Source organism: Fusobacterium sp. DD2 (assembly GCF_018205345.1).
Lineage (GTDB): Bacteria > Fusobacteriota > Fusobacteriia > Fusobacteriales > Fusobacteriaceae > Fusobacterium_A.
In genome coordinates, this window is the sequence record NZ_JADRHM010000008.1 from 1 (window position 1) to 52,322 (window position 52,322).

At 32.2% G+C, this 52,322-nt stretch carries 52 protein-coding genes; 19 read left to right on the top strand and 33 right to left on the bottom strand.

The window, feature by feature from the left end; genetic code table 11:
* Positions 1-35 precede the first annotated feature (35 nt).
* From gpmI to IX290_RS02205, 11 genes are all read right to left on the bottom strand, one after another.
* On the bottom strand, positions 36-1,553 hold the full coding sequence (gpmI, locus tag IX290_RS02155; RefSeq protein WP_211491560.1) for a 2,3-bisphosphoglycerate-independent phosphoglycerate mutase: 1,518 nt from the start codon (positions 1,551-1,553) through the stop codon (positions 36-38).
* Positions 1,554-1,566: 13 nt separating this feature from the next.
* Positions 1,567-2,322, bottom strand: a complete 756-nt coding sequence (gene tpiA, locus IX290_RS02160) for a triose-phosphate isomerase (protein ID WP_211491561.1) — start codon at positions 2,320-2,322, stop codon at positions 1,567-1,569.
* Positions 2,323-2,439: 117 nt separating this feature from the next.
* On the bottom strand, positions 2,440-3,123 hold the full coding sequence (locus IX290_RS02165; RefSeq protein ID WP_211491562.1) for a chemotaxis protein: 684 nt from the start codon (positions 3,121-3,123) through the stop codon (positions 2,440-2,442).
* Between the two features lie 8 nt (positions 3,124-3,131).
* Positions 3,132-3,767: a ComF family protein gene (locus tag IX290_RS02170; protein ID WP_211491563.1), complete on the bottom strand. Its 636-nt coding sequence runs from the start codon at positions 3,765-3,767 to the stop codon at positions 3,132-3,134.
* Positions 3,742-3,954 (bottom strand): hypothetical protein, encoded by a 213-nt coding sequence (locus IX290_RS02175; RefSeq protein ID WP_211491564.1) that lies wholly within the window; start codon positions 3,952-3,954, stop codon positions 3,742-3,744. Before IX290_RS02175 ends, IX290_RS02170 begins: the two co-directional genes overlap by 26 nt.
* Positions 3,938-4,300 (bottom strand): YraN family protein, encoded by a 363-nt coding sequence (locus IX290_RS02180; protein ID WP_211491565.1) that lies wholly within the window; start codon positions 4,298-4,300, stop codon positions 3,938-3,940. Before IX290_RS02180 ends, IX290_RS02175 begins: the two co-directional genes overlap by 17 nt.
* A complete protein-coding gene (locus IX290_RS02185; RefSeq protein WP_211491566.1) occupies positions 4,290-4,907 on the bottom strand; it encodes a ribonuclease HII in 618 nt (205 codons plus the stop codon). Before IX290_RS02185 ends, IX290_RS02180 begins: the two co-directional genes overlap by 11 nt.
* A gap of 4 nt (positions 4,908-4,911) precedes the next feature.
* The gene (locus tag IX290_RS02190) at positions 4,912-5,856 is read right to left on the bottom strand and encodes an RluA family pseudouridine synthase (RefSeq protein ID WP_211491567.1); all 945 of its coding nucleotides are present in this window, start codon (positions 5,854-5,856) and stop codon (positions 4,912-4,914) included.
* Between the two features lie 125 nt (positions 5,857-5,981).
* Positions 5,982-7,751, bottom strand: a complete 1,770-nt coding sequence (locus IX290_RS02195; RefSeq protein WP_211491568.1) for a hypothetical protein — start codon at positions 7,749-7,751, stop codon at positions 5,982-5,984.
* A 17-nt stretch (positions 7,752-7,768) separates the two neighbouring features.
* The gene (locus tag IX290_RS02200; RefSeq protein ID WP_211491569.1) at positions 7,769-10,510 is read right to left on the bottom strand and encodes a DEAD/DEAH box helicase; all 2,742 of its coding nucleotides are present in this window, start codon (positions 10,508-10,510) and stop codon (positions 7,769-7,771) included.
* A 142-nt stretch (positions 10,511-10,652) separates the two neighbouring features.
* Positions 10,653-11,360: an MBL fold metallo-hydrolase gene (locus tag IX290_RS02205; protein WP_211491570.1), complete on the bottom strand. Its 708-nt coding sequence runs from the start codon at positions 11,358-11,360 to the stop codon at positions 10,653-10,655.
* 118 nt (positions 11,361-11,478) lie between these two features.
* Between IX290_RS02205 and IX290_RS02210 the strand changes: the two genes are divergently transcribed.
* The 14 genes from IX290_RS02210 to IX290_RS02275 all read left to right on the top strand — a co-directional run bounded on the left by IX290_RS02210 (position 11,479) and on the right by IX290_RS02275 (position 29,441).
* Positions 11,479-11,847 (top strand): VOC family protein, encoded by a 369-nt coding sequence (locus IX290_RS02210; protein WP_211491571.1) that lies wholly within the window; start codon positions 11,479-11,481, stop codon positions 11,845-11,847.
* A gap of 41 nt (positions 11,848-11,888) precedes the next feature.
* A complete protein-coding gene (locus IX290_RS02215; RefSeq protein ID WP_211491572.1) occupies positions 11,889-12,926 on the top strand; it encodes an aminotransferase class I/II-fold pyridoxal phosphate-dependent enzyme in 1,038 nt (345 codons plus the stop codon).
* Between the two features lie 94 nt (positions 12,927-13,020).
* Positions 13,021-13,224 (top strand): cation transporter, encoded by a 204-nt coding sequence (locus IX290_RS02220; protein WP_211491573.1) that lies wholly within the window; start codon positions 13,021-13,023, stop codon positions 13,222-13,224.
* An 18-nt stretch (positions 13,225-13,242) separates the two neighbouring features.
* Complete coding sequence (locus IX290_RS02225) at positions 13,243-15,711, top strand: heavy metal translocating P-type ATPase (protein WP_211491574.1); 2,469 nt, start codon at positions 13,243-13,245, stop codon at positions 15,709-15,711.
* Between the two features lie 36 nt (positions 15,712-15,747).
* On the top strand, positions 15,748-16,284 hold the full coding sequence (locus IX290_RS02230) for a metal-sensing transcriptional repressor (protein ID WP_256436429.1): 537 nt from the start codon (positions 15,748-15,750) through the stop codon (positions 16,282-16,284).
* A gap of 20 nt (positions 16,285-16,304) precedes the next feature.
* On the top strand, positions 16,305-16,964 hold the full coding sequence (locus IX290_RS02235; protein ID WP_211491576.1) for a response regulator transcription factor: 660 nt from the start codon (positions 16,305-16,307) through the stop codon (positions 16,962-16,964).
* Between the two features lie 2 nt (positions 16,965-16,966).
* Positions 16,967-18,454 carry a HAMP domain-containing sensor histidine kinase gene (locus tag IX290_RS02240; RefSeq protein ID WP_211491577.1) on the top strand — a complete coding sequence of 496 codons (1,488 nt, stop codon included), beginning with the start codon at positions 16,967-16,969 and terminating at the stop codon, positions 18,452-18,454.
* Complete coding sequence (locus tag IX290_RS02245; protein WP_211491578.1) at positions 18,441-19,097, top strand: N-glycosylase/DNA lyase; 657 nt, start codon at positions 18,441-18,443, stop codon at positions 19,095-19,097. The genes IX290_RS02240 and IX290_RS02245 overlap by 14 nt, the downstream gene beginning before the upstream one ends.
* An 80-nt stretch (positions 19,098-19,177) precedes the next feature.
* The gene (locus IX290_RS02250; RefSeq protein WP_211491579.1) at positions 19,178-19,840 is read left to right on the top strand and encodes an SIMPL domain-containing protein; all 663 of its coding nucleotides are present in this window, start codon (positions 19,178-19,180) and stop codon (positions 19,838-19,840) included.
* A gap of 34 nt (positions 19,841-19,874) precedes the next feature.
* On the top strand, positions 19,875-22,463 hold the full coding sequence (locus IX290_RS02255; RefSeq protein WP_211491580.1) for a type I restriction-modification system subunit M: 2,589 nt from the start codon (positions 19,875-19,877) through the stop codon (positions 22,461-22,463).
* 1 nt (position 22,464) lies between these two features.
* Positions 22,465-26,913 carry an HsdR family type I site-specific deoxyribonuclease gene (locus tag IX290_RS02260; protein WP_211491581.1) on the top strand — a complete coding sequence of 1,483 codons (4,449 nt, stop codon included), beginning with the start codon at positions 22,465-22,467 and terminating at the stop codon, positions 26,911-26,913.
* 141 nt (positions 26,914-27,054) lie between these two features.
* Positions 27,055-27,684: a restriction endonuclease subunit S gene (locus tag IX290_RS02265; protein ID WP_211491582.1), complete on the top strand. Its 630-nt coding sequence runs from the start codon at positions 27,055-27,057 to the stop codon at positions 27,682-27,684.
* Positions 27,685-27,817: 133 nt separating this feature from the next.
* Entirely contained in the window at positions 27,818-28,294 is a 477-nt protein-coding gene (locus IX290_RS02270; RefSeq protein WP_349290733.1) for a restriction endonuclease subunit S, read from the top strand.
* A 214-nt stretch (positions 28,295-28,508) separates the two neighbouring features.
* On the top strand, positions 28,509-29,441 hold the full coding sequence (locus tag IX290_RS02275; protein ID WP_211491583.1) for a site-specific integrase: 933 nt from the start codon (positions 28,509-28,511) through the stop codon (positions 29,439-29,441).
* A 65-nt stretch (positions 29,442-29,506) separates the two neighbouring features.
* On the opposite strand, the gene IX290_RS02280 is transcribed toward IX290_RS02275, so the two are convergent.
* The 17 genes from IX290_RS02280 to IX290_RS02360 form a co-directional block, all read right to left on the bottom strand.
* Positions 29,507-30,637 (bottom strand): M20 family metallopeptidase, encoded by a 1,131-nt coding sequence (locus IX290_RS02280; protein WP_211491584.1) that lies wholly within the window; start codon positions 30,635-30,637, stop codon positions 29,507-29,509.
* A gap of 98 nt (positions 30,638-30,735) precedes the next feature.
* Entirely contained in the window at positions 30,736-31,449 is a 714-nt protein-coding gene (locus IX290_RS02285; RefSeq protein ID WP_211491585.1) for a complement resistance protein TraT, read from the bottom strand.
* 187 nt (positions 31,450-31,636) lie between these two features.
* Positions 31,637-33,484 (bottom strand): fructose-specific PTS transporter subunit EIIC, encoded by a 1,848-nt coding sequence (locus IX290_RS02290; protein ID WP_211491586.1) that lies wholly within the window; start codon positions 33,482-33,484, stop codon positions 31,637-31,639.
* 18 nt (positions 33,485-33,502) lie between these two features.
* A complete protein-coding gene (gene pfkB, locus IX290_RS02295) occupies positions 33,503-34,414 on the bottom strand; it encodes a 1-phosphofructokinase (RefSeq protein WP_211491587.1) in 912 nt (303 codons plus the stop codon).
* A complete protein-coding gene (locus tag IX290_RS02300; protein ID WP_211491588.1) occupies positions 34,411-35,145 on the bottom strand; it encodes a DeoR/GlpR family DNA-binding transcription regulator in 735 nt (244 codons plus the stop codon). Before IX290_RS02300 ends, pfkB begins: the two co-directional genes overlap by 4 nt.
* 178 nt (positions 35,146-35,323) lie before the next feature.
* Positions 35,324-35,524 (bottom strand): DUF1858 domain-containing protein, encoded by a 201-nt coding sequence (locus tag IX290_RS02305; RefSeq protein WP_211491589.1) that lies wholly within the window; start codon positions 35,522-35,524, stop codon positions 35,324-35,326.
* A gap of 77 nt (positions 35,525-35,601) precedes the next feature.
* Positions 35,602-36,570, bottom strand: a complete 969-nt coding sequence (locus tag IX290_RS02310) for a KpsF/GutQ family sugar-phosphate isomerase (protein ID WP_211491590.1) — start codon at positions 36,568-36,570, stop codon at positions 35,602-35,604.
* Between the two features lie 13 nt (positions 36,571-36,583).
* The gene (gene kdsA, locus IX290_RS02315; RefSeq protein WP_211491609.1) at positions 36,584-37,423 is read right to left on the bottom strand and encodes a 3-deoxy-8-phosphooctulonate synthase; all 840 of its coding nucleotides are present in this window, start codon (positions 37,421-37,423) and stop codon (positions 36,584-36,586) included.
* A gap of 9 nt (positions 37,424-37,432) precedes the next feature.
* On the bottom strand, positions 37,433-38,881 hold the full coding sequence (locus IX290_RS02320) for a UDP-N-acetylmuramoyl-L-alanyl-D-glutamate--2,6-diaminopimelate ligase (protein WP_211491591.1): 1,449 nt from the start codon (positions 38,879-38,881) through the stop codon (positions 37,433-37,435).
* A gap of 16 nt (positions 38,882-38,897) precedes the next feature.
* The gene (locus IX290_RS02325; protein ID WP_211491592.1) at positions 38,898-39,257 is read right to left on the bottom strand and encodes a hypothetical protein; all 360 of its coding nucleotides are present in this window, start codon (positions 39,255-39,257) and stop codon (positions 38,898-38,900) included.
* A gap of 85 nt (positions 39,258-39,342) precedes the next feature.
* Positions 39,343-40,017 carry a uracil-DNA glycosylase gene (locus tag IX290_RS02330; RefSeq protein WP_211491593.1) on the bottom strand — a complete coding sequence of 225 codons (675 nt, stop codon included), beginning with the start codon at positions 40,015-40,017 and terminating at the stop codon, positions 39,343-39,345.
* Positions 40,018-40,028: 11 nt separating this feature from the next.
* Positions 40,029-41,792: a TIGR03960 family B12-binding radical SAM protein gene (locus IX290_RS02335; protein ID WP_211491594.1), complete on the bottom strand. Its 1,764-nt coding sequence runs from the start codon at positions 41,790-41,792 to the stop codon at positions 40,029-40,031.
* Positions 41,793-41,813: 21 nt separating this feature from the next.
* On the bottom strand, positions 41,814-42,236 hold the full coding sequence (locus IX290_RS02340; protein ID WP_211491595.1) for an HD domain-containing protein: 423 nt from the start codon (positions 42,234-42,236) through the stop codon (positions 41,814-41,816).
* On the bottom strand, positions 42,233-43,081 hold the full coding sequence (locus IX290_RS02345; protein WP_211491596.1) for a KH domain-containing protein: 849 nt from the start codon (positions 43,079-43,081) through the stop codon (positions 42,233-42,235). The genes IX290_RS02340 and IX290_RS02345 overlap by 4 nt, the downstream gene beginning before the upstream one ends.
* Before the next feature lie 72 nt (positions 43,082-43,153).
* On the bottom strand, positions 43,154-43,930 hold the full coding sequence (locus IX290_RS02350; protein ID WP_211491597.1) for a toxin-antitoxin system YwqK family antitoxin: 777 nt from the start codon (positions 43,928-43,930) through the stop codon (positions 43,154-43,156).
* Between the two features lie 87 nt (positions 43,931-44,017).
* Complete coding sequence (guaB, locus tag IX290_RS02355; protein WP_211491598.1) at positions 44,018-45,472, bottom strand: IMP dehydrogenase; 1,455 nt, start codon at positions 45,470-45,472, stop codon at positions 44,018-44,020.
* Between the two features lie 134 nt (positions 45,473-45,606).
* Complete coding sequence (locus tag IX290_RS02360; RefSeq protein ID WP_249168810.1) at positions 45,607-46,422, bottom strand: mechanosensitive ion channel domain-containing protein; 816 nt, start codon at positions 46,420-46,422, stop codon at positions 45,607-45,609.
* A 168-nt stretch (positions 46,423-46,590) separates the two neighbouring features.
* Between IX290_RS02360 and IX290_RS02365 the strand changes: the two genes are divergently transcribed.
* The 3 genes from IX290_RS02365 to IX290_RS02375 all read left to right on the top strand — a co-directional run bounded on the left by IX290_RS02365 (position 46,591) and on the right by IX290_RS02375 (position 48,958).
* Positions 46,591-47,217 (top strand): DUF1847 domain-containing protein, encoded by a 627-nt coding sequence (locus IX290_RS02365; protein WP_211491599.1) that lies wholly within the window; start codon positions 46,591-46,593, stop codon positions 47,215-47,217.
* Positions 47,218-47,229: 12 nt separating this feature from the next.
* Entirely contained in the window at positions 47,230-47,430 is a 201-nt protein-coding gene (locus IX290_RS02370; RefSeq protein WP_249168811.1) for a DUF1653 domain-containing protein, read from the top strand.
* A gap of 100 nt (positions 47,431-47,530) precedes the next feature.
* A complete protein-coding gene (locus IX290_RS02375) occupies positions 47,531-48,958 on the top strand; it encodes a leucyl aminopeptidase (RefSeq protein WP_211491600.1) in 1,428 nt (475 codons plus the stop codon).
* Positions 48,959-49,002: 44 nt separating this feature from the next.
* On the opposite strand, the gene IX290_RS02380 is transcribed toward IX290_RS02375, so the two are convergent.
* Positions 49,003-49,326 (bottom strand): thioredoxin family protein, encoded by a 324-nt coding sequence (locus tag IX290_RS02380; protein ID WP_211491601.1) that lies wholly within the window; start codon positions 49,324-49,326, stop codon positions 49,003-49,005.
* Between the two features lie 343 nt (positions 49,327-49,669).
* On the opposite strand from IX290_RS02380, the gene IX290_RS02385 reads away from it, so the two are divergent.
* Together IX290_RS02385 and IX290_RS02390 are read left to right on the top strand one after the other, a co-directional pair.
* Positions 49,670-49,972 (top strand): hypothetical protein, encoded by a 303-nt coding sequence (locus IX290_RS02385; protein ID WP_211491602.1) that lies wholly within the window; start codon positions 49,670-49,672, stop codon positions 49,970-49,972.
* A 10-nt stretch (positions 49,973-49,982) separates the two neighbouring features.
* Positions 49,983-50,198, top strand: coding sequence for an AbrB/MazE/SpoVT family DNA-binding domain-containing protein (locus tag IX290_RS02390; RefSeq protein ID WP_211491603.1), 216 nt, complete (start codon positions 49,983-49,985; stop codon positions 50,196-50,198).
* A 1-nt stretch (position 50,199) separates the two neighbouring features.
* Here IX290_RS02390 and IX290_RS02395 read toward each other — a convergent pair whose 3' ends face one another.
* The 4 genes from IX290_RS02395 to IX290_RS02410 all read right to left on the bottom strand — a co-directional run.
* The gene (locus tag IX290_RS02395) at positions 50,200-50,661 is read right to left on the bottom strand and encodes a phage holin family protein (RefSeq protein WP_211491604.1); all 462 of its coding nucleotides are present in this window, start codon (positions 50,659-50,661) and stop codon (positions 50,200-50,202) included.
* A gap of 16 nt (positions 50,662-50,677) precedes the next feature.
* Positions 50,678-51,199: a phage holin, LLH family gene (locus IX290_RS02400; RefSeq protein WP_211491605.1), complete on the bottom strand. Its 522-nt coding sequence runs from the start codon at positions 51,197-51,199 to the stop codon at positions 50,678-50,680.
* A 1-nt stretch (position 51,200) separates the two neighbouring features.
* Positions 51,201-51,731, bottom strand: coding sequence for an N-acetylmuramoyl-L-alanine amidase (locus IX290_RS02405; RefSeq protein WP_211491606.1), 531 nt, complete (start codon positions 51,729-51,731; stop codon positions 51,201-51,203).
* A 16-nt stretch (positions 51,732-51,747) separates the two neighbouring features.
* The coding region (locus IX290_RS02410) for a hypothetical protein (RefSeq protein ID WP_211491607.1) at positions 51,748-52,322 on the bottom strand (575 nt) is incomplete at its 5' end.

The window sequence follows — 52,322 nt, forward strand, 5'->3', positions numbered from 1 at the left end:
TCGCCCGTCCTCTCTTTTTAATTTATTTACATTTTTTACTTTTCAATAAGTGATTTTCCAGTCATCTCTGCTGGTTTAGCTATTCCTAATATATCTAACATAGTAGGAGCTATATCTGATAATTTTCCATCATCAAGTTTTGCATTTTTATATTTTTCAGAAACTAGGATAAATGGAACTTTATTAGTTGTATGTGCTGTAAATGGTGCGTGAGTTACAGGATCTTCCATAAGTTCAACGTTACCATGGTCAGCTGTAATAAGAAGAGTTCCACCTAAGTCAAGAACCTTCTTAGATACTGTAGCAATACATCTATCTATCTTCTTAACTGCAGCAACAGCAGCTTCAAACACTCCTGTATGTCCTACCATATCAGGGTTTGCATAGTTTATTATGATTACATCATATTGATCTGAATTTAAAGCTTCCATAAGTCCTTCAGTTACTCCACAAGCTGACATTTCAGGTTGTAAATCATAAGTTGCTACTTTTGGAGATGCTACAAGTTTTCTATCTTCTCCAGGGAATGGAACTTCCACTCCTCCATTAAAGAAGAATGTAACGTGAGCATATTTTTCAGTTTCAGCAGTTCTTAATTGTTTCATTCCTGCTTTTGATAATACTTCTCCTAAAGTATTTTTGATCTCTTTGTCTGCGTAAATTACTGGAGCATCTATTGTAGCATCATATTGACGCATACAGTAGTATTTAATTTCAGGATATTTTCTTTCAAATCCAGTGAAATCTTTATCATTTAAAGCTCTAGTTATCTCTCTAGCTCTGTCTGGTCTGAAGTTGAAATTGATGAAAACATCTCCAGGTTTTGCTAATCCTTCTGCATCTATTACAGTAGGGATAACAAACTCATCTGTTACATTTTCAGCATATGAGTTTTCAATAGCCTCAGTTGCTGATGATGCTTTCTTTCCTTCTCCTAAAACAATTGCGTCATAAGCAAGTTTTATTCTATCCCAGTTTTTATCTCTGTCCATAGCGTAATATCTTCCAGATATTGTAGCTATTTTTCCTTCTCCAATTTTTTTCATTTCAGCTTCAAGTTCTTTTAAGAAACCTTCTCCAGATTTTGGAGGTGTATCTCTTCCATCTAAAAATGCATGAACATAAGCTTTAACTCCATACTTTTTAGCCATTGCAAGTAATCCGAACAAATGATCTATGTGAGAGTGAACTCCCCCATTTGATACAAGTCCACCAAAGTGAACTCTTCCAGTTCCTTTTACAGCAGCTTCAAAAGCTTCTTTTAAAACAGGATTTTCATATATAGTTCCATCTTTAATATCTTTAGATATTTCAACTAATGGTTGATATATTATTCTTCCTGATCCAATATTTAAGTGTCCAACTTCAGAGTTACCCATTTGTCCATCAGGTAATCCAACAGCTTCTCCTGAAGCTTCTAGTTGTGAGTGTGGATACTCTTTTAAAAGTCTGTTAAAAGTTTCTGGATTTGCAGTTGTAATTGCATTTTTTTGTTCAGGATGTGTATTTATTCCCCAACCATCTAAAATCATTAACATCAATGGTTTTTTCATCTTTGTTTTCCTCCTATTTTCTTGCAGCTAAAACTATTTTAGCAAATGAATCAGCTTCTAATGATGCTCCTCCTATAAGACCACCATCAATATCTGCTTGAGCAAGTAATTCTGCTGCATTTCCTGGTTTCATTGATCCACCATATTGAATTACCATCTCATCAGCAACTGATCCAAACATATCTTTTAAAACTTCTCTAATTTGTTTGTGAGTTTCTTGAGCCATTTCTGGAGTAGCAGTTTTTCCTGTTCCAATTGCCCATACTGGTTCGTATGCAACGATTATGTTTTTAGCTTCTTCAGCTGTTATTCCTGCTAAACCTTCTCTAATTTGTTTTTCAGTTACTTGAGCAGTTCTTCCACCTTCTCTATCTTCTAATTTTTCTCCAATACAAAGAATAGGTGTCATTCCATTTTCAAGTACTGCTTTTACTTTTTCATTTATAAATTCATTAGTTTCGTGGAAGTATTCTCTTCTTTCAGAGTGTCCTAAAATTACGTATTTTACCCCTATTGATTTTAACATTACAGGTGATACTTCTCCTGTGTAAGCTCCTGATGCTTTTGGATAAACATTTTCAGCCGCTATTCCTATGTTGCTTCCTTCAACTGCTTTAACAGCATCTGAAAGAGCTGTAAAAGGTGCTCCAATTATTACTTTTACATCTTTTACATCTTTTACTAATCCTTTTAATTCAGTAAGCATTTTTACTGCTTCTTCATTTGTTTTATTCATTTTCCAGTTTCCAGCTATTACATTAGTTCTCATGTTTAGTCCCTCCATCAATTAATTTAATTAATTTATTCTACTTTTATTCTTATTCATTTTAAATATTATCACAGCAGAGGTAAATTTTCAAATATAAGAATGCTCACTTAATAACTATTAATTGGGCAATCTTTTACGATTTTCTTCAGCAGCAATATCTGAGTAATAATTATCAAAATTATTATAAAACTCATTTAAAAGATCACCAACTGAAAATTGTAAAATATCTAAAAATGTCTCATAATCTTTCGAGTCATATGCATCTTCTGCAAGTTTAAGTTCTTTTTCAACATCATCTACATATTCATTAAAATCATCATAAACAAATTCAAGATCTCCACTTGCTTTAATCAGTAAAAGAAGATTGTAGAACCATCTTAAGAATATCACTCTTTCTAAAAGTTCTACCTCATTTATTACAAGAGGTTCATTTGCATATGTAGCATTTTCCTCTTCTATAACTTCAACTTCTACTTCAATCTCTTGTGGCTCTTCATCTTCCTCTTCATTTTCTTGTGAAAATCCGTCAAAAAGTTCAAAATATAGTTCTATCTGAGCCTTAGCTTTTAAAAGTGAATCTAAAAGTACCTCTCCTTCGGACTTTGTAATTACCTCAATAAGTTTAAGGTCATCAACATTTATTATTGAATTATCTTTTAAAGACTCTCCATTGACATAAAATTTATAAGGGATTTTATTATCCTTTTTAAGATGAATGATAATATCATTTATTGCTTTTCCAAAGCTCTCATATTTTTTGCCCTTGAGCTTTACTTTTTTGTTGTCTATATATAATTCCATAATCTCTCCTATTCCTTAAAAACTCTCGATATAGCAATAGAAAAAACGTATATATTTTCAGGAGAACTATTTTTAGTTATCTCCTTTTTTATCTCCTTTATTGTTGTACCAGTTGTTACTATATCATCAACTATCAGGATATTTTTCCTGTCCAATTTCAAATTTCTATTTTTAAAAGCATCTGCAATATTTTTCTCTCTTTTTTCCACATTGAGAATACTATACATATGCTCAGTATCCTTCTCCCTATATATTTTTCTATATTTAATTTCACACCAATTTAAAAATTCTTCAACTTGATTAAACCCCCTCTCTTTGTACCTTTTTTCACTTATAGGCACAGGGATTACTATATCTATCTCCTTATCAGCTATGAGTTTTTTAAGAGCTCTCTTACTTAATTGAGCAAGCTCTTTTCCAAGAATTTTCCTGTTTTTAAGTTTGTAGTCCGCTATTACTTTTTTTATATCCCTGTCATAGTAATAAAGATAATAATAATTACCAATATTTTTCATTGTCCCTTTTTTTCTCAATATTCCATAGCAGTCACTGCAGATAAAGTAATCTCCATCTGTTTCTCTACCACATACTGGACACTTCTGAGAAAAAATCAGATTTTTAAAACTCTGGACAAGGTTTTTCATGCTTCTCCATTTTTTCCATATTTACTATTTTAGCGGAATATATCTCTGTATACCCGCAATTTAAGCAGGTCTTTATATAATAAGTCCCAAATTCCAATTTGAGACCAGGACTCTTTTCTGGAAGTATTGTTGTCTTAACCTGATACTTGTCACATCCACATTTAATGCATTTAAAATCCAATTTCATCACCCCACGCAATGTTCTTAGTCCAAGAGACCTCACTGTCCAGAAAATATATACAGTCAAATCTTATATCCATATCATATAATTTTTTCTTATAGATGAATTCTTTAGCAGTTTTATACATTCTTCTTATCTTTCGTATGTCTACTGCTTCAATTCCCTCTCCATATTTTCTGGTCTTTCTGAATTTTACCTCCACTATTGCAAGGAGGTTTTTCTTTTGTGCAATTATATCAATTTCTCCATATCTTCCAAAATAATTTTTTTTAATTATTTTATATCCATTTTCTTCCAGAATCTTGGTTGCTCTATCCTCATACTCTTTTCCTAACTGACGTCTATTTACCATGTTTGGCCAGAATCTTAGTTAAGAAACTCTTTCTATGAATATCTAAAACTCCATGCTCAAATATCGCTTCTCTATGAGCCTTTGTTCCATAACCTTTATGTTTTTCAAAGTGATATTCTGGATATTTCTCACCTTCTGCAACCATCATTCTATCTCTTGTTACCTTGGCAATAATAGAAGCTGCTGCTATTGAAAGACTCTTTGCATCTCCTTTTATTACCTCCTGTTGCTTTCCTTTATACTCTCTTATTTTAAAATTTCCATCTACTAATACAAGTGTATCATCAGTGCAATTTCCACCTAAATTTTCAATTGCCCTTCTCATTGCAAGAAAAGTGGCATTTAGTATATTTATACTGTCTATCTCTTCAACTGAAGCTATACCAACACCTACATGAAAGTGCTCCATAATAACATCAAAAAGTCTCTCTCTTTTCTTTTCAGTGAGTTTTTTAGAGTCATTTATCTCTCTTAGTACTTCATTATAATCTTTAAGTTTAGCTGCAGCTGCTACTACCGGTCCTGCAAGTGGACCTCTTCCAGCCTCATCTACACCTACTATATCATTACCCTGTTCAATATCAAATTGATGAAGTTCATCTGTCATCCTCTTATTCTACCTCTACTTTCTTTATGTCAAGTCCTACATGTTTTGCTGCCCCTTTAAAGTCCTCAGGAAGAGGTGCAACAACTGTCATCTCTTCTCCAGTTCCTGGATGGATAAACTTTAATTTGTATGCATGCAGAATCTGTCTTTTTGCTCCATCACTTCCATTACCATAAGTTGTATCTCCCATAATAGGATGATTTAGATACTTCATATGCACTCTTATCTGATGGGTTCTTCCTGTCTCTATCTTCACCTCTACAAGAGAGTGATTTTTACTTTCATCTAATACTTTATAATTTGAAATAGCAAGCTTTCCATTTTCTTCTACAACTGCCATTTTCTTTCTATCTTTTGGGTCACGCCCTATAAAGGTTTCCAATCTTCCCTCTTTATCTTTAAATATTCCCTTTGCAATGCACATATATGTTTTTTCAAGATTTTTCTCTTTAAACATCTTAGCAAGATTTTCATGTGCAGCATCATTTTTTGCTACAACTATTATTCCACTTGTATCTTTATCAAGTCTATGAACTATTCCAGGTCTAATATCTCCATTTATACCAGAAAGCTCCTTAGTATGATATAAAAGTGCATTTACAAGAGTCCCTGAATAATTTCCATGAGCTGGATGTACCACCATATCAGGTCCTTTATTAACCACAATAATATCAGAATCTTCATAGATAATATCCAGTGGAATATCCTCAGGTACAAGTTCAAGAACTTCATCCTCAGGAAGATTAATTGTAATAGATTCATTTCCCTTAAGCTTATTACCGCTTTTAGTTACTTTTTTCCCCTGAATCTCTACCAATCCTTCACTTATAAGCTTTTGAATATATGAACGTGTTGCATCGTCTACAACTTCACTTATAAACTTATCTATTCTCTTCCCTTTGTCCTGTTCCTCAGCCTGTACAGTAATAGTTTCCTTTATATTCTCCATTCTTATCTCCATTTGTTATTATTACCTGTATTATATCACTTTAACAGGTTTTTTACACTTTATTTCCCCTGAGGTATGATAAAAAAAGACCTCAAGAGATATCTTGAAATCTTTTTATAATCATTCTAAAAATTTACATAGTATCCATGCTCTTTGAAAAGACTTATTATCTCACTTACATTTTCAGTCTTTACAAGTAGATGATAATCTTCACCCTTTAACATAAGTGGCTTAAATCTCTCATCTCTAGTTATTGTTTTGATAAGGTCCTTGTCGTTTTTAAGCTTTAACACTACAAAATGATTTTCAGCTTTTATGGCACTGCTCTTATCAAGTATCTCATCAAAGAAACCTCTCCAGAAATCATTAGGTTCAGCTTGTATCTTAGAGTAGAATTCATCAACTCTGCTCTTTATATCTTCAAAACTATTGACACCTTTTACGAAGTTTTCCTTTGTAAATTTATATTTATTTCCAGCTATTTTATGGGCAACTCTTTGCAAGAACATTGTCTGTACTGGGGCATCTCCCATTATTGTTGCAATAAGTCTGTTATCATCTAGAATAACTTCTCCATCCTCTTTTGCATTTTTAAAATCATACTCTTCAGTTCTACCAAAGCAGTATCTTCCAAGCTCTGTAAATTTGATGTATTTAATACCATCATACTTACTTAGATATCCATTTTTAAGGTATAGCGAGTTATTAATAGATGGTGAGTCATAGTAGACACCAAACATTCCCAATGCTCCTAAGATGAATAAAACTGATTTTATAAATGGTACAGCTACGTACATAAGATATTTTTCATATCCTATTATCTTAGTTCTTTCATAGTTAGCCTCATTTATATAGATATAGTCATAAGCGTCTTTAACATCTATTATCTCAATAAATTCATCTCTATATAGGATTGCCTTTATTATGTTGTCAACACTTACTATCTCATTATCTGGAATCTCATCTATAATCTTTCTTATTGTTCCAAGTCCTCTTTTTATCTCCTCTTTTGATTTCCAGATGTTTTTAACACCTTTTAAGTAGTTAAGATAAAGTGAGGTAAAGTGATAGCTCTCCTCTTTTATAAGCTCTCCACTCATAAAGTCATCTACTATTGTCTTTATATTTGATACCTTGAAATACTCCTCTTTTACATATTCATCCTTTGCTAAGAAGAAAAATAGTGCTAAAGTTTCAGTTTTTAAGAAATCAAGGTCTTTTGCATCTTCATAATATTCAGTTATGTTGCAATATTTCTTCATATTTACCTTTGAAGCTTTAAGTATCTTTGAGCTATTTGAAAGAGATATCCCTCCCTCATTATAGAACTCAAAATAAAGCTTGAGGTTTTCAATTATCTCATTTTCACTGTCATTGAATAGCATATCCTCTATTTTAGTAACAGGAATAATGTTGTACTCAGCAGGTTTTTTCATAAATTTTCTAACTACTCTTATGATGTCATAATCAAGGAAAAGGTACTCACCTTTTTTATTATCCTTTTCTCCCTTAAAAAATAGAAATTCATCTTTAAGGTCTTTATTTACATCATAGCTGTTTTCCATTTTGAAATATTTTTCTCTTTCATCCATAGGGATAAAAAATGTTCCATCTCCCCATACAATCTTTTCAAATACAGCTTTTACATTTTTATCAAGTTTGTCATAAATTGTAGCAAAAACCTCTTCCTTTCCGTAAAACTGTTCAAGCAAATCCAGGAATGTCTGTTTATTAGTATTCTCGCTTATCAAAGATACCTCAAAAAGTCCAAGATTGCTTCCAATGTATCCCTCTGCTATCCAGTCTAAAAAGTATTTTGTATAAAGTCTAAACAAAGTCTCTTTAGAATAAAATTCGTTAAGTGCTTCTCTAAATCTATCTCTACTAATTGCCATACTATCTCCCTAAATTTCTAGTCTCCTAAAATAAACTCAATATCTTTTTCTGTAAGTGTCTTAAGCGTAGCATTATCTTCAGATATCAGATTATCCAGAAGTTTTATCTTCGATTCCTGTAACTGTAATATCTTTTCCTCTATGGTGTCTTTAAGTATCAGTTTGTAAGAGAATACAGTTCTGTCCTGACCAAGTCTATATGCTCTGTCTATAGCCTGATTTTCCACTGTTTTATTCCACCATGGGTCGTATATGAATATTGTATCTGCCGCTGTAAGGTTAAGACCAACTCCTCCTGTTTTCAGTGTCATTACAAATACCTTATATTTGCTGTCTTTTTGGAATTTATCCACAAGAAGTTGTCTATCTTTAGTGCTTCCACTCATAGAAAGATATTTTATACCATTTCTATCCAGGTCCTCACATATACTGTTAATTGAGTTTATATAGTTAGTAAATACAAGAACCTTATGACCATTTTCCACTGCTTCAACTATGTTGTTTATAAGTACTTCTCTTTTGCTCGACATCACTCCATGACTTTTAGCCTCTGGACAGCTTGTTATCTGTCTTAGCTCATTTAAAGCCTGAAGGATGAAAAATTGTGTTTTTCCAATTCCATTTTCCTGAATCTGTGAGTGTACCATTTTGTAGTAGTACATTCTTCTCTCTTCGTATAACTTTTTCTGCTCTGGATTCATTTCAATGTACATTGTTTTTTCTATCTTATCAGGTAAGTCCTTCAATACCTCTTTTTTAATTCTTCTAAGTATGAATGGATATACCTTCTTTCTTAACTCTTCAATTGCATCTGTGTCATTTTCCCTTTGAATAGGAATTGCATAGAATGTATTAAACTCATCTAAAGTTCCAAACATAGATGGATTTAAAAATCTAAATAGTGAATATAATTCACTTAAGTTATTCTCAATTGGGGTACCACTTAATGCAACTCTATGTCCAGAATTTAAAAGCATAATAGCCTTTGTAGTCTGTGCATTGACGTTTTTAATATTTTGAGATTCATCTAATATTACACAATCAAAATAGTAATCTCTTATCATCTCAATATCATTTCTGACTGTTCCATAAGTTGTAAGTATAACTTCATTCTTATCTATGATACTCTTATTTCTAAAGTTACCATAATAGATACCTACTTTTAATTTTGGGCTGAATTTTTTTATCTCTCCATCCCAGTTATATATAAGGGATTTTGGCATTACAACAAGACTCTTCTTACCTTTTTTACCATGAAGTCTTGTAAGTAAAGCTATTGCCTGAAGTGTCTTTCCAAGTCCCATGTCATCTGCAAGACATCCACCTAAATGGTTATCCATAAGGTATGAAAGCCACTTGTAACCATACTCCTGATACTCTCTTAAAGTTGCATTTACCTTTGGAGCTGATACTTTGTAATCTTTTATATTATTTATCCCTTTGAAAAAGGCTCTGCTTTTATTCATCTCTTCTGAGAAAATCTTATCCTCAATAAGCTCCTCAACTAATGGAAGGTCAAAGAACGAAAGCTTAACCTGCTTTTTATCACTGTCTTTAAATATTCTTTCAAGTTTTTCAATATATTTTTTATTAATAAGAGCACTTGTTCCATCACTAAGCATGATATATGAATCTTTCCTGTAAGCTGAAAGAACATCTAGAATTGAAAACTTTTCTCCCTCTAAATCAAGTTCTATCTCTCCTTCTAAAAAGTCTATTGAATGACTGAAATTTCCAATAACCTTTGGTTTTATAGCTCTTATATTATATTTTCTAAGTTTATCAGTTCCAACTACTCTATATTTAGATGCAAGTTGTAAAAGGTCCTTCATTATAAACTCTTTAGCAAGTTTTTCCTGCATTATGATAAGATTTGTCTCATCTATATAGAATCCTGACTTAACTTTTATCTTTTTCTGATGCTTTGTAAGAAGTTTCATTACCTCTTCAGTAGCTTCATTAATACGGCTTATATCTATCTCACATATAGAGATTTTCTTTTCCATATTATTTACTATAACAGCATGGTCTATCTCATTATCTCTTAAAAATTCATAATTCATTCCTGAAATCATCAAAGTTATCTGAAGATACAAACTATTATCCTGAGATATCTTTTCAATTACAAGTTGAGGTCTTGGAGTATTCTTCTCTCCAGTAACTACCTTATAATCCTTATATTCCACTTCAATATCCTTAAAATATTTAAAAGTAAGTGTTAGGAAATTTTCAAGTCCTCTCTTGTCCATCGTACAAACTAATTCTCTTAAGGTATGAAAGGTATTGCTTACCATATCTATTATGTAAAAGGTATCTTCTGCAAGTATCAAGTCTTCATTTATTATTATAAAATCTGTAATAGAGCCATTTAATAGTAACTCTGTCTTTAAAAAATCAGGATTTTCTTCACTCTCTTTTATAATAAGAGCCAGTGAATTCCCTCTTTTTTGCCACTTATAGCTTTCCATCTTCTCATTTACAAATTTTGGATTGTCAATAAGATAATCTATAAGATTACAGTGCTCAGTTATATATGCTTCTGGGTATTCTCTCTCCCAGTCTATAAAAAAGCTGTCCTCTTTTATTCCTTTTATATAATTTAATATTTTACTTGTAGTATCTTCTGCTTCGCTATCTACATCGAAACTCTCTATTATTTCCCCTTGTGAATCAACAGGAACAATATAGGCTCCTTTGTCGTCCATTTTAAGCATAAAGCAAATACTATCCACTCCATTTTCCATATTTTTTAAGCTCATAATTATTTCTACCTTTACTATCCTTATTTTTATTCGAAGTATATTATATCAAAAAATACGCATTTTATCAATGATAATTTCAATAGTTCATAAGGATAACAATTACCAAATAAAGAGGAATAGCCCAATTTCTTTTCTAAATTTATACTATTTTCATCATATTTTTTTCATATACAATAACTTTTTCTTTTCTATCTTTCAACTCTTTTTCCAAATCTTTAATAATATTAAAGTTATTCCAGAAGTGCATTGGGATAATATTTTTTACCCTTACACTATCTATAAAATATTTCACACCTAAAAATGAAAAATTTTCAAGTCTTGGGTCTACAGGATAGAAAAGATAATCTATTTGAAGATTTTCATCAATTATTCTATCCATTTTCTCCATATATAAATCTCTCATATATTTTTCCTCTTCTGGTGTGTCATCACTCCAATACCACCAGTTAAGATCTCCTGCATGAAATAGAGTTTCTCCATCACAACCTACATAAAATGATACTCCTGCGTCAGTTGAGCCAAATACCTTAATATTTATGCCATCAATATCCAGAGTATCTCCTTCGTGAACCATATATATAGATGAAGTTTTTTCTTTTATCTTTATATCATCACTTAAAATATATGTTATATCTGGATTTATCTCTCTCCAATTTAATATCTCAGGGTTGAAGTGGTCTCCATGTACATGAGAAGAAAATACTACCACTTTTTTATCACCACTTAAAAAACTTTCCAGATTAAATTCACCAATGTTGTATCCAGTCTCTTTATAATAATCAAATATCATCTTATAATTTTCTGTTTCAACTGCAAAACCACTGTGATAAATATAATAAATCTTCATTTTGATACCCCTTTCCTCTTTTTAATATTCTTAATATTATACAGCTTCACATAACTTTTGACAATATTATTTTACTTTTGCTATAATTGAAGTATACTTGTAAAGAGGGGGATTTTTTATGTTTAAATTTAATCACTACAATATTAATGTATTGGATCTTGAAAAAAGTATCAAATTTTACAAAGATGCTCTTGGTCTTTCAATTCAAAGAACTAAAGATGCAAAAGATGGAAGTTATAAAATTGTCTATCTAGGAGATGGACAGTCAGATTTTTCCCTTGAACTTACATGGTTAAGAGACAGAAAAGAAAAATATGATCTTGGTGATGAAGAGTTCCATTTAGCTTTAACTGCAGAAGATTACGATAAAGCATATGCAATGCATAAAGCTATGGGAGTAATCATCTATGAAAATCCAGCTATGGGTATCTATTTTATAGGCGACCCAGATGGATATTGGATTGAGATTATTCCGCCTAAAAAATAGGAATAACCTTTTTATCTCATTTATAAAACAGGGGGACTGCAATGATAAGTTTTAAAAACGACTACAGTGAAGGGGCTCTTCCAATAGTAATGGAAGCTCTTTTAAAAACAAACATGGAACAAACAGTGGGATATGGAGAAGATGAATATACTGCTGAAGCTATTGAGGGGATTAAAAAAGCTATTAAATGCGAAGATTGTTATGTGAGATTACTGGTAGGAGGAACTCAAACTAACCTTCTTACTATTGCACACATCTTAAGACCTTATCAGGCTGTTATATCTGCTGATACTGGACATATAAGTGTCCATGAAGCTGGAGCTATTGAAGCAACAGGACATAAGGTAATAGAGCTTACTACAGATGGTACTGGAAAACTTGATATAGATTCTATCAAAAAAGCTTATGAATACCATACAAATGACCCTCACATGGCACAACCAAAAATGGTATATATCTCAAATCCAACTGAACTTGGAACTCTATACAGTAAAAAAGAGATAATGGATATATATAACTACTGTCAGGAAGTTGGAATGTACCTATTTATAGATGGAGCAAGACTTGCATCTGCACTTGCATCACCTGTAAATGATATTGAGCTTGCTGACTATCCAAAATATTGTGATGTATTTTATATAGGTGGAACTAAGTGTGGACTTCTATTTGGTGAAGCACTTGTTATTACAAATAAGAATTTATCTGAAGGTTTCTTCCATTCTACAAAACAGCGTGGAGCTACTATAGCTAAAGGAAGACTTTTAGGAGTTCAATTTATAGAACTGTTTATTGGAGACAGATATTATCAGGTAGGAAAACACTCAAATGATATGGCACTTCGTCTTAAACAGGCAGTTGTTGATGCAGGATTTGGACTACTTGTAGATTCTCATACAAACCAACAGTTCTTTATCTTCCCTAATGAAGTGATAAAAGAGCTTGAAAAAAATTACCTATTTGAAACAGCAAAAATAATAGATGAAAACTACACAGCTGTTAGATTTGTAACATCTTGGGCTACTAAAAAAGAGGCTGTAGAATGCTTTGTAAAAGAGATGGAAAAATATACTCAAATTTAATAGGGGTATCCATCTAAAATACTTGACTTTTTTAATATGAAATAATACTATAAATATAGGGGGTATCCCCTATATTTTTTAATGGAGGTTTATTATGAAAAAAGTAATTAAAATCAACGGTATGGGTTGTGAACATTGCGTAAAAAGCGTTAAAAATGCTCTTAATTCATTGGGGGAAATAAAAGTAATAGAAGTAAAAATAGGAGAGGCAACAGTTGAGGTTCCTGAAGGATATAAAATGGAAAAAATCAACGAAGCTCTTGACGATGCCGGATACGATGTTATCGCTATAAAATAGTACCTGGAGGTATCCATAATGAAAAAAGAATTCCAACTTGGTGGCGTAAGCTGCCAAGTTTGTGTTAATAAGATTGAAAAAAAATTGGCAAAAAAACCTGGAGTAGCAAGTGCAGTTGTAAATTTCTCAAATGAACACTTAAATATTGACTATGATGAAAATCAGATAAGTGATAAGGAGATAATTGAAACTGTAGAGAAACTTGGATATGATATTTCTGAAATAAAAGACCTTAAAGAGGTAGAACTCGATATTGAAGGAATAAGCTGTCAAACCTGTGTAAATAGAATTGAAAAAAAGGTTGGTAAACTTCCAGGTGTTGAATCAGTAAGTGTAAACTTAGCTACTTTTAAAGGTTTAGTTACATATGATTCAGATAAGATAAAACTTTCTGAAATACTTGAAGTGATTGAAAAACTTGGATTTAAAGGAAAAAAATCTGAGGATATCTCTGTTGATAAAAGAGATGAAGAGATGCAAAAGCATCTAAAACATGAGTTCTGGAGATTTAAAATCTCAATATTTTTCTCAGCAATAGTTTTCTATATATCAATGGGAACTATGGTGGGACTACCTGTTCCTGGTATCATCTCCCCTTCAGAAAATCCTCTTAACTTTGCTCTAATCCAGCTTATCTTAGCTATTCCAGTTGTTGTAGTAAATAAAAAATTCTATACAGTTGGTATTAAAAATCTTCTATCCAGAAGTCCTAATATGGATTCCTTAATAGCAATAGGTACAGGTTCAGCTATTGCCTACAGTCTATATGGTACATATGAGATAGCTATTGGGAATACACATTATGTACATGCCCTTTACTATGAATCTGGTGTAGTAATCCTTGCTCTTATTATGCTTGGAAAATATCTGGAAGGTGTAAGTAAAGGAAAAACTTCTGAAGCTATAAAAAAACTTATGAGTCTTAAGAGTAAAAAAGCTACTCTTGTGAGAGGAGACACATTTGTATCAGTAGATATAGAAGAGGTAGAAATTGGAGAAAAGGTTTTGGTAAAACCTGGAGAGAGTATACCTGTAGATGGTGAAGTTGTAGATGGATTTAGTAGCGTAGATGAATCTATGCTTACTGGAGAAAGTATACCTGTTGAGAAAAAGATAGGTGACAAGGTATTTGGAGCCAGCATCAATAAAAATGGAAGCCTTATAATCAAAGCTACTGCTGTTGGAAAAGACAGTGTACTTTCAAAGATAATATCCCTTGTAGAAAAAGCTCAGGGAAGTAAGGCTCCTATTGCAAAAATTGCTGACAAGGTATCTGGTATATTTGTTCCTGCTGTAATGACTATTGCAACAGTTGCAGGTATTGTGTGGTACTATTTAGGAAGTAATGGAATTGTAAGTATAAATCAGACTCCTTCTATATTTGCCCTTACAATATTTGTATCAGTTATGGTAATTGCCTGCCCTTGCTCACTAGGACTTGCTACTCCTACTGCTATAATGGTAGGAACTGGTCGTGGTGCAGAGTTAGGTGTACTTATAAAGTCAGGTGAGGCCTTGGAAAAAGCTCACAAAGTTGATACAATAGTTTTTGATAAAACTGGAACTTTGACTTTGGGAAAACCTGAAGTAACTAATATAAAAATTTTGGGAAATTTTAGTGAAAAAGAAATTTTATTTTTTGCTGCATCTTTAGAACAATACTCTGAGCACCCGCTAGGAGAGGCAGTTGTAAGAGAAGCAGAGAAAAAAAATATTAAATTATCTAATATTTTAAATTTTAAATCCGTTACAGGAATGGGAATTTATGGTAAAATAGAAGACAAGGAGATTCTAATTGGTAATATCAAACTTATGAATGAACATAATGTTGAAATTACTGATACAACTATCTCTGGCAATTTTGCAAAAGAAGGAAAAACTCCAATGTACCTGACTGTAGATTCAAAGCTTGAAGCTATAATAGCTATTGCTGATACTTTAAAACCTGAAGCAATTGATGTTATTAAAAAGCTTAAAGAAAGAAAATACAGCCTTGCTATGATAACTGGAGATAATAGAGTAACTGCCCAAGCAATTGGAAAAAATTTGGGAATCGACATAATACTTGCAGAAGTTACTCCAGAAGATAAATACTTAAAAGTCAAAGAGTTACAGGATAAAGGGTGCAACGTAGCAATGGTAGGTGACGGAATAAATGACTCACCTGCACTGGTCCAGGCTAATATTGGTATAGCTATCGGCGGCGGAACAGATATTGCTATGGAAAGTGCTGATATTGTCCTTATGAAAAAAAATCTCAACGATGTTATCACAACCATGGAACTTAGCCATGCTGTTATAAAAAATATAAAAGAAAACCTTTTCTGGGCTTTTATATATAATAGTATAGGTATTCCATTAGCAGCAGGAATTTTTTACCCTTGGACAGGACACCTGTTAAATCCAATGATTGCAGGGTTTGCAATGGCAATGAGTTCTGTTTCAGTGGTTACAAATGCACTTAGACTTAAAAGATTTAAAAAATAATAATGGAGAGTTGATATGATAAATAATTTCGCTTGTATGGAACAGCCTGAATTCAGAAAAAACCTCATATCGAGGGTTAATCGAATCGACGGACAAATAAGAGGAATTGAAAGGATGATTCACAACAATGAAAAATGTGATGATATCCTTAATCAGATTTCTTCAGTTAAATCTGCTTTAAATGGTATTGCTAAAGTTGTTCTTGAAATGCACTTGAGAAACTGTGTTGTTCACGACATAAAAGCAGGGATGGAAGATGAAGCAATAGCTGAACTCATTGTAACTTTAAATAATTTCATTCATAAATCTGGACGGCCACTTAAAGATAATAATGAAAATATTATAAGGAAGATAGAAAAGCAGATAAATAACATAAGGGTCTGTATAGATAAACAAGAGTGTTGCAGCAGTATACTCAAAGTAGTAGCATCTATAAAGGTTGAACTGAATGCCATGGCCAAAGTTTTACTTGAGGAACATGTCAAAAGTTCTCTAGCTGCAGACATAAAAAAAGGGCCAGAGAAGAAAATAATAGATGATTTCTTATACACAATTAACAAAATGATGAAATAATAAGGAGGATAGCCATTATCATGAAAAAAATATTAGTTATTGATGATGAGTGGAAAATCAGAAAGCTTATAAAAGGCTATCTTGTGAGAGAGGGATATGACGTTTCTGAAGCTGGAGACGGACAAGAGGGAATAGATATGTTCTTCCAGGACATGTATGACCTTGTAATACTGGACATTATGATGCCTAAAATAGATGGATGGAGCGTATGTAGAAAGATCAGATCAGAATCTGATGTCCCTATAATAATGCTTACAGCAAGAGCAGATGAAAGTGACCAACTATTCGGTTTTGAATTACAAACTGACGAGTATATGGTAAAACCTTTCAATCCAAAATTACTAGTAGCAAAAGTTAAAGTATTACTTAGAAGAGATGGAAAATCTCCAAGTAATGTACCGATAAAATATAACGACATTGTAATAGATACTTTAAAAAGAGAAGTTAGATTAAATGATGTAGTAGTTGAACTTACACCTAAAGAATACGACCTTTTATACTTCTTCTTAGAGAATAAAGGGGTAGCTCTATCTAGAGAAAAAATACTTAACTCAGTATGGGGATGGGACTACTTTGGAGATTCAAGAACTGTTGACACTCATATAAAAAGACTAAGAAGAAAAATTGGTGATGAATACATCTCAACTGTAAGAGGTTTTGGGTATAAATTTGGTGAGTAATTATGAAAATTAGAGTAAAGATATTTCTCGTTATGTTATCAGTTGTTGTAATTATGGTTGGTGGTTTTGCAATCACTAACACTGTTTATTTGGAAAAATTCTATATCACCAATAAAAAAGACAAACTTATTCAAATGGGAAATGCTATTCTAGATCCAAACTACATTGTGGATTTTAGAAATCTCGAAATGCAAAACAATGCCGAAATTGTTATAAAAAAATTAGATCAATTAGACAAATATTACTTTAGAAGACAGATGTCCATTGATGAAATCACACAGATAAAAAGACTTTTTAAACAGGGAACACCTACATTCAAGATAGTAAACTTCAAAGACTATAGAGGTAAAGCTCTGGTGCTTTTCATGCCATATAAGAGCAATAGATATATTGAAATCTTAACTCCACTTAGTCTTATTCAGGAAGGACTTGATGTCTCTGTTCAGTATCATATACAGATAATTATGCTAGCTCTGATTTTAGGTCTGGCTATTGCTTTTGTCTTCTCAAAAGCTATGGTTGCACCTATTCTTGAATTGAAAGAAATCACACAAAAAATTGCAAAACTTGATTTCAGCAGAAAATTTGAGGGAGACAGAGTAGACGAAATTGGTGAGCTTGGAGAAGCCATAAATAAGATGGGAGCCACTCTTGAAAAAAATATCGACGATATAAATAAGGCAAATTCAAAACTTATGGAAGATATTGAAAAAGAGAAGAAGCTTGATCAGTTAAGAAAAGAATTTATAGCTTATGTAAGCCATGAACTTAAGACACCTATTGCTATCATTCAAGGATATGCACAAGGACTTATGGAAAATGTTGCAACTGAAGAGGATAAAAACTTTTACTGTGAGGTTATAGTTGATGAGGCATATAAGATGGATGCCCTTGTAAAAGAGCTACTTCTTATGTCAAAAATAGAATCTGGATATTTTAAAATGGAAAATACACTTATTGATGCTTATCCACTTATTAAGGATATCATTGATAAATATTCCACTTCAGATTCTGAAATTGTCTATAAAGGTGATAATGTAGTCCCTGTTATAGGTGATGAAAAATACCTTGACAGAGTTTTAGATAACCTTATTGGAAATGCTGTTAAATACAGTACTGACGATAAGGTAGTCACTGTTACTGTTGAAGATAATGGTGACAAATATAAATTTATAATTAGTAATCACAGCAAAAATCTTACTGAAAACGATCTTAAAAATATCTGGACACCATTTATAAGACTTGACAGCTCTATTGGGAAAGAGGGACATGGTCTTGGACTTGCTATAGTTGCAGGTATTCTTGACAAACATAACAGTAAACATGGAGTATATATCTCAGAAGAGCATACTGTAAACTTCTGGTTTGAACTTGATAAAGCTAAAGAGGATACAGAGCTTGAAGAAGAAAATGAAGAGCAGGCAATAGAGGATGCAGAGGAAATTACTGAGATAGATGACTCTACAGAGGAGAAAAATGGAAAAGAATAAATATTTTTATGAGATAGAAAAGATATATAAAGAAAAGCAAGGGGATTTAGAAAAAAGACTTCAGGAATTTAAAGACACTTGGAATAACGGAAGTAACAAAGATATCCACGTAGAACTATCTTTTTGTATCCTAACTCCACAGTCTAAAGCTTTAAATGCCTGGAAAGCAATTACTACATTGAGAGATAATGGACTTCTTTTCACTGGTACTGCTGAAGAAATAACTAAATATCTCAACATTGTAAGATTTAAAAATAACAAGGCTAAATATCTTGTTGAATTGAGAAATCAGATGACTGATGAAAATGGAGAAATAGTTACTAAAGACTTTTTCTCACAATTTAAAACTGTAGAAGAGGCAAGACACTGGATAGTAAAAAATATCAAAGGAATGGCCTATAAAGAGGCTGGACATTTCCTTAGAAACGTAGGATTTGGTGAAAGAATAGCTATTCTTGATAGACATATCCTTAAAAATCTGGTGAGACTTGGAGTAATCGATGAAGTGCCTAAGACTTTATCTCCAAAAATCTATCTTGGAATAGAGGATAGACTAAAGAGATACTGTGACTTTGTTGGAATTCCAATGGACAGTTTTGATTTACTTCTATGGTATATAGAAGCTGGAGAAATTTTCAAATAGTATCCCATGCCCTGATTCTTCCATATATCAATTTATTTGGAAGGGTTAGGGCTTTTTTTGGGTAAAAATAAGGAGGACTTATGGAAAGACGAATCAGAGTAACTGGAACAGGAAACATATCTATTACCCCAGATGTGGTTTCATTAAAAATCACTCAAAGGAACTCTTTTAGAGAGTATCATGAGGCTATTAAAACATCTGCTCAGGATAAAGTAGCTCTTAACTCTATCTTAAGTGAATTAAAATTTAAAGAGGAAGATCTTAAGACTGTATCTTTTGATGTAGATAAAGAGTATGAGTATTACACAGATTATAATGGAGATTCTAAAAAAAGATTTGTTGGTTATAAATATACCCACCATATGAAACTTGAATTTCCTCTTGATAATGATCTTCTTGGACGCACGCTTTACGCTATAGCACGTTGTCCAGGTAAACCAGATTTTTCAATTGAATATACAACATCTGATCCTGAGGGAGCTAAAAACAGAGTACTTCAAAAAGCTATTGAAGACTCTAAATGCAAAGCTGAACTTATGGCCAAGGCTGCTGGAGTAATCCTTGGAGATGTTATTACTATTGACTATTCATGGGGAGAAATCAACTTTGTATCAAGACCTATACGTGATCTGTGTCTTTCTGATTCAAAGGCAATGAGAACCTTTGAAAGCCCTTCTATAAATATGACACCAGATGATATTGAGGCAGAAGATACTGTAACTATAATCTGGGAAATAAAATAAAAACTACACTAATACGGAAGCGAGGAACTGATATATGAACAAACAGGAATTAGCAAATAAAATATGGGAATCAGCAAATAAAATGCGTTCTAAGATTGAAGCTAACGAGTATAAAGACTATATTTTAGGCTTTATATTCTATAAATTTCTATCTGATAAAGAGGTCTCTTTTATGGAAAGCCAGGGGTCTTCTAAAGAGGAAATGAAGGAGTATCTGGTAGATACAGATCCTGAAACTGTAGAGTGGATTCAATCAAAAATTGGATATTTTATCTCTTATGACAATCTTTTCTCAACATGGCTTGATATGGGAAAAGACTTTAACGTAGCCAATGTAACAGATGCACTATCAGCATTTAACCGTCTTATTGCAAAGGACTATTCTAAAGTATTCTCTGGAATATTTAACACTTTGGAAACTGGACTTGCAAAACTTGGAGAGACTGCAGGTAAACAGACTAAAGCAATAAGCGATCTTATTCAACTTATTAAAGATATTCCAATGGATGGAAAACAGGACTATGATGTTCTTGGATTTATATATGAATATTTAATTTCTATGTTCGCTGCTAATGCAGGTAAAAAAGCTGGAGAGTTCTATACTCCTCATGAAGTATCTCTTTTAATGAGTGAAATAGTAGCTGAACATTTAAAAGATAGAAAAACAATCCAGATATTTGACCCTACTTCAGGAAGTGGAAGTTTGCTGATTAATATTGGTAGGTCAATTGCAAAACATATGGACGATGCAGATAACATCAAATACTATGCACAGGAACTTAAACAAAATACATACAACCTTACAAGAATGAATCTGGTAATGCGTGGAATACTCCCTGCTAATATAATTACCAGAAACGCAGATACCTTAGAAGACGACTGGCCTTACTTTGATGAAAATGATCCAGTAGGAACATATGAACCTCTATATGTAGATGCTGTTGTATCAAATCCGCCATATTCACAACCTTGGGATCCAGAAGGAAAAGAAAATGATCCAAGATACAGTAGATTTGGAATTGCACCAAAAGGAAAAGCTGACTATGCCTTCCTTCTTCATGATCTATACCACATAAAACCAGATGGACTTATGACAATAGTTTTACCTCACGGGGTTTTGTTCAGAGGTGGAGAAGAGGGAACTATACGTAAAAACCTCATTGAAAATAACCACATCGATGCAATTATAGGTCTTCCTGCAAATATATTCTTTGGAACAGGTATACCTACTATTGTAATGGTACTAAAACAAAAAAGAGAGAACACAGATATATTGATTATTGATGCTTCTAAAGGATTTATCAAAGAAGGAAAACAAAATAAACTTCGTGCATCTGATATAAGACGAATAACAGATGCAGTGAAATATAGACTGGATGTGGATAAATTCAGTAGAAAAGTTTCAAGAGATGAGATAAGAGAAAATGACTATAACCTTAATATACCAAGATATGTAGATTCTTCAGAAAAACCTGAAAGTTATGATATCTACTCATCTATGTTTGGTGGAATTCCTAAAAATGAGATAGCTGAACTTAATAACTATTGGGAAGCTTTTCCAGACCTTAAAAAGGCTCTTTTTACTGAAGATGGAGAAGATCACGTTACAGTAAAAGAAAAAGATATAGAGGAGATTGTTAAAAACCATATATCAGTTACTAATTTCCAAAAACATTTTGAAAATGCCTTTAATGGATTTGCTTCTTTAATGGAACAGAATTTAATTAAAAACATGGAAGATGTAAATGTAATGAAGGAACAAAATATTCTTGCAAAAGAGATATTTAAAAGACTTGAAGATATTCCTTTAGTTGATAAATATGAGGCATTCCAAATGCTTGATGATAAATGGACTGAGATAGAAAAAGACTTTGAAATCCTTAAAAGTGAAGGAAAAAGCGTTACTACAAAAGTCATACCTAATATTGTAATAAAGAAAAAAAGCGGAAAAGATGTAGAAGTTCAAGATGGATGGACATCTCCTATTATTCCTTTTGAACTAGTACAGTCAACTCTTTTAAAAGATGAAAAAGAAAAACTTCAAGATAAAGAGGATATGCTAAATCAGGTAATAAGTGAACAACAGGAAATATTTGATTCATTCTCTGAAGAGGATAAAGAGGAACTAAATGAGGAATTGAATGCCGATAATACAGCCTTTTTAGCTGGAAATCTTAATAAAAAAGTTAATGAACTTTTAAAAGAACACAAATTAAGCTTTTACACTGAAGAAAGTATTGAATATAGGGTTATAACTACTAAAAAACTTTCTGACAAAGAAAAGAGATTGAAAAAAGAGATAAGTGATGGAGCTGACAAACTTCATATCCTTACTAAAGAAACAATTGAAAATCTTAATGAAGAACAAATAGATATGCTGCTTAATAAGAAATGGATTGAGCCTGTTTTAAATGGACTTCGTGAAATTCCTAACACTATTGTAGAGAATTTCATTAAAAAGATTCAGGCTATGGAAGAAAAATATGCTACAACATTTGCTGACATTGAAAAAGAGATACGTGAAACAGAAAAAGAACTTATCGGATTTATTGATGAATTAACTGGTTCAGATGCCGATATGAAGGGGCTTATGGAGCTTAAGCTGTTGCTGGGAGGTGAATAGTATGAGTAAGAAAAAAACACCTGCCATTAGATTTAAAGGGTTTACTGATGATTGGGAACAGGAACAGTTAGGTAAATTATGCGAAATATATGATGGAACTCATCAGACACCTAAATATACTGAAAGTGGTGTAATGTTTTTATCAGTTGAAAATATAGGAAAACTAAAATCAAATAAATTTATATCTGAACAAGATTATAAAAAAAATTTCAAGGTATTTCCCGAATATGGTGATGTTTTCATGACTAGAATAGGAGATATCGGCACTGCAAATGTATTACAAGAAAGACAACCTATTGCATATTATGTAAGTTTAGCTCTACTTAAACCATTATATTTGGATTCCTTTTTTTTAAATGAATGTATTAACTCACCTTCTGTAAAAAAGGAACTCTGGCATAGAACTTTACATATAGCTTTTCCTAAGAAAATTAATAAAAATGAAATTTCAAAAGTTTTAATCACTTACCCAACAATCATAGAACAAAAGAAAATAGGTCAATATTTTAAAGCACTGGATAACCTTATTACCCTTCATCAACGTAAGTGTGAAAAGTTGAAAATATTTAAAAAAGCTATGCTTGAAAAAATGTTTCCTAAAAATAATAAAAAAATTCCAGAAGTAAGATTTAAAGGATTTACTGACGCTTGGGAACAGTATAAATTTGAGCAACTATATAAAAAAATTAATGTCAAAAACGACTTATCTTACACTGAGCAGGATATAATTTCAGTTGCAAATATGTATTATAAAACTGATACATATATTTCTAACAAGGAATATTTAAAAACATATAATGTTTTTAAAATTGGCGATATTGCCTTTGAAGGAAATAAAAATAAAAATTTTACTCATGGCAGATTTGTTGCAAATACAATAGGACCAGGCATTATTTCCCATGTTTTCGATGTATTTACACCCATCATGGATTATGATTTATGTTTTTGGAAATATGCAATTAATAACGAACTTATTATGCGTGATATTTTAATTAGGTCAACAAAATCTTCTACCATGATGACTAATCTTGTAGCAAATGATTTTATGGAAGAAAAAATGTTAGTCCCATGTGTTCCAGAACAAAAGCAAATTGGACAGACTTTACAATGTATAGATAACCTTATTACCCTTCATCAGGGTATGGATTTTGCACAAAATTACAAAAAAATTAGTATTTTAGCTATAAAAACAGAAAAATATTTAGGGAGGAGGACACAGAAATTGATTTTTAAAAGCGAAGCAGACTTTGAAAAAGCACTCATTAATGATTTGAAAAAAAATGGATGGGCAAATGAAGTTTTGAAATATCCTACTGAAGAAGATCTTATTCAAAACTGGGCAAACATCCTTTTTGAAAACAACAGAGGTCGTGACAGATTAGGTGATGCTCCTCTAACAAAAACTGAAATGAAACAAGTTTTAGATCAAATTAACAACCTGAGAACTCCATTAAAGCTGAATGGGTTCATTAATGGGAAAACCGTCTCTATAATCAGAGATAATGAGGATGACAAAGAACATCTTGGAAAGATGGTCAGCCTTAAAATATATGATAGACATGAAATAGCTGCAGGACAAAGTAGATATCAGATAGCACAACAACCTATTTTTAGAGCAAAATCTCCCATTTTAAATGATAGACGTGGTGATTTTATGCTACTTATCAATGGAATGCCTGTTATTCATGTTGAACTAAAAAAACATGGTATTCCAGTAAGTCAAGCGTATAATCAGATTGAAAAATATGCCCATGAGGGAATTTTTACAGGAATTTATGCTCTGGTACAGATATTCGTTGCTATGAACCCTGAAGAGTGTGTTTACTTTGCTAACCCAGGACCTGACGGAAAATTCAACCCAGACTTCTACTTCCATTGGGCAGATTTCAATAACGAGCCATTAAATAACTGGAAAGATATTTCAACAAGACTCTTATCAATCCCTATGGCTCATCAACTTATTGGATTTTACACTGTAGCAGATGATTCAGATGGAATTTTAAAAGTTATGAGATCTTATCAATACTATGCAGCTAATGAAATTTCAGATAAAGTTTCTAAAATAAAATGGGATCAAAATCATATTCGTGGGGGATATATCTGGCATACTACTGGAAGTGGAAAGACAATGACATCTTTTAAATCAGCTCAGCTTATTGCTAATTCAAAAGATGCTGACAAAGTTATTTTCCTAATGGATAGAATTGAGCTTGGAACTCAATCTCTTCATGAATATAGAGGATTTGCAGATGATTCTGATGATGTACAAGCTACTGAAAATACACATACTCTAATATCAAAACTAAAAAGCAATGACCCTGCAAATACTTTAATTGTTACATCTATTCAGAAAATGAGTAGAATTGAACTTGATGAAAATGGCCTTAATGCTGCTGATATTAAAAAAATGAGTAATAAACGTATTGTATTTATTGTAGATGAGGCACATAGATCAACCTTTGGAGATATGCTTGCTACAATTAAAGAAACCTTCCCTGACGCAGTTTTCTTTGGTTTTACGGGTACTCCAATATATGATAAAAATAAAAAGAAAAATTCAACTACATCTACAATATTCGGAGATGAACTTCATAGATATACTATTGCAGATGGAATCAGAGACGGAAATGTTTTGGGATTCTATCCGTATAAAATAAATACGTATAAAGATAAGGATCTTAGAAAAAAAGTTGCTCTAAAAAAAGCAGGTTGTCTTACAGAACTGGCAGCTATTAGTGACCCAAGTACAAACTCTATTTACATGAAATACATACAAGATGTCCCTATGGCTGGATATACTGATGAAAATGGAAAGTATATAAGTGGAATTGAAGATGAAATAAAAAAAGTACAATATGAAACTGATACACATAGAAATATGGTGTTGCAGGATATTTCAGATAACTGGTTAACATTAAGCCAAAATGGTAAATTTCATGGAATATTTGCAACAAGTTCAATAAATGAAGCAATAATTTATTACAGACTATTTAAAGAAAAGATGCCTAACTTAAAAGTCACTGCTCTTTTTGATTCAAATATTGATAATAATGGAATCAGTGATAAAAGCAATCCACTATTCAAAGAAGATGGTCTTGTAGAAATAATGCAGGATTACAATGAAAAATATGGAATGAGTTTTGATCTTGCTACACATAATCTTTTTAAGAAAGATATCTCAATGAGACTTTCGCATAAAGATACGTATAAATTCATTGAACGGGACAAAGATAAACAACTGGATATTTTAATTGTTGTAGATCAGATGCTTACTGGATTTGACTCTAAATGGGTAAATACCCTTTACCTTGATAAAGTCCTTGTATATGAAAATATTATTCAGGCATTTTCTAGAACTAATAGACTTTTTGGTCCAGATAAACCATTTGGAGTAATAAGATATTATCGTTTTCCTAATACAATGGAACAGAATATTAAGGAAGCAGTAAAATACTACTCTGGAGACAGAGAGGTAGATCTGTTTGTTGAGCATCTTCCATATAATTTAAATAAGATGAATGAAATCTTTAAAGATATACAGGCTCTATTTAAATCAGCAAAAGTAGAAAATTTTGAAACTCTACCTAAAGACCCAACTGAAAAAGGACAATTTGCAAAGCTATTTTCTCAATTTAATAAATACTTTGAAGCCGGAAAAGTGCAAGGATTTACATGGAAACAGGATGAATACGTATTTGACAACCATGAATCAATAAAAGTGTTAATAACAGAACAGATATATAACGTACTTCTTCAAAGATATAAAGAGTTGGCAAAAGAGGAGCATGAGGAACAAGAAGATGTTCCTTATGATATTGAGGGATATCTTACAGAAATTGATACTGGAAAAATAGATAATGACTATATGAACTCAAGATTTGAAAAATATTTAAAAGATCTTGATCAAAAACATATTAATCCTGAAGAATTTCAAAATACACTAAATGAACTTCATAAATCTTTCGCAAGTTTAAATCAGGAAGAGCAGAAATTTGCCAATATCTTTCTTCATGATATTGAAAGCGGAGATGTAAAGCTTGTAAAAGGAAAAACATTCAGAGATTATATAACAGACTATCAGGTAGCTTATAAAAATAAACAGATTTTAAATCTTCATAACGCTATTGGAGTAAGTGTAGAACTTGTTGAAAAGTTCCTTGAATCCAATGTAGATGAAAAAAACATAAACGAATATGGTAGATTTGATGATCTTGAAAAAACTGTAGACAGAAAAAAAGCAAAGGAATTTCTTGAAAAGAAAAAGGGAAAAAAGATACCTCCTTTCTTGATAAATCGGGATATTTCAAATCTCCTAAGAGAATTCATTATGAGCGGTGGATTTGATATTTACGAAGAAGAAAAAGATAAAAAAATCATTGAATATTTTATGAATACTACTCCAAATCGTAATGCTGCTGATAGTGGTCAGGAAAAGAAAAACAAGAAATAAAAATATATCATATTAAGAAAAAAGTCAGGCAACTGACTTTTTTTGTTTCTTTTTATAGTTTTTATCCAAGTTATTAAATTTTATTGTTTAATGAAAAGATATTTAATTATATAGTCTTATTTAGTTAGTTTTAATAATATAATGACAATTTATTTTGTTATATTTTTTCTAACAAATGATTGGGAACAGTATGAGTTACAAGATATAATAATAAAAATTATTGATTTTAGGGGTCGAACTCCTAGAAAATTAAACATGTCATGGAGCAATAAAGGATACCTTGCGTTGTCTGCTTTAAATGTAAAAGATGGATATATCGATTTTTCACAAGATGTACACTATGGAAATGATGAATTATATAACAAATGGATGCTTGGAAATGAATTACATAAAAACCAAGTTCTTTTTACAACCGAAGCTCCAATGGGAAATGTTGCTCAGATTCCTGATGATAATAAATACATTTTATCACAACGAACTATTGCCTTTGAGGTAAATTCCAACTTTTTAACAGAAAATTTTTTGGCTTATTTATTGAAAACTCCTCTTATATCCAATACCTTAATTTCTATGTCTAGTGGTGGAACTGCAAAAGGAGTAAGTCAAAAAAATTTATTACAAATTTCACCTATTATTCCTAAAAATACAAATGAGCAGATTTTTTTAGGAAGTTATTTTAAAGCACTAGACAACCTTATTACCCTTCATCAGCGTAAGGTTGAAAAATTACAAATAATTAAGAAATCTATGCTTGAAAAGATGTTTGTGTAGATGAAATTATAATTAAAATTTTAAAATTAAAAAATAAATAAAAATTCTATAAAATATATAAAAAATTAGCTGAAATATCACAAAAATTGTCTAAAAATTAAAAAATATTGATTTTTTTGCTAAAAAAACGACTATAACTTGGGAACAGGAACAGTTAGGAAATATTACACAAATAACAATGGGACAGTCTCCTGATGGTAAAACTTACTCTAAAACACCTAGTAAATACATCCTTGTCCAAGGAAATGCTGATTTGATTAATGGATGGGTAAAACCAAGAATCTGGACTACACAGATTACAAAAAAAGCAGAAGCCGGAGATCTGATTATGAGTGTAAGAGCACCAGCAGGTGAAATTGGAAAAACTAACTATGATGCTGTAATTGGAAGAGGAGTAGCCGCAATTAAAGCAAATGAATTTATTTTCCAAACTCTTGTAAAATTAAACGAAGAAAATTACTGGAAAAAGCTATCTTGCGGTTCAACTTTTGAATCATTAACTTCTAACAATATAATTACTACAGAAATAAATACTCCTTCATCAAAAGAACAAGAAAAAATAGGTCAATATTTTAAAGCACTGGATAACCTTATTACCCTTCATCAGTAAAAGTTTGAAATCAAAAAACCAGACATTTATTTTACAAATGCTCACTTCCAGTTATACACAAAAACTATTTGAAGTATAAACTTTTTATGTAAAACTACAAGCTAAATAACTCTAAAACACTCATATATTCATCCACCTAAAAAAAATATATCAAAATATATAAATTTTATTACTAAATAAAAGCGTAAGTCAATTTAAAAAGGAGGGATTAAACATGACAAAAAAAGTAAAGAGCAAAGAACTGTTTTGTGATTTTTACAAAAGATGGATTGAAGTTTACAAAAATGGTGCTGTGAGAGAAGTAACAATGAAAAAATATATCATGACTCACAGATGGCTTACAAGACTTGTACCTGATTTAACTTTAGAAAACTTTGATAGAATTGAATATCAAAAGCTTATCAATGGTTATGCTAAAACTCATGAACGGCAGACCACAATGGATTTTCATCACCAAATTAAAGGAGCTATTTTAGACGCTGTTGACGAAGGACTTATTGACAGAGATCCTACCAGAAAAGCTATCATAAAAGGAAAAGCACCTAAAGCTAAAAAAATAAAGTACCTTAACCAATTTCAACTTCAAACTTTACTTTCCAATCTTACTCTCAAAGAGGAAATTAACTGGGACTACTTTATTCTTCTAGTTGCAAAAACAGGAATGAGATTTTCAGAAGCACTGGCTCTTACACCTGAGGACTTCGATTTTAGACACCAGTCTGTATCTATTTCAAAGACCTGGGATTATAAAGGAAAAGGTGGATTTCTTCCTACCAAAAACCGTTCATCTGTACGCAAAGTACAAATTGACTGGCAAACTGTGATTCAATTTTCAGAACTACTAAAAGATTACCCATTTGATAAACCTATATTTGTAAGTAAAGATAAAAAAATCTACAATTCAACTATCAATGATAAACTTACAAGATTATGCAAAAAAAGCAAAGTACCAGTTATTTCAATTCATGGTTTAAGACATACTCATGCATCACTTCTTTTATTCGCTGGAGTATCAACTGCCAGTGTTGCAAGACGTCTTGGGCATTCCAGTATCAACACTACTCAGAAAACTTATTTACATATAATACAGGAGCTTGAAAACAAAGATATCGACCTGGTTATGAGAACTTTATCAGGACTTTCATAGTATTTTATTCAATTGACTTGCATTTTATAATAAAATAAGCAGATGATTTCCCATCTGCTTATACTTTACATTTCCTTTTCTAGCTCCTTCAATGCCTGATATACCATCTCTATACGAGGTTTGATACTATCTACTACCATTATCTCCTTATCTCCATGAGCACCATCACCAATCGGTCCCAGACCATCTAGTACATGGCACCCTTCATAAGCCATATAGTTTCCATCAGAGCATCCTCCAGTTTTTACCCACCTCATATTCAAACCACAATTTTTTCCCTTTCTATTCATCAACTCAATAAATTTCTCTGTTATATCATCACCTAACATAGGAGGTTTAAATCCCAAATCCGTAATTTTAGAACTTACTCCTTGTATAAATGGTTTGTCATGTAATTTTTTAAGAGTTTTTACTATCTTCTCATACTCATTTATATCATCATACCTAATATCCAGTTGAAACTGAGCTCTTTCAGCTACAACATTTGCTCCAATTCCTCCATTTACAGTTCCAATATTAACAGTAGTTCCCTTTTCATAATCGTTTAGAGATACAAGAGTTGTAATCCAGTATGCCATCTCATGAATTGCACTTGCTCCCTCTTGAGGATTTACCCCAGCATGGGCATACTTCCCATGAAATTCAATCAAAAAACGTCCCATTCCTTTTCTTTCTTTTACTCCTGCACCATTTCTTCTACCTGCTTCAAATACCAGTCCATACTTGCTCTTCTTTCCTAAACTTCTTATCCATTCATTTGAATACATTGAAGATATCTCCTCATCACTATTTATTGCAACACATAACTTTAATGGCGTATTTTCAGATACAAGTTCTTTAAAAATATAATAGATATTTAAAAGTCCTGATTTCATATCACAAACTCCAGGTCCATGAGCTATCTTACTGTCACATGAAAAGGGTCGTTCCAATACAGATCCTGTAGGAAGGACAGTATCCATATGTCCTACCATCATTACATCTATCCCTTCAGACTCTGGATGATTTCGTATCTCAAGACAAGAACCTGCTCTATCATCAAATCTATATCTGTTTACCTCTACATCCAGTTCACCATAAAGTTTTTCTAATATATCTGCTACCCTATCTACTCCTTCCTTATCAAAGCTATTACTATCTATATTTACAAGTTTTTCCAATATATTTAAATACTCATCAAGATTAAAATATTTCATGTCCAATTCCCCCCTACCCTTAATGATACCCTATTTTCTTTAAATAATAAATAAAAGAAGACTGGAATAAACTAAGTTTATCCAGTCTTCCTATACTACTAGAATATATTGCTTATTACTTTCAATAATTCAGCTTTAAGCTGTGGTTCAGCTTCCTGAAGTTTTAAGTTAACCTGGTTAGCTGTACTTACTACTCTAGTTTGATATTTATTCATATTAGTACTATTTGCTGATTCAGTCATATTTACTCCTCTAGTACCTTGAGTAGTTGCATTTACTGCATTATGACTTACTTTGTAAGGTGTTTTTTCACTTACAAGGATATCTGTTATCATAGTATAGTAGTTGTCTGAAACCATAGCGTCAGCAACAACTCCAGCTATTCCTCCGACAATACCCCAACCTACTGCAGTATTTGCAGAACCAGTATTGTATGCTCCTATTGTTGCACCAATACCAGCACCAGTAAGTCCTGTTAAAGCTGCTTCTGATTCTTTAAGATCCATCTTTCCAACATTTAGAAGATTTACCTGTAACCAGTAATTTGCATTATTTGGTGTATTTACAATTTTATATCCTTTTCCTATAAGTACATTCTTTATATCCTGTTCAAGTGAAATATTCGATGTAGAAGTATTTTTTACCTGCACGAATACAGTTTTGTCTCCAATGAACTGTGGATTTAACCATATAGTCTCTGACATTTTTGTTTGAGTTTCAAGATTTCTCTTTTTTACAGCAGTATCAAGAGCTGAACATCCACTAAAAGCCAAAACCAATGTTGTTAGAACTAACAATATTATTTTCTTCATATTGTCCTCCTTTTCTAATACTAATTTTATTTAGTATTATACTATACTTTACTTTAACTTACTACATTTTTTTATTCATTTATAATTTATACCTCATTCAAACTCTTCAGTTACAGTCTTTTTCGATAATTGAAATCAATATAATAAATTTCCCAAAGATTATATTTTTTATTCTGTTTATCATTCATTATTTTATTACTGGTTTTTTAATATATCCAATAAGAACTGCAGTAACTATTGAACCAATAAGTATTGAAATCATATATTGAACTGGATGAGTCACCACTGGCACAACAAATATTCCTCCATGTGGTGCTGGAAGTAATACTTTAAAGAACATTGAAAGTCCACCAGCAATAGCTGCTCCAATTACACATGATGGTATGACTCTAATTGGGTCTGCAGCAGCAAACGGTATTGCACCCTCTGTAATAAATGAAAGTCCCATGATATAACAAGTCTTACCAGCTTCTCTTTCCTCTTTTGTAAATTTATTTTTAAAGAAAGTAGTTGCAAGAGCTATTCCTAAAGGTGGTACCATACCTCCTGCCATAACAGCAGCATGTGGTGCATAATCTCCATTAGATATCATCATAATACCAAATGTAAATGCAGCTTTATTAATAGGTCCTCCCATATCAATAGCCATCATTCCACCTGTAATTATTCCAAGAAGGATAAGGTTTCCTGTTCCAAGATTTCTCAAGAACTCTGTTAGTCCACTGTTTATTGCTGCTATAGGATTAACTATAAATAGATACATAAGTGCACCTGTAATGAATATACCAAATAGTGGATACAGAAGTACTGGTTTTAATCCTTCAAAACTATCTGGAAGTTTAGAAAATAGTTTTTTAAGTAGTACTACAGAGTAACCTCCTAAGAACCCTCCAATAAGTCCTCCTAAGAATCCTCCACCATTATTAAGTGAAATAAGTCCTCCAACCATTGCTGGTGCAAATCCTGGTCTATCAGCTATACTCATACCTATAAATCCTGCCATAACTGGAACCATTAGGAAAAATGCATTTCCTCCACCAATATCACTAAGTAATTTTGCTATTGGGCTATAGCTTGGATCAGCTGGGTCTGCAGCATGGATTCCAAACATAAATGATATAGCTATTAGAATACCCCCACCAACAACAAACGGTAACATATTTGATACCCCTGACATCAGGTGTTTATAAAATCCTGTCTTTTCTTTCTTACCAGTAGATTTTTTTTCTCCACTGTAGTGGAATACTGGTGCAGATTGAGCCATAGCATTTTTTATAAGTCCTTCAGGATTTTTTATACCTTGAGTAACTGGCACTATCTCAACATGTTTTCCTTCAAATCTTGCCATTTCTACATTTTTATCTGCAGCTATTATAATTCCTTTGGCATTTTTTATATCCTCATCTGTAAGTTCATTTTTTACTCCTGTAGAACCATTTGTTTCTACTTTTATCTTTACTCCTATCTCTTTTGCTTTCTTAATAAGAGAGTCAGCAGCCATATATGTATGAGCTATTCCTGTAGGACATGCAGTTACTGCAAGAACCTCATATCCACCCTCATTTTCAACCTCTACAACTGGTTTTTCTTCATCAGTAATCAAAGTATCTAAAACATCCTGCTGAGTCTTAGCGTTCAGGAGTTTTTCTCTCACTTCATCTTCTAATAACATTGTAGTAAGTTTTGATAGTACTTCAATATGTGTGTCTGCAGCATTTGCAGGAGCAGCTATCATAAAGAATATCTTTGATGGTTCTCCATCTAAAGAGTTGTAATCCACTCCATCTTTTGATAGTCCAAAAGCTATACTTGGTATTTTTACTGCTGATGTTTTAGCATGAGGTACTGCAATTCCTTCTTCCAACCCAGTAGAACTTTCAGCCTCTCTTTTAAGTATCGCTTTTTTATACTCCTCTTTGTCATTTAATTTCCCAGCTGAATATAGTATATCTACCATCTCGTCTATAACTTCAGCTTTGGTTTTTCCTTTTAGCTCAAGACATATACAATCTTTTGTTAACATCTGTTCTAACATTCCCATCGCCCTCCTAAATTATTTTTTTATAATTTCCACTTCATGTAATAGATTCTCTATTTCATTTAAGTTTGCAAGCCCTGTTTTAAATGCTGTGGCACTTCCAGCACATATTCCATATCTATAAGCATCTCGCATTATTCTTCCTCTTGCAAGACCAAATAAAGTCCCAGCAACCATAGAGTCCCCTGCTCCTACAGAACTTACAAGTTTTCCTTTAGGAACATTTCCTATGTATACCTCATCACCTGTTATAAGAATAGAACCATCCTTTCCACGAGAAATAATAACATTTTCACTTCCTAGGTCACGAAGTTTTTTCCCAGCCTCTATAAGATCCTCTATATTTTCATACTTTTCTCCAAAAAACTCTTCTAACTCTACCTGATTAGGTTTTACTAAAAATACTCCTTTTTCAAGAGCGTATTTAAATGGTTCTCCTCTTGTATCCAATACAACCTTTACTCCCTCAGGAAGATTTTCAATTATATCTGCATACACAGTAGGTTTTAGAGATTTTGGTACACTTCCAGAAAGTACAAGTGTATCACCTTTTTTGATCTTTTTTATCTCCTCTACAAATTTAGCATAAACTTCCTCACTTATTTTAGGAGGTCTACCTGCTATCTCTGTTTCTGTTTTTTCAGTTTTAAGTTTGATATTGATTCTTGTATTCTCCTCAAGCTCTACAAGTCTATCAACAATCTTATGACTTCTCAAATCCTTTCTTATATAGTCTCCAGTAAATCCTCCTACAAATCCAAGAACTACACTTTCCATATCACAGTTTTCCAAAACCTTTGATACGTTGATTCCCTTTCCACCTGCCAGAGTATAACCATCATCTACTGAATTTAGACCACCCTCGACAAATTTATCCATTGTTATGTAATAATCTACAGCTGGGTTCAATGTCACTGTATAAATCATTTTTCACCCTCCGTTTTCAATAGTTTTTTTATATTTTCAGGAATATCTCCTTCAGTTATTAAAACACCATCATTTAAAGAAGCAAATTTCAGAAATGACTTTTTATTCATCTTTGAACTATCACACAAGAAGAAAACCTTTTTTCCTCTCTTAACTGCCTCTCTTTTTACCAATACCTCATCTGGATCTGGAGTGGAATACCCATTTTCTCCCACAGCATTAGACCCCATAAATGCCACATCAAAGTTATAATTATCAAGTGTAAACATTGCGGTACTTCCAACTACTGCACCTGTCTTCATTTTGATTTTTCCACCTAAGAGATAGGTTTCGATCCCCATTTTCACAAGTTCTGGTATATGAGTAAATCCATTGGTTACAACCTTTATATCCACTTTATCTTTGAGATACTTTATTACACACTCTGTAGTACTTCCTGCATCTAAAAAGATGGTATCCCCATTTTCTACATACTCTGCTGCCTTTTTACCTATCCAGTCCTTTGCATCTGGATAGATAAGTTTCTTATAGTCTATATTTTCCTCTTTCTCTTCTATAAGTACAGCTCCACCATGGACCCTCTTTATCTTTCCTTGTTTTTCAAGAAAATTTAGATCCCGTCTTGCAGTGGCTTCAGATATTCCTAATTCTTCAACTATTTCATTGAGCTTTATGTTCTTTTTTTCCTGTAATAATTCTGAAATAATATTGTATCTTTCAATATTAAGCATAATACCTCCACCTTTCTTAATCTGATATTACCACATCTTTTATTTAAAATCAATCAAATTCTTTCAACTTCAATCACAATCATTCAAGAATAATCAATTTTTCACATGTATATAGTATGACTGTATCAAAAAATAAAAAAAGAGATGGCATAAGCCATCTCTCAAGTTTTTTATAAAACTATTTTTTTTCAGATATTACTCTGTTGATTTCAGCAATTACTTCATCAGGATTTAATCCGTGAGCTGCGATTCCTTCTCCTAAAGTTTCTCCAGCTGCGATCATGCATCCTACGCATCCAAGTCCGTATTTAGCAAATACTTCTCTGATTATTGGATAATTTTGAACTGCTACTAAAATGTTTGTATTTTTATCTACCATTTATACCACTCCTAATAATTTAATATTTAATATCTAATATTATAATAAAATTTACTTGCCATGTCAACTATTTAAAACTATCTTCCTACTACATTTAAAAGATCATGGACTCTTACTATTCCAACAAGTTTAAGATCTTTCATTACTGGAAGTACTGATATTTGGCTCTTTCTGTCTTCCATAAGGGCAAGTGCATCAATAGCCATACTGTCTTCATCTGTTCTTGTATAATTTCTTGTCATAATATCTTTAGCTTTAAGATTGAAAAATTCTTCTTTTCTCGCAAGTGCTCTTCTGATATCTCCTTCAGTTATTATACCTACCATGATATCTGAATTCATAACACATACTGCTCCAAGACTTTTCTCAGTCATTATCATTATTACGTCATTAATAGGACTCTCTTTGTCACATAGTGGCAAATCTTCTCCCTTTTTCATTATATCTTTAACCTTCATAAGAAGTCTTTTTCCAAGGCTTCCTCCTGGGTGGTATACTGCGAAGTTTTCAGGTTTAAAATCTCTTCGTTTAATTAAAATTGCAGCTAATGCATCTCCCATTACAAGAGTACTTGTAGTAGATGACATAGGTGCAAGGTTAATTGGACATCCCTCTTTAGTTACTCCTATATCAAGAATATAGTCAGCAGCTCTTCCTAATTTTGAAGTCTTATTACCTGTCATTGCTACAACAGAAGCTCCTATTTTTTCAATTGATGGAAGTAGTGATACTATCTCATCACTGTTCCCACTGTTTGATATAGCTAAAACCACATCTTCTGGACATATCATACCTAAATCTCCGTGAAGTCCCTCTGCAGAGTTCATAAAGATTGCATGAGTTCCAGTAGAAGCAAGTGTTGCTGCTATCTTTTTACCTATTAATCCAGATTTTCCAATTCCAGTTACTACTACTTTTCCTTTTGACTTAAGGATGAGATTAGCAACATCTCTTATTGAACTGTTAAGATGATCTCTCACCTTTGTAAGTTCTTCTATTTCCTGATCAAATACGCTTCTTGCGTAATCCACTTCATTAAATTCCATGTACATTCCGCCCCTATCTTCCTTTTACAAGATCATCTATTTTTACTGCTACTTTAAGTATCTCTTCAAGATCAGAAAGATACAACATATTTGGTCCATCTGATTTAGCCTCATTTGGATTTGGGTGTACTTCAGCAAATATTGCATCTACACCTATTGCAAGTCCAGCTCTCATTAGAGGGAATACATACTCTCTATCCCCAGAAGTAGCTGTTCCAAGTCCTCCAGGTCTTTGTACTGCATGAGTTACATCAAATACAACTGGATATCCAAATTTTCTCATTTCCATAAATGATCTCATATCTACAACCATATTGTTGTATCCAAATGTGCTTCCTCTTTCACATAACATAATTTTTGTATTGTTACTTTCTTCCATTTTTGTAACTACATTTTTCATATCCCAAGGAGCTAAAAATTGTCCTTTTTTGATATTTACTGGAAGTCCTGTAGCTGCTGCAGCTATAAGCAAATCTGTCTGTCTACATAAAAATGCAGGTATTTGAAGTATATCTACAACTTTTGCTGCCTCTTTACATTGCCATGCTTCATGGACATCTGTAATTACAGGAATATTATATGTTTCTTTTACTTTTTTTAATATTTCAAGCCCTTTTTCAAGACCAGGTCCTCTAAAAGAGTGAATTGAAGATCTATTTGCTTTATCAAAAGATGCTTTGAAAATGTATTGAACTCCAACTCTTTCACAAATCTCTTTTATCTTTCCAGCAATCTCCATTACCATCTCTTCTGATTCAATTACACATGGTCCAGCAATAAGAGCAAATCTTTTATTTCCACCTATTTCGACTTTATCGGCTACTTTTACAACTTTTACCTTGTCTATCACGATTTTCCCCCTTTATACTCTACTTCTTTTTCTGACTATTTCACGTCTAATATACTCTCTGTCGTCAAAATGTATCTTATGTCTTCCAAGGATCTGATAAGTTTCATGTCCTTTTCCTGCCACTAAAATTATATCATTTTTACGAGCAAGTTCAATAGCCTTTATGATAGCTTTTTCTCTATCCTCTTCAACTATATAGTTGTCACCCTTCATTCCCTTTTTTACTCCCTCTATTATTTTATGAGGATCTTCAGTTCTAGGGTTATCAGAAGTAAGTATAGCTATATCACTTAGTCTTACAGCTATCTCTCCCATTACAGGTCTTTTTCTAGGGTCTCTATCTCCACCACAGCCAAATACTGTGATAACTCTTCCCATTTTCAACTCATTTATACTATTTAATATGTTCTCAAGAGCATCTCCTGTATGAGCATAGTCAACTACAACAATAAAATCCTGTTTGCAATTGATAAGTTCAAATCTTCCAGGAGCCCCTTTTAAATCTTTTATTCTATCTAATATATCTTCTTCTTTTATTCCAAGCTGAAGAGCTGTTCCTATTACACCTAATACGTTATAGAAATTATAACGACCAAGTATAGCAAGTTTTATCTTTGAAGTCTCACCATTTGCAGTGATTTCAACTAATTCTCCATCAGTATGGAATTCAAGAATCTTTCCAGTAATGTCTGCTTCTTCCTTCATTGAATAAGAGTATCCTCCAAATTCATCATGAAGTCTTTTACCATAGGCATCATCGATATTAGCAACACAATTTTTCTCACATCCAGGCTTAAGCATTGTAAATAACTTTCTTTTAGCTTGAAAGTAGTTTTCCATTGTCTTATGATAATCTAAATGATCTAAAGTAAGATTTGTAAATGAAACAGCATCAAACTTAAGCATTGAAACTCTACCCAGCTCCAATGCATGAGAACTTACCTCCATAACTAAATATGGAATATTTTTCTCCACAGCCTTTTTACATATTTTTACTATATCCAAAGATTCTGGAGTTGTATTTGATGCTTCAATTATTTCATCTCCAACTTTGTACTCTACAGTTCCTATTCTAGCGGTATTTTTACTTCCAAGTATCGATTCCAAAAGATATGTGGAAGTAGTTTTCCCGTTAGTTCCTGTAATACCAATTATTTTAAGCTTATTTTGAGGCCAATCATAAAAATTAGACGCAATAACCCCTAATTTTTTCCTTAAATCCTTAATTAAAATATAAGTAACTGGAAATTCAGTCTCAATTTTTTTTGAAACCAGAATGCACTTAGCACCATTTTTTACTGCCTGTCCAATGAAGTTATGTCCATCTACGACACTTCCTTCTAACGCAACAAAAATGTTTCCTTCCTTGATTTTTCTTGAATCATACTCTAATCCAGTATATTCTTGAGGTTCTCCCTCTTTTAAAATTTCGTGTTCCAATCCAAATAAAAAATCTTTCATATCTTTCTCCTCAATGCTACTTTTTACCCAGTTTGTTTTCACCCTGTAGAGTCTTTACACTCTCTTTATACTCAGACATCTTCTCAGCTAACATATTCTGAAGTCTGAACTGTTCGTTGTTCATCTGTCTTATTTTTTCCCAGTCAGGAGTGTCTTTTCTCATCTCAGTCTGCATCTGGGTTCTTACAAGAGCTAATTCTGTTTTTATGTCGTTAAATTTTTCTAGTAAATCATCACGTATGTCGCTAATATCATCATCTTGCATATTTTGTACAATCAATGTTTCTACGTGCTTTGCCCCTTCTTCCTTATCTTTACTATAAATTTTTAGTGCCAAAAGAGAAATACATAGCATGAGCACACCTAAATATTTCATATATAGCCTCCAGACATTATAATATATATACATTATATTTAACTCCTGTGTCTTCTATGTGTCCAATAATATAACATTTTTTCTACTAAAGGTCTGAAATCTGCCAGTTTATTTCTGATTTCCCAATTGACGCTAATATTTGATTTATCTTTTTGAAGTGACCACAACCAAAAAATCCTCTGCTTGCTGATAGTGGACTTGGATGTGGAGCTTCTAAAATAAAATGCTGTTTATTGGTAATGAAGCTCTTTTTCTTTCGTGCATTATTTCCCCATAATACAAATATTACAGGATCTTCTCTATCATTTAAATGTTTTATAATATTATCTGTAAAAACTTCCCAACCTATTTTAGAATGTGAGTTTGGTTGTCCCTGTCTAACAGTAAGTGAAGTATTTAAAAGAAGTACTCCCTGTTTTGCCCAAGGGATAAGATATCCATTATTAGGTATAGGATAACCATACTCATCTCTTATCTCTTTATACATATTTAAAAGTGAAGGTGGAGTTCTCACCTCAGGACTTACTGAAAAAGCAAGCCCATGTGCCTGATTAGGTCCATGATATGGATCCTGACCAAGTATCAACACCTTTGTATCTTTATATCCAGTTAATTTCAAAGCTGAAAAAATATTCTCCATCTTGGGAAAAATGACTTGAGTTTTATACTCTTCCACTAATAATTTTCTAAGTTTTTTATAATAATCCTTTGAAAATTCATCTTTAAGTACCTCATCCCAGTCATTTCCTAAGTTTACCATCTTTTTTCCTCCTAATTTTCTTTTGATATTACCATACAATTTGGGAATCTTTTTCTCATTCCACATGCTGAACACGCTTCTCTACATTGTGGTGTTAAGGTAGCAAGTTCTGCTTTTTTAAGTTCTTTTTTCAGGAACTCTTTATCCACACCGATATCTACAATATCCCATGGAAGTTCACTATCTATATCCCTTGCTTTCAGATATTGATTTTCCTCTATTCCCAACTCTTCCATAGCATGTTTCCAAATATGGAAGTTATCTTTATAGTCATCTAATTTTGCTCCTTTTTTCCAAGCAAGTTCGATTAAATCTCCTGTTTTTTCATCTCCTCTTGAGATACATCCTTCAAGATAAGATTTTTTAGTATCATGTATTTTAAGATTTAAGCTCTTCTGTTTGTGGAAAAGTTCTCTTAACATTGCATGTTTTCTCTTCATCTCTTCAAAATCCATCTGCTCAGCCCATTGGAATGGAGTATGAGGTTTTGGAACGAAGTTAGATACACTTACATTTACATTAAGTCTTTTGTTTATAGGTCTGCATATATCCACTACTTTTTTAGCAAGTTCATATATACCTCTTACATCTTCATCTGTTTCAAATGGAAGTCCTATCATAAAGTAGAATTTAAGTGTTTCCCATCCTCCTCTTACTGCTGCTTCTGCAGTTTCAAGGACATCACTTTCATTTACTCCTTTGTTTATTACATCTCTAAGTCTTTGAGAACCTGCTTCTGGAGCAAATGTAAATCCAGTTCTTTTTCCACCACTTATATCTTCAGCTACCTCTACAGAGTGTGTATTCATTCTAAGAGATGGAAGTGAAATACCTAGATTTCTATGTTTTACATTGCTTTTTACACCTTTGATAAGGTCATCTATCTCACTATAGTCACTACTTGATAGAGATGATAGAGATATCTCTTCATATCCTGTATTTTTTATCATCTTCGAAATAAGTTCAAGGTTCTTTTCCAGACTTCTTTCTCTTACAGGTCTATATACTATTCCTGCCTGACAGAATCTACATCCTCTTGAGCATCCTCTTTGGATCTCAACAGTTGCTCTATCATGAACTATACTTATATATGGTACAAGCTGGTCTGCATAGTATTCTGTTTTATTAAGATCAGCTACAATAGCTCTTTTTATTTTTTTCTTTCCTTTGTGAATTGAAGGCACATATACACCATCAAATTCTCCAATTATAGCAAGTTTTTCTTTTCTGCTCTTATCTCTATTTTCAATTAAGGCTTTGGCAATATCTACCATTACCTCTTCTCCATCTCCTATTACAATATAGTCAAGGAATTTTTCCATTGGCACTGGATTTACCATACAAGTTCCTCCAGCCATAATAAGAGGGTCATCCTCTCCTCTATCTTCACTTCTCACTGGTATTCCTGCAAGATCTAAAGCATTTAAAACATTAGGATAGCACATCTCATAAGAAAGTGAAAATCCTACTACATCAAATTCTTTTAACGGAATTTTGCTTTCAAGTGAAAACATAGGGATGTTATTTTCTCTCATTATCTGTTCCATATCTTCCATTGGTGCAAATCCTCTCTCTAAAGAAAATCCTTCCACTCTATTTAATAAGCTGTATAGAAGTTTGATTCCAAGATTTGACATTCCAACTTCATATATATCAGGGAAGAAAAGACACATTCTAGCTTTATACTCATCTTTGTGTATACTGTTTATCTCATTTCCCAGGTATTGTGCAGGTTTTTCAACCTTTAGCAAATATTTATCTAAATTTACTCTCATATTCTCCTCTTTCTATTTAAACTATTTATCATCAAGATTTTGAAATCTTTCCATTAATATATCATCTGTTTTGGTATGATGAATTTTAGCAAGTTTGGCAACTTCCAAATTTACATCTTTAAGTTTTTCATATGATTTATAACTGTGGTCTTCTAAAGTTTTATCTCCAATCAGGACTTTTTTCATTCTTCTAATCAACCCTGGAGACTCTTTTCCACAATCATGAAGCAAGGCAAGCTTTTTATAGATATCCTTACCACCTAAAATATCATCACTACATACCATTTTGTATAATCTAAAAGAGTGAATTTTTTCATATTCACTCATCTTCTGAAATATCTCAAACTCACTGGCTGACAATATCTTTCTTACTTCTTTATCATTCTCTTTTTTATATCTTCCAAAAATAAAACGTAATCCCTGTTTAATCCTGGCTACAATCATAACTCTCTCACTACTATATTTCCATATATTTTCTTTAGTGCCTTTATATTCTTACCGTTTTTTCCAATAACTTCCCCTTTTTTACTCTTTTCTACATAAAATATATAAAGAGCACCATCTGAAGTTTTTTCCACTCTTTCAACACCTTGAATATCAACACTATCCATATCTTCAAATATCATATTTTGAAGTTCAGTTGAAAGTTTTATCTTATTAAGAGTAAGGTATTTTCCCTCAAGAGGTACCTTTTCTCCTGTAAGTATATATCCTGACATTATTCTTACCTGTTTTGGCATAAAAGAATCTCCAGCAAAGAAAAGTTTCCCATTTTTATAACTTATCTCTACCTCTCTTATATGCTCCTTAAGCTCTAAGCCTTTTTTATCTGTAAACTCACTTACATCATATTTTCCACTTAGATCTTCACAGATTTTTACAATCTCTTCCTCGGTTCTTTTTATCTTTTTCTGAGGGTATCTATAAATATATTCTCTACCTGCAATAAGCTCTGGAAATGCAAGATTTGGAAAAGTTTTTTTCACCATGGTAATCTTCATATTTGCAGAATTTTCATTAAATCTATCTTTTATCTTCTCTATATTTCCCATAAAATTACTGCTCACATAAAGGATGTTTTCATTGGCACTTACCTTAGCATCTGTACGCCCTGCCTGTTGTATTCCCTTTGCCCATGAGAATCCAAGCTCCTCCATTATGTTTCTAAAAGTCCCTTTTACAGTAGTTTTATCTTTCATTTCATCAAAAGCCTGAAACTTAGTTCCATCATATGTTATGTAAAACATATAACCTGTTTTTTTGCTTTTTTCTATGGTTCTTATATCCATCTAATTCTCCTATCATTTAATTCCATGATATTATACCATATATTTTTAAAACTTTCCCTTTTTAATCATCTATTAGTTCCAACTTTCTTCCACTGGTCTTCCATTTTTATACTCAATTACAGTATCAAGTTCTCCATTTTCTCTATATTTTTTCCATACTCCATCTTTTACCCAGTTTTTATACTGTCCCTCTTCAAGAACATGACCATTTTCCCAGTAATATTTCCATTTTCCATTACCATCTTTAAAATCATCATGATGAAGTATTTTTCCATCTTTTCCATAGGCAGTTATTCCCATAACTTTACTATTTTTATACTCAACTATGGACTTTATAGCTCCATTTTCATAGTAAGCCTTTTGTTCTCCTTCAATCTTATTATTTTTATAATACTCCTGAAGAACAATATTTCCATTTTGAGAATACCATGTTTTTGGTCCATCTAATACACCATTTACAAAAGTTTCAGCGTATTCTATAAAATCTCCAAGGAAAAGTGCAAAAGTCCCTGTGTATGGAGTTGTTTCATCATTTGCATAAACCACTCCTCCTATAACTCTTTTTTGAGCAAGGTCAATTACCCTTCCATCTATTTTATCCTTTGTCATAACAGTAGTCTTCTCTTCTGCTTTTTTTGCTATATTTTCACTACTTCCAATTACCTGTTTGTTTTCTATTTTTGCAGCACTATTCATAAGAGGTTTTGGCTCAACTTTTTTTACTGCATTTGGTTTAATCTGTGCATTGATCATTATTCTTTCTTCTAATGGAGCTACCTCTTTAAATTCCTCTCCATATACTAAAGAACAACTAGCAATAGCCAATAATAATATTGCTAATTTTTTCACTGTTATCCCCCTTAATAAAAGTTTAGTCTTTCCTCTCCGAAATATCAGATTAGAAAGACTAAACAAACAATTTATAATATAATTTTATTATTTAGAGTAGTTAGGTGCTTCCTTTGTAATAGTTATATCATGAGGATGGCTTTCTCTTAATCCTGCACCTGTTATCTTTATGAACTTACCATTAACTTTTAAATCCTCAATTGTAGGTGTTCCACAATATCCCATACCTGCTCTTATTCCTCCGCAAAGTTGGAATACAACATCTTTTAAACTTCCTTTATAAGAGATACGTCCTTCTATTCCTTCTGGAACAAGTTTTTGAGCATCATTTTGGAAGTATCTATCTTTAGATCCTCTCTTCATTGCAGCAATTGATCCCATTCCCACATAAAGTTTGAATCTTTTTCCTTCAAGTATAATCTCTTCTCCTGGAGCTTCTTTAGTTCCTGCAAGAAGTCCTCCAAGCATTACACAGTCTCCTCCTGCTGCTAGAGCTTTTACTATATCTCCTGATAGTTTGATACCACCATCAGCAATTACTCCTATACCTTTATCTTTACATACTTGATATACATCATTTACAGCAGTAAGTTGAGGTACTCCAACTCCTGCTACAACTCTTGTTGTACAGATTGAACCAGGTCCAATTCCTACTTTTACTGCGTCTACTCCTGCATCGATTAAATCAAGTGCAGCTTCTGCAGTTACTATATTTCCTCCAACAAGGTTTAAATCTGGATAAGCAGCTCTTATCTCTTTTATTACTTTTATAACTCCTGCTGAATGTCCGTGAGCTGAGTCAACAGTTATAATATCTACACCAGCTTTTACTAGAGCATCTACTCTTTGTAAAGTATCTGGTCCAATTCCTACTGCAGCTCCTACTCTTAGAGTTCCATGAGCATCTTTACATGCATTTGGATATTCTGCTAAGTTATCTATATCTTTTATTGTAATTAATCCTTTTAAATATCCATTTTCATCAGCTATAGGTAGTTTTTCAATTCTATTTGCAAGTAATATTTCTTTTGCATCTTCTAAAGTAGTTCCAACTGGAGCAGTGATAAGATTTTCTTTAGTCATTATCTCTCCAACCAATTGTTCCATATCTTTATGATATTTAATATCTCTGTTTGTTACAATACCAATTAATTTTCCATCTTCTTCAATTACTGGAAGTCCTGATATTTTATATCTTCTCATTAAACTTTCTGCATAACCAACAGTACAATCTGCTGTTAGAGTAACTGGATTTCTAATCATTCCACTTTCAATTCTCTTTACTCTGTCAACTTCCGCAGCCTGATCTTCAATACTCATATTCTTATGTATAAATCCTATACCACCTTGTCTAGCAAGTGCAATAGCTAGATCAGATTCTGTTACAGTGTCCATAGCAGCACTGACAATAGGTATGTTTAAAGTAATATCTTTTGTAAGTCTTGTTTTTAGGCTTACTTGATTAGGTAAAACGTCTGATTTTGCTGGAACTAGAAGTACATCATCAAATGTAATAGCTTCTTTTAAAATTTTTCCGTTCATTTGTCACTCCTTTTAAAAATACATATTATACAATAAAATTTCTAAACGAAATTTTTCCTACAGATTAATTTTTATTTGAAATATTATATCACAAAATTTGAAAAAAGAGTATAGTAATTTTTTCTAACTGTCAATTATTTAGAATATATGTCAATTTTTTGATATGGAATTTCAATGTTGTTCTTATCGAACTCTTCTTTTACGATTTCCATAAAATCAAATTTTGTAGTCCAGTAATCTTCCTTTTTAACCCAAACTCTGAATATGAAATCAAGTGAACTTGCATTCTGAACACTTAATCTTATATTAAATGGTTTCTCTTTTATAACTGCTGGATGATTTGATGCAATTTCATTTAATAATTTCTTAACTTTATCTATTGGTGTATCATAAGATACTGAAAACATAAGGTCCAGTCTTCTTGTTGGATTTCTAGATACGTTAATAATAGAGTTATTAGCAAGCTGACTGTTTGGTACTACTACCATTCTATTGTCAGGTGTTACAAGTGTTGTATATAGAATCTGAATCTTATCAACAGTTCCCTCTACACTTCCACTTACAATATACTCATCTTTAACAAATGGTTTGAAGAAAAGGATTAATACCCCTCCTGCCAGATTAGACAAACTTCCTTGAAGTGCTAAACCAACAGCTAAACCTGCAGTACCTAATACTGTAATTAAAGATGTAGCTTTAATTCCTGCTATTCCTATTATGATAAAAAACAATACTATATATAGTAATGTTGTAACAATTGAAGTTGTGAAACTTTCTAAAAGTGGATCCACATTCTTCTTCTTTAAAATTGATTTGTATGTGTGCAAAATAAGCTTTGATAATTTTGGCCAGATAATAAGTACAACTATCACTGCTATTATTCTACCAATTATTCCAGGTAAATAGTTAGCTAATTTTGCAATAAAATCTGCTGTCATTAAATTTAACATTGTGTTCTCTCTCCTTAATTTAAATATAGTTTTTTCCTTTTAGTGTTTATATATTATATATGTTTTAAGAGGTTTTATCAAGTTCTTACACCTTTTATTTTAGATTTTTTTTGCTAAATATTATATAATATAGGAAGTAGAATAATATATTTTAATGGGAGGAAAAATATGTATACTTGCGATTCTTGTACCAAAATATCTTGTAAAAAAGGGGACCTTGATAACTTACCATCAAACTGTCCGTGTAGAGAAACTGAAAAAATAGAAAATATAAAAGAACTTTACCATGATCCAGAAGATATGAAAATAGCACATAACTCTGCTCTTGTTGAAGCTGAAGGTTACTGTCAACTAACAAGAATACAGGAAATTATACTATTTGCTAAAAAATGTGAATATAAAAAAATAGGACTTGCTTTCTGTGTTGGTTTGATAAAAGAGGCTAAAATATTTGCTGATATCTTACGTCACCATGGCTTTGAAATTGAATCAATTATCTGTAAAAATGGTGCTATTCCAAAAGCTGAAATCAATATTTCAAGAGATGAACAGGTTCGTCCATATTGTGAATTTGAAGGAATGTGTAATCCAATAGGACAGGCAAAACTTTTAAATGATAAAAATACTGACCTGAATATTATTTTAGGTCTTTGTGTTGGCCATGATTCTCTATTTATTAAATATTCTAAAGCACCTGTTACAGTTTTTGCTGTTAAAGACAGAGTATTAGGACATAATCCAATGGCTGCACTATATACTGCTCACTCTTACTACAACAAAAAATTATATGATTAATGGAGGAAAAATATGGAAATGGAAATAAAAGAAAATTCTTTATGGATAAATAAGAAAAATGGAAATCAATATCAGGTTGTAAAAGAAGCTATTGATTGTACTAACGAAAGAGATGGATTGATAGTGGTAGTTTATACTGCTGAAAAAGCACCTGGAAAACTTTTTGTAAGAGAAAAAAATGAATTTTTGGTAAAATTTCTTTCGAAAAAATAGGAATTAATAAACATATACTGAAAAAATCAACTTTATAATTGAAGTAAATTTGGAATGATGTTAAAATTTTTCTATATAGAATAATTAAAGGAGGGTTTATATGAATTTTAAATGTGTAAAGAAAATTGATGGTCAATATGATAAAATTGTTATTTTTACTGATTCTACCAAATTAGTTCTTCCAGATTATTTCAGTAAAGAGAGTCAAAAAAATATAAAAACTTTAATATCTAAGGAGGAATTCCTGCCAGAAGAGAGTAAAAAGGTTGAACTTAACTTAGTTGATGGGGACTCTGTTATTAACCTTATTATATCTTGGCTTGGAGATCCTAAAAAACTTGATGCTAAAAATTTAAGAGAGCATATCTATGATACTCTTAAAAATATAACTGGTAAGGTTCTTGTAGCTTTTGAAGACCCAGAATTTGATAACCCTGGGGTAATAGCTGAAGTAGTAGAACATATAAACTACAAATTTGATAAATATCTTTCTAAGAAAAAGGATAAATTTTTACAGGTTGAATATCTTACTGAAAAAAGAGTTCCAAAACTTCTAGAAGGGTATGAGCTTGCTAAAATATCAAATATAGTAAAAGACTTGATAAATGAGCAGTCAGAAGTTATGACTCCTCATGCTCTTGCTATGAAAGCTCAGGAATTAGGTAAAGAGTTTGGATTTGAAGTTGAAATTTTAGATGAACACAACGCTTATGATCTTGGAATGCACTCATATCTTTCTGTTGCCAGAGCTGCTCATCACAGACCTTATGTAATTGTTATGAGATACTTCGGAGATGAAAAACATGAATATAAATATGGTCTTGTAGGAAAAGGACTTACTTATGATACTGGAGGACTTTCACTTAAACCAACAGCAAGTATGCTTGGAATGAAAGAAGATATGGGTGGAGCTGCTACTATGATAGGAGCAATGTGCTCTGTTGCTAAGATGAAACTTAAGAAAAATGTAGTGTGTGTAGTTGCTGCATGTGAAAACTCAATAGGTCCAAATGCCTATAGACCTGGAGATATTGTAAATACAATGAATGGTAAAACAGTGGAAGTTACAAATACTGATGCTGAAGGAAGACTTACTCTGATTGATGCTCTTACATATATTATTAGAAATGAAAAAGTAGATGAAGTAATAGATGCTGCTACTCTTACTGGTGCAATTATGGTGGCACTTGGAGAGGATGTAACTGGAGTCTTTTCAAATGATGATAAAGCTGCCAAAAAACTTATTAAAGCTAGTGAAAACTGGAATGAATTTTTCTGGCAAATGCCTATGTTTGACTCATTTAAAAGATATCTTAAATCTGATATTGCAGATCTTCAAAATACCGGTTCAAGATTTGGTGGTTCTGTAAATGCAGCGAAATTCTTAGAAGAGTTTGTTGAAGGAAAAAGATGGATTCACCTGGATATAGCTGGAACAGTATTTTCTCACAACAGTGGAAACCCTTACTATGAAAAAGGGCCTACTGGACAGGTATTTAGAACAATCTATTCTTATATTAAAGATTAATAGAATTAAAGCTCCTGAAAATTTTCAGGAGCTTTTTTTATTAACTATTCTTCCACTTCAGATTGAAGCTGTTCTATTCTATATTCCAACTCTTTAAAATCTATAAAATGTACCTGTCTATGATACTCTTTCTCTTTAAAGAATAAAAGTACTGCTGGAACACTAAATAGGCTAAACTGTCCAGCTACCATAGGCATATTAGTAACATTTACATGATAGGCAGGAATATTCTTTTTTTTAGCCACTGCATCTACTCTGGGCAGATCTGCATGACATACACTGCAAAAATCGTTAGTTATAAAAATAACTACTCTTTTTTCTTTTTCAAGAACTGCTTTTAACTCTTCATAACTTTTTAATTCTTTCATATCATTCTCCCATTTAATATAGATAATATTTATATTAGATTATATCATACTACCACTATTATCCTGTCTAAACTTGAAATAGTCAATTTTATTTTCAATATTTTTATAACAAAAAATTAAAAAAGCCGGTAACTTAGTTATCGGCTTTTTCTACTATATAAAACATCTTGGGGAAAGATTTTGGCGCTCCTCAAATGCTTGAATTTACTGGGGTCTAATGCAAATGGTAATCTTACGGTAGTCTTACGACAGCATATATACGGAGCATATAAGCGCCAATTTATCTTAAAAAATTTATAATTTTATTTGACTTTATCGGTGCGATAAAAAGGGAGTGAGATATATGGAATTAAAAACATTAAGATTTATCTGCAAAAGAGGAAATTTGGAAAGTGCAAAGAAAGATATAAAAAAATATGGAGAATCAAGACAAGTAATAATAACTAAAAATATAAAACTTACAAAAGCTCAATTTAATCACTTCACTGATAACTTATTTGCTGAATACGATTTTCTTAAAGATTCATGTGAATATATAGAAGATTTTAACGCATACACAGCTGTATCTGTAACTGATGGAGCACATAAAGTAGTAGTGGAAACACAGGGATACAACTACCCAAGATACATATCAATAGTCAAATAGGAGGAGTAAAATGGAGAAAAGAACCCTTAGAATAATGTTCAGTAAGAATGGTAAAGGTGCAGTAAGCTATAGAATCAACTTACCAACGCCATGGATTAATGACTTAGGAGTAACAGAAGATTCTAGAGAAGTAAACGTCTATAAACTAGACGACCAAATAATAATAATATCAAAAGAAAAAATACAGAAGCTGGAGAATACACGCCCTTTTCTCTTATTCATATGAACTATTTTTTATCTTCCTTCTTATCTCTTATCTGTTCAAATCTCTTTTCCAGTTGTCTCCTAAAACATTCTGGAATTGGTATACCTGCTATTATTGCATTTTCTATAATACTTATAACCTCATTCCCTATAAAAATACAAGTAATTATATTCTTGAATTGGATTGGACCCCTCAACACTTCATCAGCTTTCCATACTGCAGTAAGCACCAACACCATCATTACCTTTTTTAGGGCTCCCTTGATACCTACACGGGAGTTCGTCTTTTCTGTTATAACACTCTTTATTATTCCGGATATATAATCCGTTAGCATGACTATCGCCAGTGTTGCTACAAGCTCATCACGGCCTCCCGTAACATAAAAAATTAATGTTAGAATACCTCCAAGTACTAAATTGAATACGTTAAATATTATTTTCCCTATTTCTTTTCCAAGTTCTATAATTTGATTAAGTTCATCCACGGCTGCCTCCTTTGATTTATAGCTTTACTCCGCCTCTTATACCGACAGCTGCTTCAGATTGGCCATGAAAATTAGTACGTCCTTCCGCATACCCTTCTATATAGCCTTTTGAGTCCCTCATATTTTTAGCTAATTCTATTGCAGCTTTTGCATCAGGAGATGAAGATCCTACGTCAATTATTTTATTCAACATACTAATCTCATCAGCCTTTTTCCCTTTAAATACTACTTGTAAATCGGCTAGGGCACTTTCCAAATATTTGTGTATCATTTCATCGCTGATCAGATCCGATGCTCCTGCTGGAAGTTTACTTCTTACAATTTTAGTAGCTTCATCAAGTTTTTTCTTACCATTACCATCACGATAAATTGCTTCTACAAGTGACACAGAATAGTAGCCAATACGCATAAGAAGTGCTTTAATCTTCTGTTCTTTGGCTATTTTCCCCTGTCTTCTATACACATACATCAATACAATTAATGCCACTACTGCCACAATACATGCAATTATAACGCCATAAAATACTTTCTCAGTCATGCTAATCTGCCTCCCTAATAAAATCAACTATAAATTTTGCAAACCTTTCCTTATTCTTGAATTTTTCCGCTTCCTGATTATTACCAAAAAACGGTTCAATTAAAACATAAGGGCAACAGGTCTTACAAATCCCGAATCCTCCTCTTTCGTTGCTATCTTTAATTTTTATAATGCCCTTATTTCTTAAACCATATTCATCACACAGTTTTTCTAAAAATTCAGTAGCAACTTTTTGACCTCCAGCACTTCCATGATGTGCTAAACATAAAGCGCCATTCACTTTTTTATCAGCCACATTATTGAAGTGGAGCTCCAGAACAAAATCATACTTGTGCTTATTAATTGAATTTACAACTGGAGTCATTTCCCTGGTATATCCTCCGGCCGGTTTCCTTATATAAATATCAATTGAATTGTCCAGCTGGCTAATCATATTAGCTATATCAGTGTAGTAATCATATTCATATTGACGAAGCACTGTTGAATACGCCCCTTTGCTCAACTCATTGTGACCAATTACCAATGCTTTCATACTATTCACCTCCTAACTACTTAATTTTTTTAATTTTAGTCAGTAACGCGTTTATTTCCTCCTTTAAGGCTTCCATCTTTGACTGCAATAAAACTATTGTCTCATCACTTTCAAATTCGTCTGAGAACTCTTTCAGCTCCTCGATTTCTTTCTTGTATTTTGCATACTCAAGAATTTTGTTTTTTCTGTCTATCATAAGACTTTCTTTATTAGCTCCTTCTTCCCAGCAAGCTTTTTCTTTATTCCACTTAGCTTGTACGAAGTCCTCAGAACATTCAACTGTTTTTATTGTTCCGTCAGTAACTACCTCTCCATCAGCAAGTAAATCTGTTTGATTTAGCAATACTATTTTTTCTTCTCTTGTCATTTCCCTGATTGTATCTTCTACTTTGTCATACGTTGGATATTCTAAAACTCTATCCTGGTCTACCATAACGATATGATTCTCATCATTTAGTTCTGGTCTGTCGTGAAAATTATCTCCGTTTGGATACACCTTAAAAAAGTCTTCTTCGGATAAATTGATTACATGATCTGCTTTTGAAATTGTTTCTTTTGTGTAAATAACTCTCATGTTATTACCTCCTAATT

Coding starts and splice junctions, on each gene's coding strand:
- IX290_RS02365 (WP_211491599.1), top strand. CDS start 46,591: ATGTATACTTGCGATTCTTGTACCAAAATATCTTGTAAAAAAGGGGAC.
- IX290_RS02195 (WP_211491568.1), bottom strand. CDS start 7,751: ATGGCAATTAGTAGAGATAGATTTAGAGAAGCACTTAACGAATTTTAT.
- IX290_RS02255 (WP_211491580.1), top strand. CDS start 19,875: ATGAACAAACAGGAATTAGCAAATAAAATATGGGAATCAGCAAATAAA.
- IX290_RS02310 (WP_211491590.1), bottom strand. CDS start 36,570: ATGGAATTTAATGAAGTGGATTACGCAAGAAGCGTATTTGATCAGGAA.
- IX290_RS02180 (WP_211491565.1), bottom strand. CDS start 4,300: ATGGTAAATAGACGTCAGTTAGGAAAAGAGTATGAGGATAGAGCAACC.
- IX290_RS02305 (WP_211491589.1), bottom strand. CDS start 35,524: ATGGTAGATAAAAATACAAACATTTTAGTAGCAGTTCAAAATTATCCA.
- IX290_RS02335 (WP_211491594.1), bottom strand. CDS start 41,792: ATGAGAGTAAATTTAGATAAATATTTGCTAAAGGTTGAAAAACCTGCA.
- IX290_RS02200 (WP_211491569.1), bottom strand. CDS start 10,510: ATGAGCTTAAAAAATATGGAAAATGGAGTGGATAGTATTTGCTTTATG.
- IX290_RS02300 (WP_211491588.1), bottom strand. CDS start 35,145: ATGCTTAATATTGAAAGATACAATATTATTTCAGAATTATTACAGGAA.
- IX290_RS02390 (WP_211491603.1), top strand. CDS start 49,983: ATGGAGAAAAGAACCCTTAGAATAATGTTCAGTAAGAATGGTAAAGGT.
- IX290_RS02340 (WP_211491595.1), bottom strand. CDS start 42,236: ATGATTGTAGCCAGGATTAAACAGGGATTACGTTTTATTTTTGGAAGA.
- pfkB (WP_211491587.1), bottom strand. CDS start 34,414: ATGATTTATACAGTGACATTGAACCCAGCTGTAGATTATTACATAACA.
- IX290_RS02170 (WP_211491563.1), bottom strand. CDS start 3,767: ATGAAAAACCTTGTCCAGAGTTTTAAAAATCTGATTTTTTCTCAGAAG.
- IX290_RS02190 (WP_211491567.1), bottom strand. CDS start 5,856: ATGGAGAATATAAAGGAAACTATTACTGTACAGGCTGAGGAACAGGAC.
- IX290_RS02215 (WP_211491572.1), top strand. CDS start 11,889: ATGATAAGTTTTAAAAACGACTACAGTGAAGGGGCTCTTCCAATAGTA.
- IX290_RS02210 (WP_211491571.1), top strand. CDS start 11,479: ATGTTTAAATTTAATCACTACAATATTAATGTATTGGATCTTGAAAAA.
- IX290_RS02205 (WP_211491570.1), bottom strand. CDS start 11,360: ATGAAGATTTATTATATTTATCACAGTGGTTTTGCAGTTGAAACAGAA.
- guaB (WP_211491598.1), bottom strand. CDS start 45,472: ATGAACGGAAAAATTTTAAAAGAAGCTATTACATTTGATGATGTACTT.
- IX290_RS02235 (WP_211491576.1), top strand. CDS start 16,305: ATGAAAAAAATATTAGTTATTGATGATGAGTGGAAAATCAGAAAGCTT.
- IX290_RS02280 (WP_211491584.1), bottom strand. CDS start 30,637: ATGAAATATTTTAATCTTGATGAGTATTTAAATATATTGGAAAAACTT.
- IX290_RS02240 (WP_211491577.1), top strand. CDS start 16,967: ATGAAAATTAGAGTAAAGATATTTCTCGTTATGTTATCAGTTGTTGTA.
- IX290_RS02385 (WP_211491602.1), top strand. CDS start 49,670: ATGGAATTAAAAACATTAAGATTTATCTGCAAAAGAGGAAATTTGGAA.
- IX290_RS02290 (WP_211491586.1), bottom strand. CDS start 33,484: ATGTTAGAACAGATGTTAACAAAAGATTGTATATGTCTTGAGCTAAAA.
- IX290_RS02245 (WP_211491578.1), top strand. CDS start 18,441: ATGGAAAAGAATAAATATTTTTATGAGATAGAAAAGATATATAAAGAA.
- IX290_RS02230 (WP_256436429.1), top strand. CDS start 15,748: ATGGAACAGCCTGAATTCAGAAAAAACCTCATATCGAGGGTTAATCGA.
- IX290_RS02220 (WP_211491573.1), top strand. CDS start 13,021: ATGAAAAAAGTAATTAAAATCAACGGTATGGGTTGTGAACATTGCGTA.
- IX290_RS02225 (WP_211491574.1), top strand. CDS start 13,243: ATGAAAAAAGAATTCCAACTTGGTGGCGTAAGCTGCCAAGTTTGTGTT.
- IX290_RS02185 (WP_211491566.1), bottom strand. CDS start 4,907: ATGACAGATGAACTTCATCAATTTGATATTGAACAGGGTAATGATATA.
- IX290_RS02250 (WP_211491579.1), top strand. CDS start 19,178: ATGGAAAGACGAATCAGAGTAACTGGAACAGGAAACATATCTATTACC.
- gpmI (WP_211491560.1), bottom strand. CDS start 1,553: ATGAAAAAACCATTGATGTTAATGATTTTAGATGGTTGGGGAATAAAT.
- IX290_RS02380 (WP_211491601.1), bottom strand. CDS start 49,326: ATGAAAGAATTAAAAAGTTATGAAGAGTTAAAAGCAGTTCTTGAAAAA.
- IX290_RS02320 (WP_211491591.1), bottom strand. CDS start 38,881: ATGAAAGATTTTTTATTTGGATTGGAACACGAAATTTTAAAAGAGGGA.
- IX290_RS02360 (WP_249168810.1), bottom strand. CDS start 46,422: ATGTTAAATTTAATGACAGCAGATTTTATTGCAAAATTAGCTAACTAT.
- IX290_RS02275 (WP_211491583.1), top strand. CDS start 28,509: ATGACAAAAAAAGTAAAGAGCAAAGAACTGTTTTGTGATTTTTACAAA.
- IX290_RS02175 (WP_211491564.1), bottom strand. CDS start 3,954: ATGAAATTGGATTTTAAATGCATTAAATGTGGATGTGACAAGTATCAG.
- tpiA (WP_211491561.1), bottom strand. CDS start 2,322: ATGAGAACTAATGTAATAGCTGGAAACTGGAAAATGAATAAAACAAAT.
- IX290_RS02405 (WP_211491606.1), bottom strand. CDS start 51,731: ATGAAAGCATTGGTAATTGGTCACAATGAGTTGAGCAAAGGGGCGTAT.
- IX290_RS02265 (WP_211491582.1), top strand. CDS start 27,055: ATGACAATTTATTTTGTTATATTTTTTCTAACAAATGATTGGGAACAG.
- IX290_RS02330 (WP_211491593.1), bottom strand. CDS start 40,017: ATGGTAAACTTAGGAAATGACTGGGATGAGGTACTTAAAGATGAATTT.
- IX290_RS02400 (WP_211491605.1), bottom strand. CDS start 51,199: ATGACTGAGAAAGTATTTTATGGCGTTATAATTGCATGTATTGTGGCA.
- IX290_RS02165 (WP_211491562.1), bottom strand. CDS start 3,123: ATGGAATTATATATAGACAACAAAAAAGTAAAGCTCAAGGGCAAAAAA.
- IX290_RS02375 (WP_211491600.1), top strand. CDS start 47,531: ATGAATTTTAAATGTGTAAAGAAAATTGATGGTCAATATGATAAAATT.
- IX290_RS02260 (WP_211491581.1), top strand. CDS start 22,465: ATGAGTAAGAAAAAAACACCTGCCATTAGATTTAAAGGGTTTACTGAT.
- IX290_RS02345 (WP_211491596.1), bottom strand. CDS start 43,081: ATGGATATAAGAACCATAGAAAAAAGCAAAAAAACAGGTTATATGTTT.
- IX290_RS02325 (WP_211491592.1), bottom strand. CDS start 39,257: ATGAAATATTTAGGTGTGCTCATGCTATGTATTTCTCTTTTGGCACTA.
- IX290_RS02285 (WP_211491585.1), bottom strand. CDS start 31,449: ATGAAGAAAATAATATTGTTAGTTCTAACAACATTGGTTTTGGCTTTT.
- IX290_RS02370 (WP_249168811.1), top strand. CDS start 47,230: ATGGAAATGGAAATAAAAGAAAATTCTTTATGGATAAATAAGAAAAAT.